Here is a 55,978-nt window from a genome sequence, read left to right as displayed (position 1 = left end):
GCGGCGATGAAGTCGGCGCCCAGCACCGAGGTGGAACGGAAGTCGGCCGCGAGCCGGTGCGGGTCATGGCTGACGACCAGGTCGCCCAGCGACCAGGGCCGGTCCTCGACGCTGCCGCCGCCGAACTCGAGCCGGCCGCCGCCGTTCTTCGAGGGCTGCTTCTGCTGGCGTTCGCCGACCACCACGCCGCCCGCATAGTCGCCTTCGAGCACGAAGCCTTTGCCGGCGAAGAGCACGACCGAGCCGGCATTGCGGCCTTCGGTGTAGCCCGCTTCGATCGCGTTGCGCCCGATCAGCGGGGAGACGAAGGCCTCCGACACGCCCCAGCGCTGGTGCACCTGGGTGTAGCGGCCGGCGATACCGGTGTAGTCGCGGTCGGAGAAGGCCTTGTCCATGGCATAGACGCGGCCGTCCGCGCCCATCAGCTTGGTCGCGGTGTTCAGGCCGTCGCTGTAGCGCACCGATCCACCCGAGACGTCGAACAGCGAGCCGGGGCGCGAGATGAACTCGCCGCCGGCGCGCACGGTGATCCGGCCCGCATCGGTCGAGAGCTCCTTCATGTCGGTAATGCCGACCCCGACCCAGCCGGTGACGTCACCGATCGGCGTGCCTGCCCAGGCGCCCGGCACCATCACGCCGGCGCTGTTCTTGACCCATTCGACGCCGGCCATCGGGCCGTCGGTGAACACGCCCGAGGCCCGGCGGTCGACCATGACCTTCTTGCCGCGCACCCAGGAATCGAGCAGCAGCGGCGAATCGCGCAGTTCGTTGATGCGCAGCTCGGCCTCGACGAAGTTGCGCGACATGTCCACGGCCGCGCCCTGGATGCCGGCCACGCTGACGTAGGCGCCGGCGTCCAGGTAGACGCGGCTGCCGTCGCCGAAGCTGCCGGGGCGGTAGCCCGGCAGCTGCGTGTAGAGCGGGTTGACCGCCGACTCGATCTCGATCGTGCCCGAGGGCGCGAGCACGCCGGCGCGCGGCCGCAGGTCGATCAGCTGGCCGTAGAGCGCGATGCGGCCCGGCTGGTAGCGGGTCGCCAGCGCGGTGGTCTCGATCAGGCTGGTGTCGCTGGCGTCGGGCATGACCCGGGTCACGCTGCCTTCGCCCAGCGTCAGCGTCCCGGCCAGCCAGTTGATCAGGATGTCGTGGTTGTCGCTGTTCTGGTAGGCGTGCGTGCCCTGGCCCCAGGCGCGCAGCAGGATGGAGCCATTGCGGTTGTTGAGCGCGGTGCTCGCCGTCAGTACGCCGTTCTGGTGGATGTCCTGCGCCTGCAGCGTGATGTTGCCGCGCTCGGACTGCACGATGCCGCTGTTGCTCACGTCGTAGCCGATGGCGGCGGTGCGGGCCGCCATGCCCGGCAGCACCGCGTCGCGCAGGCCCTGCACGAATTCGCGGTTCCACTGCACCGGATTGCTGGACAGCGCGTTCTCCATGTGCGTCCAGGCGAAGGCCCAGCCCGGCACGGCCGAGACCGCGACCTCCAGGCCGCGCACGCCGTTCTTGTCGCCCAGCTTGGAGGTGTTGATGTGCACGTTCTCGCCGGCCGCCAGGATCACCTGGCCGTCGGGTGCGGACACCGTGCCCGCGTTGTGGACCTTGGGCGCGAACAGCATGATCTTGCCGCCCGCCTCGACGGCCAGTTGCGCGCCGGCCTGCACCTGCACCGCGCCGGGCGCCGCGCCCGGATCGAAGCGCGCCACGCCGCCCAGCGTGTCGGGCGCGCCATCGACGCCCTTGACGAAGCCCAGGTTGATGTCCGGACGCTCGGCCGTGAAGAGGCCGAACTGCGGGATCGCGAACGCATCGGCCTGGCCCTGGTAGGCATCGTCGAAGTACTGCGACTTGTTGATGCCGAGCTTGAACTGCTTGTCGCTCAGCGCCAGCGAACTCGCCACCAGCGAACGCGTGTTGACCTGCGCGCTGCCGTTGAAGACGATGCCGTTGCGGTTGACGATGTAGACCGACCCGTCGGCCTGGATCTGGCCCGCGATCTGGCTCGGCTTGCCACTGGGGTCGTTGATGCGGTTGAGCGCGATCCAGCCGTTGGTGCCGTCGGCCTTCGCGCCGCCCTTCTGGTCGAACTTCACCGTGGTGTTCCGGCCCACGTTGAAGCTCTCCCAGTTGAGGATCGCCTTCTCGTCGGTCTGCTCGATGCCCACCACCGTGCGCCCGCCCGCGGCGCTCTGCACCGGCGCCTTGGCGTTGAGCCAGCCGGCCGTGAGGCTGTTCGTGTCGACCTTGAGGCCGCCGTCGACCAGGCCATCGGGCACCGTGGCCGTTCCGTTCAACGCTGCCAGCCGTGCCGCTTCCTGGGCCGCCTGCTGCGCCGCGATGCCGCGTGCCGCGAGGTTGAGGTTGTCGAGCGAGCGCTGCATCTGCGCGTTGTCGCGCTGCTGCGTGGGGTTCGTGAGGCTCGACACCGGCTGGCCGTTGGGCAGCCGGCCCGTGGCCTGTGCCGTGCCCTGGATCACGTTCTTCTGCGCCAGCCAGGCCGCGCCCAGCGCGCGCTGCGCGTGGGCATCGGCGAGCACGCCGCCCGTGGCCAGCACGACGGCGATCGCCCGCGCGATCGGCGCCAGCCTGCGTTGCGATCGATGCGGTGCGCGCAACGTGCGCGGGGTCGTGGGGGCCTGGGGTTCGCGTCTGCTCATCGGGTGTCCAGTCGAAGGTGGGGATCGGTCTCACGGCGCCATGCAGGCTCCGATACCGAAAGGACGAACGACGCCCCCGGTCGACTGCAAAAATAATTCCGACCGAAGAGACGAAGGCTGCCGCGCGCTTGCGGCGCCGCCCTCAGCTCAGGACGACCAGACCACCCACCAGCGTCCGCGCCTGCAGCCCGAAGCCGTGGCGCAGCTGGAGCAGCGCCTCGTCCAGCGAGGCGGTGAAGAAGCTGCCGGTCACGGGCCTGTCACGCAGCTGCGTGTTCATCAGCACGATGCGGCCCGGGCGGTAGCGGTTGATCTCGGCGATGACTTCGTGCAGCGGCGTCTCGTTGAAGACCAGCTCGCCCTTCTGCCAGGCGGTGGCGTCCGCCGCATCGATGTCGACCGCGTTCCCCATGGCATCGGCCGTGTACACGGCCTGCTGCCGCGCGCGCAGCCGGCGTTCGGCCGCGGGATGCGCGATGCGCACCTGGCCCTCGATGCAGGTCACGCAGACGCGGCCGTCGAGGTGGCGCACCTCGAAGCGGCCGCCCTCGGCCACGCTGCGGCCCGCGCCGGCCACCACGCCGAAGGGCTGCGCGCTGGCCCGCAGGTCGATCGCCGCCTCGCCGGCCAGCAGGTCGATGCCGGTGCCACGCAGGCGCACGCTGGTGCGGGTGTTGAGCATCAGCCCGACCCGCCCTTCGAGCGTCACCGTGCGCTGCTCCCCGGTGGCGGTGCGCAGGTCGGCGCCCCATTCGCCGGCGGCGGGCCACAGCTCGGCCGGCGGATGCACCAGCGCGACGCCGACCAGGCCGGCCAGCGCGCCCGCGCCGGCCATGCCCAGGAAGGCCCGCCGGCCCGGCGTGCCGCGGGTGCGCACCGGCCGGGCCGCGCGCAACTGGGCGTGCCGTTGCGCCAGGCCGGCGTCGGCACGCAGCGCTTCGCGCGACAGGGGCGCGAGCGCGGCCCACTGCTGCTTGGCCCCGTCGAAGGCGGCCTGGTGCGCGGGCGCGGCACGCAGCCAGCGCCGCAGGCCGTCGAGGTCGTGCACCCGCGCCCGGCCCGAATGCAACAGCCGCAGCCAGACCCAGGCCTGCGCCTGCAGGCGCTCGGTGGCGCCCGCATCGAGGGCGTCGGATGGCAAGGCGGTGCTCATGCGTTCGCCCGCCGGCCGCGCGCGGCGCGGCGCGCCGGGGTGTCGCGAGAGGGTGCAAGCAGGGCCATATCCAGGAAGGACGAATGGCGCACGCCGAAACTGCAAACTTTTTCGATCATGGATTTTCCATGGGCCTCGCCCGGCGCGGACCGGCCCCTTGCTGCAGGCCCTGGTGCAGGGTCTCGTGCGCGCTCTTCAACTCGTAGGCCACGGTGCGCATCGAGATCCCCAGCGCCTGCGCGACCTCCTTGTGCGGCAGGCCGTCCAGGTGCACCAGCAGGAAGACCTGGCGGCGGCGCTCGGGCAGCCGCTCGAGCAACGCGAGCATCGCCTGGAGATCGGAGCGCGCCTCGGCGGTCTGCGCCGGGCCGGGCGCCGGGTCGATGAAGGCCTCGATCTCCTCCACCGAGGCCGAGCGGCTCTGCCGGCGCTGGATGTCGACCGCGATGTTGACCGCGACGCGGATCAGGTAGCCCGTCGGGCTGCGGATCGGCGCGGCCTCGTCCGGCTGGCCCTGCAGCCGCAGCCAGGTGTCCTGCAGCGCGTCGCCCGCCAGGTCCTCGCTGCCCAGCAGCCGGGCCACGCGCAGCTTGAGCCGCGCGTAGTGCCGGCTCAGGTAATCGGACAGGGCGGGATGGGCGTTGTCGGTCATGGCCCGGCGAGCCCGTCGGTGCAGCGCGGGCCGCCGTGCGCGCGGTGCGGTTCGATGAGCAGGGTCACGGGCTGCGGGAAGTCCGGCGGCGGCGCCTGTGCCATGCGCACCCGCTGCAGCACCTCCAGCAGCGCCGCATCGCGCAGCGCATCGCCGGAAGGCCCCAGCAGCCGGGGCCGCTGCACCTGCCCCGCGCCGTCGACCTGGAAACGCAGCAGCGCGCGGTAGGCGCCGGGCGCAGTGCGCGCGTCCTCGCAGAAGCCGGACCACACGCCCGCTTGCAGCAGGCCCGCGTAGTCGCCCAGCGACAGGCCCGACGGCCGCAGCGCCAGCGCCGCCATCGGCGCGGCCACCAGCACCATGGCCTGCACGCCGCCCGAATCGACGGTCTCGACCCCCAGCCCGGTGCCTGCCAGCAGCAGCGCGAGCGCGGCCTCCGCCGAATAGCGGCCGTGCAATGCACTCGAGGTCCTGCCGGCCACCATCTCGCTGCGAAAGACCGAGGGGCGACGGACCGTGGTCGCATAGACCCGCAGGGCCGAGGCCAGCGGCTGGCTGGCCAGGTCGAAGTCGAACAGGCCCTCGGCGGTGTCGGCCGACGCGACGCCATGGGCGCCCGCCACGCAGCACACGGCCACCAGCGCGCGCGCCCAGGCCGGCGTCACGGCGTGCCGGCGCATGCGGCCGGCCACCCTCTTCCGCCAGCGGCGCGCGCGCCCGCCTGCCGGCAGGGGGGCTGCAGCAGCGGCGGGAAGAAGGAAGTGAATGAACGCGACAAAGCGGCGGGAGGTGAATCCAAACCTGCAATGCTCGCCGTGCCGAATGACCGTTTCTTGACAGGCCGCCGGCCACCGGCTTTCTGTATCGCAGTGTCTCTGCGCGCCCCGGGGCTACACGGGCATGCAAATCGGCCCGATCCGAACACACCCCGGATACATCGCGCGGGCCCACTGTCTCCATCGCAAACGCCCTGGAGAGAACCGATGTCCACGCCCCTCGACCCCCAACGCCGCCACTTCTTCGGCGCGGCCGCCGCCACCCTCGCCGCCGCGCAACTGGGCCTCGCGGCCAGTGCCCACGCACAGGCCACTGAAGCCGTCCCGGCCGCGGGCCGAAGCGGTGGCCACACGGCCTTCGCGTCGATCCGGCAGATCGATGCCGGCCTGCTGAACATCGGCTACGCCGAGCTCGGCCCGGCCGACGGGCCGGTGGCCCTCCTGCTGCATGGCTGGCCCTACGACATCCACAGCTTCGTCGACGCCGCGCCGCTGCTCGCGGCCGCGGGCTACCGCGTGATCGTGCCGCACCTGCGCGGCCACGGCAGCACGCGCTTTCTTTCTGACAGCACGCTGCGCAACGCGCAGCAGTCGGCCGTGGCGCTCGACATCCTGGCGCTGATGGACGCGCTGAAGATCGAACGTGCGAGCATCGCCGGCTTCGACTGGGGCGCACGCACGGCCTGCATCATGGCCGTGCTGTGGCCCGAGCGCTGCCGCTCGCTGGTCTCGGTGAGCGGCTACCTCATGACCAACCTCGAAGCCGGCAAGCGCCCCTTGCCGCCCAAGGCCGAGTTCGACTGGTGGTACCAGTACTACTTCACCACCGCGCGCGGCGCGGCCGGCTACACGCAGTACCGGCGCGAGTTCGCGAAGCTGATCTGGGAGAGCGCATCGCCGAAGTGGCGCTTCGATGCCGCGACCTTCGAGCGCAGCGCCGCATCGCTCGACAACCCCGACCACGTGGCCATCGTGCTGCACAACTATCGCTGGCGCCTGAGCCTGGCGCCGGGCGAACCGCGCTACGACGCCATCGAGCAGCGGCTGTCGACGGCGCCCGCGATCGGCGTGCCCACGATCACGCTGGAAGGCGATGCCAACGGCGCGCCCTTCCTCGATCCCTCGGCCTACCGCAGCAAGTTCACGGGCAAGTACGCGCACCGCACGCTCACCGGCGGCATCGGCCACAACCTGCCGCAGGAAGCACCGCAGGCCTTCGCGCAGGCGGTGATCGACGCCGACCGCCTCTGATCCAGACCACTACGCCAGGTCGACCTGCAGCGCAAGGGCCGAACGCTGGCGTAGGGTTAAAGCAGGCCGCCCGGTGCAGGCGGATGCTAGACTTTCATTCGCTTACTCACTCACGCGGCACCCGCAGGTGCTCGCGACACTCTCCGGCGCTGCCGGTACGTGGCTGCAGGGTTGCGCATCCGCATGCACGTGCGCGTGCGCACACCGGACGTCGAATCGCGTTGTTCTTCGCGCGCGTCCCCTGTCAGTCTTTTCTTTTGTACGTGACCCTTCGAGCATGCGCTCGACCATGACCTGCCCGAGTGCAGGAGGACCGGGGTCGCCACAACGCCATGCCGCACCGCGGCCATGCGTCGCGTCGCGGCGTGTGCGGCGAAAGAAGGAGACGCTTTCTTGTTCCAACTGTCCACCACCACCGTCATCCTGCTGATGCTGGCCTTCTACGGCCTCACCTTCCTGATGTCCTTGCGCATCGGCAAGAAGAAGGAAAGCGTCGACGGCTACATGGTGTCGAACAACGCGATCGGCTTCGGCATGTCGGCCGCCAGCATGACCGCCACCTGGATCTGGGCCGCCTCCTTCTATGCGGCCGCGAGCTCGGGCTACAAGTACGGGCTGTCGGGCGCGCTGCACTACGGCTTCTGGGGCGCCTTGATGATCCTGTTCATCTACCCCTTCGGCAAGCGCTTCCGCCAGCTCGCGCCCAAGGCCCACACGCTGGGCGAGATCATGCATGCGCGCCACGGCCGCTCGAGCCAGATGATCCTGGCCGGCTCCAACATCCTGGGCAGCGGCATCAGCCTGATGGTGAACTTCACCGCGGCCGGCGCACTGGTTGACGTGCTGTCGCCGCTGAGCTTCATCCACGGCGTGCTGATCGCGGGCGTGGGCGTGCTCTCGTACACGCTGTGGTCGGGCTTCCGCTCCTCGGTGCTGACCGACTTCGGCCAGCTGATGGCGATGAGCCTCGCGGCCGTGATCATCATCCCGATGATCTTCTTCGAGCTCGGCGGGCCGGGGCTGTTCGCCGAAGGCCTGCCGCGGCTCACGGCCGAGCAGGGCGACTTCTTCTCCAGGACCGCCGCGCTGGAACAGGGCGCGCCCTTCTTCGTGGCCGTGCTGGCCTATGCGATCGGCAACCAGACCATCGCGCAGCGCCTGTTCGCGGTGCGCGAGGACCTGATCAAGCCGACCTTCATCACCGCCACCATCGGCTATGCCTCGATCGTGATCGGCCTGGGCATGCTGGGCTTCCTGGCGCTTCTGGCCGGCGTGCAGCCGCTCGAGGGCGACCTCAACAACCTGATCCCGCAGATGGCCGCGACCTACCTGCCCCCCTTCGCCATCGGCCTGTTCTTCATCATGGTGATCGGCTCGCTGTCGTCGACCGCGGACTCCGACCTCTCGGCGCTGTCGGCCATCGTGATGACCGACGTCTACGGCAAGAACCTCGCGCGCGGCAAGCCCGACCCTACGCTGATGCTGTGGATCGGCCGCCTCACGATGATTGTCGCGACCGCGGTCGGCGTGATCTTCGCGAGCATGAAGCTCGACATCCTGACCATGCTGATCTTCGTCGGCGCGCTGTGGGGCGCCATCGTGTTCCCGGTGATCGCGAGCCTGTTCTGGGACCGCGTGACCAACAAGGCCTTCACCGGCGCGGTGATCGCGGCCTTCGCGATGTTCCTGGTCGCGCGCTTCGAGCTGCTGCCGATGCAGGGCGCGATCGGCACGCTGTTCGAGCTCTGCGCGGCCATCGGCGGCGGCGTGGTGATCGGCCTGATGAGCTTCGGCTTCTTCGGCCGCACCACCGGTTGCGTGCTGGGCCTGCTCACGGCCGTGGTCTTCGCACCCTTCGCCGTCGGCTTCCTGCGCGACTACCCGGTGCTGCTGAGCTCGCTCACCGCCTACGGCGTGAGCACGCTGGTCTGCGTCGGCCTGAGCCTGAGCGTCAGGAAGCGCTTCGACTTCGATTCGATCGGCGAGCGCGTGGTCGCCTTCCAGACCCACTGAGCGCCCGCATACCCATCCTCAAGGAGAGCATCCATGTCCACTCTTGCCCTGACCGCCTACGTGCTGGTATGGCCCGTGATCGCCACCCTCGTGCTGGTCGTGCTGTGCGTCGCGCTGTACCGCGACATGCGCGCCGCCAGACGCGAAGGTACCGAACTGGTCTGAGCCCCGCGCTCAGGCCGCGAGCGCGAGGATTTCGCGCACGTCGGCCGGCGTGGTGATCTGGCGCGCGTTCCCGCGCGTGAAGATCTCGTGCATGCTGATCTTCGCGATCTCGTCGAAGCGGCTTTCGTCCACCCCCACCGCGCGCAGGTTGGCCGGCAGGCCCAGCGACGCGACCAGGCGCGCGAAGGCCTCGCTGGCCGACAGCGCAGGCTGGCCCAGCGCCTGCGCGAGCAGCCGCTGGCGGTCGGCGGTGGCGCTCTCGCTCCAGCGCAGCACGGCCGGCATCAGCACCGGCGTGCAGTGGTAGTGCGGCACGCCGCAGGTGCCGCCCAGCACATGGCCGATCGCATGGCTCGGCCCCATCATCACGCCGCCCTGCGCGCCGCGGCTCGACAGGCCGTAGGAGCACAGCCAGGAGGCGATCTGGCATTCGGCGCGCAGCGCGAGGTCGTGCGGCGCGGCCTGCCACTTCGGCAGCACCGCCGCCATGCGCGCGATGCCCGACAGCACCACCGCATCGGCCAGCGGCGTGGGCGTGACCGACAGCAGCGCCTCGATCGCATGGTCGAGCGCGCGCGTGGCCGAGCCCAGCCACAGCGTCTCGGGCGTGTGCAGCGTGAGCGCCGGGTCGAGCACGATCGCGCGCGGCATCATGTGGATGTGGAAGAAGGTCTGCTTGTGCTTGCGGCGCTCGTCGGTCACCAGGCAGCCCGCGTTGAACTCGCCGCCGTTGAGCGTGCTGGGCACCGCGACCATGCGCACCGTGGGCCCATCGAACACCGGCCGCACCGGCTTGCCGTCGTCGCCCAGCTTGACCTCGAAGCGGTCGAGCGCCTCCAGGTGCTCGTCGGTCATGCCGTGGCGCAGGCACAGCGTGACCATCTTCGCGCCGTCGATCACCGAGCCGCCGCCCACCGCCACGATCAGGTCGGCACCGGCCTCCTGCGCCGCCAGCGCGGCGCGCGAAACGCCACTGCGCGTGGTGTGCTGCGGCATGCCGTCGTAGGTGCCCGCATGGCGCTCGCCGAGCGCGGCCTCGATCTCGCGGATCGCCTCGGTGCGCGTGTTGAGCGTGCGGCTGGCCATGATGAACACGCGCTGCGCGCCGGCCTGGGCGGCTTCGACGGCGACGGCCGCGGCGGCCGGCTGGCCGAAGCGCACGCGCTCGATGGCGGGAAAGCTGTGGATGCCGGTGGGCGTGAGGGTGGGCATGAAGGTCTCCTGTGTGGGAAGGCTCAGCAAGGGCCAAATGTTTTGCAATGCAGTCTAGAATTCTGCAATCGAGTCCTTTGAAGAGACAAGAGGGACCATGCGGGGTCGGAGTACCTCCATGGCAGATTAAAAAACCGCTGTGCAGCACCACACCATGAACAAGAGATCGGCCCCCTCCCCCGTCGACGCCGGCGAAGACCCCGACGACGAAGCCACCGGCAGCGCCCACGGCAAGGAAGACCGCCATTTCGTGACCGCGCTGGCGCGCGGGCTCGAGGTGCTGCGCTGCTTCAAGTCGGGCGAGGAGCGGCTGGGCAACCAGGACCTGTCGGAGCGCTGCAAGCTGCCCAAGTCCACCGTCACGCGGCTGACCTACACGCTGACCAAGCTGGGCTACCTGCACCACGTCGAGGAGTCGGGCCGCTACCGGCTGGGCATGGCCACGCTCACGCTGGGCGGCACCACGCTGGCGCGGCTCGACGTCAAGGAGGTCAGCCGCCCGCTGATGGAGGACCTGGCCAACGCCACCGGCAGCCAGATCTCGCTGGGCATCCGCGACGGCATGTCGATGCTCTACATCGAGGTCTGCCGCGGGCAGTCGATCGTGACGCTGCGGCTGGACATCGGCTCGCGCATCCCGCTCGCGACCACGGCCATGGGCCGGGCCTACCTGGCCGGCGTGACGCCCGGCGAGCGCCAGGGCCTGGAGGAACGCATCGAGGCCCTGGACCCGACCTCCTGGCCGCGCATCGCCCAGGGCATCCGCCAGGGCGTGTCGGACCTGGCCGAGCACGGCTGCTGCAGCTCCTTCGGCGAATGGCAGAAGGAGATCCACGGCATCGCGGTGCCGCTGCAGCTGGGCCAGGGCCTGCCGGTGATGGTGATCAACGCGGCCGGCCCGGCGCAGCTGCTGTCGCGCGAGAGCTTCATGCAGGAGATCCGCCCGCGCGTGATCGAGACGGTGCGCCGCATCGAGCAGCAGCTCGGCGCGCGGCGCTGAGGCCGGGCGCGGCCTGCTTATTTGTCGCGCACGAAGCCGATCTCGTCGAGCAGCGTCTTCTCGCGCTTGACCGAGGCGGCGGCGAACTGCTGGTACTGCGCCGAGCTCATGTACGAAGGCTCCATGTAGTACTGGGCCAGCGCGTTGCGGAAGCCCGGCAGCTCCATGGCTTGTTTGAACGCATCGTGCAGCTTCTGCACCACCGCCGGCGGCGTGTTCTTCGGCACCGCCAGGCCCCAGGCGGCCGAGGGCGGCGGGAAGTCGATGCCGACATCCTTGAGCGTGGGCACGTCGGGAAACTTGGCCATGCGCTTCTCGTTGAAGGTCACCAGCAAGCGCAGCCGCCCGGCCTCGACCGCCTGGCCCCAGCCCGAGGTGTCGGCCGCGGCCATCACATGCTCGCCCATCACCGCGTTCAGGGCCTCGGCCGTCCCTTTGTAGGGCACGTGGTTGAACTTCACGTTCTTGATGCGCGCGATCTGCTCCATCGTGATGTGCTGCGCGAGGTAGGCACCCGAGGTCGCATAGGTCAGCTGGCCGGGGTTGGCCTTGGCATAGGCCAGCAGGTCGTCCCAGGTCTTGAAGGGCGAGTTGGGCGGCACCACCACGCCGTAGACGAACTGCGTGAGGCCGATCACATACGTGATGTCGGTGGCCGGATTCCAGTTCATGGTCCCGGTGTAGGGCAGCCGGAACAGGTTGCCCGGGATCACGCCCACCGTGTAGCCGTCCGCCGGCGCCGACTGCAGCAGCTGCGCGGGCATGAGGCCGGCCGCGCCGGGCTTGTTCTCGATCACCACCGGCTGCTTGAGGATGCGGCCCACGTCCTCGGCCAGCACGCGCATCGGCGTGTCGGTCGAGCCGCCGGGCGGGAAGCCCAGCATGACCTTGATCGGGCGCGCGGGGAAGGCCTCCTGCGCGATGGCCGTCGAGGCCCCGCCCAGCAGGCCCACGGCGGCGGCGGCCAGGCCGCCCGCGAGGAACTGTCGTGTCTTCATGGTCTTGTCTCCGTCCTTGTTCTTGCGCGCGCGGTCATTGCCGCGCGCGGCTCAGCCCCAGCGTGTCGAGGATGGCCTTCTCGCGCTTCATCGACTCGACGGCGAAGTGCTGGAAGTCCTTGGAACTCCGGTAGTCGGGCTCCATGTCGTAGCGCGCCAGCACCTCGAGGAAGGCCGGCGAGGCCATCGCCTCCTTGAAGGCGTCGTGCAGCCGCGCGACGATGCGCGGGTCGGTGCCCTTGGGCGCGACCAGGCCCCAGGGGGAGGTCTGGACGATGTCGATGCCCAGCTCGCGGAGCGTGGGCACGTTGGGGTAGCGCGCCATGCGCTTGGCGCCCCAGACCGCGATCAGCCGCAGCTTGCCGCTGTCCACCTGCGGCACGAAGGCCGAGGTCTCGGCGGCCGAGTCGACCTGGCCCGCGAGCAGCCCCTGCAGCGATTCGGCCGAGCCCTTGTAGGGCACGTGGTTGAGCTGGATGCCCGCGATGCGCGACACCTGCTCCATCGTCAGGTGGTTGGTGGTCGCCACGCCCGGCGTGCTGTAGGTGACTTCGCCGGGCCGGGCCTTGGCCTGGGCGATGAAGTCGGCCATGGTCTTGATCGAGGACGAGGACTGCACCACCGTGCCGAAGGCATAGCCGGTGATGCCGATGACGTAGCTCAGGTCGGTGGCCGGGTCCCACTTGAGGTCGGTGGTGTAGGGGATGCGGTAGACGCCGGCCGGCGCGATGGCCAGCGTGTAGCCGTCGTTGGGCGAGGACTGCAGCACCTGCGTCGGGATCACGCCGGCCGCGCCGGGCTTGTTCTCGATCACCACCGGCTGCTTGAGGATCTTGCCCACGCGCTCGGCCAGCACGCGCATCGGCGCATCGGTCGAGCCGCCGGGCGCGAAGCCGATCATCACGCGGATCGGCCGCACCGGGTAGTTGGTGACACTGTCCTGCGCCTGCGCCAGGGGCGCAAGGGCGGCCAGCGCGCAGGCCGCACCGAGCGTGCGCATGAAAAGTCGGGTGTTCATTCTTGTCTCCTGTCTCTCTTGGGATGGGGTCGTCGGCGCGCTCAGGCCGCGGCGGCCTGCGCGCGCACGATCTCTTCCTCGACCTCGCGCAGCCGGTCCTTGCCGAAGAAGATCTCGTCGCCGACGAAGAAGGTCGGCGAACCGAAGGCGCCGCGTTCGTAGGCGCGCTGCGTGTTGGCCATCAGTTCGGCCTTGACCTCGGCGTCCTGCGTGCCCTCGTGGATCGCCAGGCCGTCGAGCCCGGCCGCGTCCAGCGTGCGCACGATGACCTCGCGGTCGGCCATGTCCAGCCCCTGCTCCCACATGGCGGTGTAGACCGTCTCCACATAGGACTCGAAGCAGCCCAGCTTCTGCGCCGCCACCGCGCCGCGCATGGTCTGCAGCGTGTTGACCGGCCAGAAGGGATTGGGCTGGTAGCGCAAGAGCCCGTGCCTGGCGACGAAGCGGCGCACCTCGAGCTTGTCGTAGGCGCGCTTGTTCGCGATGTCGGCAAAGGCCTCGGCCGGCGAGCGGTTGTTGCTGAGCTTGAACAGCCCGCCGAGCAGCAGCGGCACGTAGGTGAACACGGCACCGGTGCGGGCCTCGATCTCGGGGATCACGCGGTGGCACATGTAGGCATTCGGGCTGCCGAAATCGAACATGAAGTGAACGGGAACGGGGGTGCGCACGGTGGTCTCCTTGTCTTGTGGTCTGAAAGGCGCTTGTTTGCTCAGCCGCCCTTGCCGCGCTGCAGGAACGCGGCGAAGGCGGCCTTCGCCTCGGGCGAATCGAGCAGCTGCGCGAAGTGCGCGTTCTCCTGCGCGATGCGCGCCTCGTAGCCCGCGAGTTCCTCGCCGCGCATCAGCGCCTTGGTGGCGCGCAGCGACGGCGCCGAGGTCGCGGCCAGCTGCGCCGCCACCTTCAAGGCCTGCGGCAGCACCTCGGCCGGCGGCAGCACCGCATTGACGAGGCCCAGCGCCTGCGCCTCGGCCGCGGTGCAGGGCTCGCCCAGCATCAGCAGCGCCGCCGCGCGCTGGTGGCCGAGCTTGGCCGGCAGCAGCAGCGTCGAGGCGAACTCCGGGCACAGGCCCAGCTTGGCGAAGGGAAACACCAGCTTCGCGGCGCTGCCCGCATAGACCAGGTCGCAGTGCAGCAGCATGGTCGCGCCGATGCCCACGGCCGGCCCGTTGACCGCCGCGACCACGGGCTTTCCCATGCGCAGCAGCGCCTTCATGAAGCGTGCCGAGGGGCGCTCGCCCGCGCTGGGCGCGGCGGCTGCGAAGTCGCCGATGTCGTTGCCAGCGCAGAAGGCGTCCTCGTTGCCGTGGATCACCACCACGCGCACCGCGTCGTCGACGTCGGCCTGCTGCAGCGCCTCGGCCAGTGCGAGGTACATCGCGCCGGTCATGGCGTTCTTGCGTGCCGGGCGGTCGAAGCCCAGGCGCAGCACGCCGGCCTCGAGCGCGCGCGAGATGTCGTTCGTCGTTTGGCTCATCACCAGGCCTCCATCCAGGGACGCAGTTCGGTCTCGTGCGTCCACGCGTTGCGCGGCTGCATGTGGATCTGCCAGTAGGCGTCGGCGATCGCCTCGGGGCTCAGGATGCCGCCCTGCTCCTTGAGCGCGTAGCGCTCGGGGAAGGTGGTGCGGATGAACTCGGTGTCGATCGCGCCGTCGATCACCGGGTGCGCCACGTGGATGCCCTTGGGCCAGAGTTCGCGGCCCATGCTCTGGGCCAGCGCGCGCAGGCCCTGCTTGGCGGTCGAGAAGGCCGCATAGCCGTCGCGCCCGCGCAGGCTGGCCGTAGCGCCCGTGAAGATGATCGTGCCGCGGCCGCGGGGCAGCATCACCTTGGCGGTCTCGCGGCCCATGAGGAAGCCGCCGAAGCAGGCCATCTCCCAGACCTTGAAGTACACGCGCGCCGTGGTCTCGGTGATGCTGAAGCGCACGTTGGCGCCGATGTTGAACACCGCCACCTCGATCGGCGCGATGTCGCGCTCGATCTGCTCGACCAGCGCCACCATCTCCTCTTCCTTGCGCGCATCGCTGCCGAAGCCGTGCGCCTCGCCGCCCTCGGCCTTGATCTCGTCGACCAGCGGCGCGAGCTTCTCGGCCTGCCGGCGCGTCACGCAGGCGATGTAGCCCTCGCGCGCGAAACGCTTGGCGATGGCGCTGCCGGTGGCATCGCCCGCGCCGATCACCAGGATCGCTTTCTTGTCTGTCCTCTTGTCCGTCATGTCCAGCTCCTTCGTTGTGCTGATGTGGATCGGCCTTTGCGGTCTGCGCGGCCTACTCGATCGCCTTGCCCATGTCCTCCACGACCTTCTTGGCGTCGCCGAAGACCATCATGGTCTTGTCCATGTAGAAGAGTTCGTTGTCCAGGCCCGCATAGCCCGCGGCCATGCTGCGCTTGTTCACGATCACCGTCTTGGCCTTGTAGGCCTCCAGGATCGGCATGCCGTAGATCGCGCTGCCCTTGGTGTGCGCCGCAGGGTTCACCACGTCGTTCGCCCCCAGGATGATCGCCACGTCCGCCTGCCCGAACTCGCCGTTGATGTCCTCCATCTCGAACACCTGGTCGTAGGGCACCTCCGCCTCGGCCAGGAGCACGTTCATGTGCCCCGGCATGCGCCCGGCTACCGGGTGGATCGCGTACTTCACCGTGATGCCCTTGTCGGTGAGCTTCTGCGCGAGTTCCTTGACCGCATGCTGGGCCCGTGCCACCGCCAGGCCGTAGCCGGGCACGATCACCACCGTCTCGGCGTTGCTGAGCACGAAGGCCGCATCGTCCGCGCTGCCGCTCTTGACCGGGCGCTGCTCCTTGGCCCCGCCGCCGGCCGTGACCGCCTCGCCGCCGAAGCCGCCCAGGATCACGTTGAAGAAGCTGCGGTTCATGGCCTTGCACATGATGTAGCTCAGGATCGCGCCCGAGCTGCCCACCAGGCTGCCCGCGATGATCAGCATCGCGTTGTTCAGGCTGAAGCCGATGCCCGCGGCCGCCCAGCCCGAGTAGCTGTTGAGCATCGACACCACCACCGGCATGTCCGCGCCGCCGATCGGGATGATGATCAGCACGCCCATCACGAAGGCCAGCGCGAGCATTGCGAAGAAGGCGCTCCAGCTCTCGGTGAAGACGAACACCAGGCCCAGCGCGACGGTCGCGAGGCCCAGCACCAGGTTGAGCATGTGCTGGCCCTGGAACTGCACCGGCGCGCCCTGGAACAGGCGGAACTTGTACTTGCCCGAGAGCTTGCCGAAGGCGATGACCGAGCCGCTGAAGGTGATGGCGCCGATGGCCGCACCCAGGAACAGCTCCAGGCGGTTGCCCGTGGGGATGGGCGTGCCCTGTACCGCGATGCCGAAGGCCCAAGGCTCGGCCACGGCCCCGACCGCGATGAACACGGCCGCCAGGCCGATCATGCTGTGCATGAAGGCCACCAGCTCGGGCATCTTGGTCATCTCGACCTTGTTGGCCATGTAGGCGCCCAGGCCACCGCCCACGACCAGCGCCACCAGCACGTAGGCGATGCCGGTGCCGAAGTCGATGTTCAGGGCCTTGGCCTGGCCATGGATCAGCGCGATGGTCGTCAGCACGGCGATCGCCATGCCGGTCATGCCGAAGATGTTGCCGCGGATCGACGTGGTGGGGTGGCTCAGGCCCTTCAGGGCCTGGATGAAGCAGACGCTGGCCACCAGGTACAGCAGCGTGACGAGGCTCATGCTCATGCTGCGTCTCCCTGCTTGTTGGCAGCCGGTGCCTTCTTCTCTTTCTTCCTGAACATCTCCAGCATGCGCCGGGTCACCAGGAAGCCGCCGAAGACGTTGACCGCGGCCAGCGCCACGGCCAGCACGCCCATGGTCTTGCCCAGCGGCGTGGTGGTGAGCGCGGCCGCGAGCATCGCGCCCACGATCACGATCGCGGAGATCGCGTTGGTCACCGCCATCAGCGGCGTGTGCAGCGCGGGCGTGACCGTCCACACCACGTGGTAGCCCACGTAGATGGCCAGCACGAAAATGATCAGGTTGATGACGGTCGGGTTGACGGAATCCATGTCGGCTCCTTGTTCTTTTACTTGCGCGTCACTTGGCCGTCGCGCGTGACCAGGCAGGCCGCCACGATGTCGTCCTCGAGGTCGATCTTCAGGCCGCCCTCCTTGGGGCAAATCAGCTTGAGGAAGTCCAGCACGTTGCGCGCATACAGCGCCGACGCATCGGCCGCCACGCGCGCGGGCAGATTGGTCTCGCCCACAATGGTCACGCCGTGCTTGACCACGGTCTTGTCGGCCTCGGACAGCGGGCAGTTGCCGCCCACGCCATCGGCGCCCTTGCCGGCTGCGATGTCCACGATCACCGAGCCCGGCTTCATGGACTTGACCATCTCTTCGGTGATCAGCGTCGGGGCCGCGCGGCCCGGGATCAGCGCCGTGCTGATCACGATGTCCGCCAGCGCCACGCGCTTGGCCACCTCGACCTGCTGGCGCGCCAGCCAGCTCGCGGGCATGGGCTTGGCATAACCGCCCACGCCGACAGCGGCTTCCTTCTCTTCGGGCGTGTCGTAGGACACCTCGATGAACTTGCCGCCCAGCGATTCGATCTGTTCCTTCACGCTGGGGCGCACGTCGGAGGCTTCGATGACCGCCCCCAGGCGCTTGGCCGTGGCGATGGCCTGCAGGCCGGCCACGCCGACACCCAGGATCACCACACGCGCCGCCTTGACCGTGCCGGCCGCCGTCATGAGCATGGGGAAGAAGCGCTGGTACTGGTCGGCCGCGATCATCACGGCCTTGTAGCCGGCGATGTTGGCCTGGGAGGAGAGCACGTCCATGCTCTGGGCGCGCGTGGTGCGCGGGGCCGCTTCCAGGGCGAAGCCCACGGCACCGGCCGCGGCCAGGCGCTGCAGGCCCGCGGCATCGAAGGGATTGAGCATGCCGATGACCACCGCCCCGGGCTTGAGCCGCGCGGCTTCGGCATCAGACGGCGCACGCACCTTGAGCACGATCTCGGCGCCAAAAGCCTCGGCCGCGTCGACGATGCGCGCACCGACGGCTTCATAGGCCGCATCGGTCACGCTGGCCGCCACGCCCGCGCCCGATTGAACGATCACCACGTGGCCCTGCGCCACCAGCTTCTTCGCGGTCTCCGGCGTCACCGCCACGCGTGTTTCTCCGGCCAGCGTCTCCGCTGGTACTCCGACCTTCATGTCATGGACTCCGAAAGAAGCGCGATGCCTCAGGACCAGGGACACCGCGGAACCGGCTTTGCCGGGCCGCAGGTGTCGCCCCCGGAAGGGGGTTGGCGAAGCGACACGAAGTGCGCGAAGACTGGGGGAGAACCATGTCAAGCCGCCATGTGGTTGAGCGCAGAGCGGTACTCCCGCACCATGCGCGCGATCAGGTCCGCCGTCGGCAGCACCTCGCGGATGTTGCCCACGCCCTGCCCCGCGCCCCAGACGTCCTTCCAGGGCTTGATGCGGGTCGAGCCGAAGTTCATCGAGGTCTTGTCGGCGGTCGGCAGGTTCGCCGGGTCCAGCCCTGCGGCCGCGATGCTGCGGGCCAGGTAGTTGCCGTGCACGCCGGTGAACAGCGGCGTGTAGGTGACCTCGGCCGCGGCGCTGTCGACGATCATCTTCTTGTAGCCCTCCTGCGCATTGGCCTCGGGCGTGGCGATGAAGCGCGTGCCCACATAGGCCAGGTCGGCGCCCATCGCGCGCGCCGCCGCCACGTGCGCACCGGAGGTGATCGAGCCCGAGAGCGCGATCGGGCCGTCGAAGAACTGGCGCACCTCGCTGACCAGCGCGAAGGGGCTCATGGTGCCGGCGTGGCCGCCCGCGCCCGCGCACACCAGGATCAGGCCGTCGACGCCGGCCTCGAGCGCCTTCTTCGCATGCCGCACATTGGTCACGTCGTGGAACACCAGGCCGCCGTAGGCATGGATCGGTGCCACGTAGTCGGTGGGCGCCGAGAGGCTGGTGATCACGATCGGCACCCGGTGCTTCACGCACAGCGCCATGTCGTGGTCGAGCCGGTCGTTCGACGCATGGATGATCTGGTTGACCGCGAAGGGCGCGATGCGCCGCTGCGGCTCGGCCGCGCGGGCCGCGGCCAGCGTGCCGGTGATCTGCGTGAGCCATTCGTCGAGCAGTTCCTTGGGCCGCGCGTTGAGCGCGGGGAAGGAGCCGACCACGCCGGCCAGGCACTGGGCCAGCACGAGCTCGGGGTTCGAGATGATGAACAGCGGCGAGCCGATCAGCGGCAGGGACAGCCGGTCCTTGAGGAGGTCGGGAAGGGCCATGCGAGGCTCCTGGTGAAGTTGCGAAAAACGGAAGCGCGGCGCTCAGGCGGCGGTCTGCTGGCGCGCGATGGCCTCGAGCGCGGTCTTGAGGATCTTTCCGGAGGGCGTGGTCGGCAGCTGCGCCAGGCAGTGGATCTCGGTGGGCAGCTTGTAGGGCGAGAGCCGCTCGCGCAGGTAGAGGCGCAGGGCCGGCTCGTCGAAGGCCGTGCCCGACACCGTCTCGATGAAGGCGACCACCTCCTCGTTGTGCTCGACCGTGCGGCCGACCACCGCCGACTGCACCACGTCCGGATGGCTGTTGAGCACCTGCTCGACCTCGACCGGGTAGACGTTGAAGCCCGAGCGGATGATCAGTTCCTTGCTGCGTCCCACGATCAGCAGCGCGCCGTCGTCGGTGCGCCGCGCCATGTCGCCGGTGTTGAACCAGCCCTCGGCGTTGATCGCCGCACGCGTCTGCGCCGCGTTGCGGTAGTAGCCCTTCATGAGGTTGGGCCCGCGCACCCACAGTTCGCCGATCTGTGCATCGGGCACCTCGGCGCCCGTGGCGTCGACGATGCGCGTCTTGACGCCCGGCAGCGGCACGCCGACCGCGCAGTCGTCGCGCCGCACGTCGATGCGGGTCTGGGCCACGGTGGGCGCGGTCTCGGTCAGGCCGTAGCCGTTGTTGAGCTGCAGGCCGAAGACCTGCTCCACGTCGGCCTTGAGCGCGGGCGTGAGCGGCGAGCCCGCCACGCAGAGGAAGCGCAGCTTGGGCGCCGCCAGCGGCACGCCCTGGTCGCGCGACCATTCGAGCAATTTGACGAACATGGCGGGCACGCCGGTGAAGGCGGTCACGCCCTTGTCGGCGAAGGCCCGGGCCATGGCCGCGGGCGAGAAGCGGGGCTCGAGCAGCACGGCCGAGCCGCTGGCCATGCAGCCCAGGAACTGGGTCGACAGGCCCACCACGTGGGCCATGGGCAGCGCGCTGTAGATCAGGTCGCCGGGCCCGAAGCGGCGGATGTGGACCGAGGCCATGGCCGCGAACATCAGGTTGGCATGGGTCAGCATCACGCCCTTGGGCGCGCCCGAGGTGCCGGAGGTGTAGATCAGCGCCGCGACCTGGTCCTCGGCCGCCGCATGGCAGGGCTCGGCCTCGACCGCCTCGGCCAGCGGGCCGACCGGCAGCGGGCCCAGGCCCTGCCAGTCGACGCGTTGCGCGCCATGGCGCTGCGCATGTTTCTCTGCATCGGGCGAGACGTGGGTGGTGTAGAGCACGCGGCGCGCGCCCGAATGGACCACGAAGTCGTCGACCTCGCGCGCCGACAGCCGGGCGTTGATGACGCTGGCCCAGGCATCGAGCCGGCTCAGCGCGAGCACGAAGACGCCGACGGCCGCGCAGTTCTCGCCCACGATCAGCACCCGGTCGCCGGCCCGCACGCCCAGCGCCTGGAGCTGGGCCGCCGCGGCCACGGTCACCGCGTGCAGTCGCGCGTAGTCGAGCGACACATGGGCATCGGCCACGGCCAGGGCGTCGGGCCGGGCGGCGACCCAGGGGTCGATCAGCTGGTGCAGGCGCGTGGGCGCGGCGCCGGAATGGGCAAGGGCTGGCATGGTGTCTCCGTCTTGGCTGCGCACTTCAGGTACTGCGATTTTGCGGAATCTTATTCCGCCGAGCAGTTCTTCAGTCTGCAGAATGGGCCGATCGACTCAGTTCAGGACTGCAATGCAGAACATGGGCCAAGGGAAAACCCTTTTCCCCTTCTCCTGCGGGCGGAATAGGCCGCAGCCTTGTAGGTCCAATCGCCGGCCTCCCGGTCGGTGAACTTGATAATGATTCGCATCGGCACCGCCCGATGAGGCCGCGGCCGCCATCCGGCAGCCCCCTCGACGTCCACCCAGGAGAACCCCTTCATGACCGACCGCCTGCGCGCGACCGGCCGCAGCCCCTTGCGTGCCCTGAGCTCCCTCGTTTCCATCGCCTGCCTCGCCGCAGCCGCGCTGCCGGCCCAGGCCGCCGAGTCGCTCACGCTCTACACCACGCGCGAGCCCGGCCTGATCCAGCCGCTGCTGTCGGCCTTCACGGCGACCACCAAGATCCAGGTCAATACGGTGTTCGTGAAGGACGGCCTGCTCGAGCGCGTCAAGGCCGAGGGCGCGCGCTCGCCGGCCGACGTGCTGATGACGGTGGATGCGGGCAACCTGCTCGACCTGGTCGAAGGCGGCGTGACGCAGCCGGTGAAGTCGGCCGTGCTCGAATCCGCGATCCCGGCCAACCTGCGCGGCGCCGACGGCCAGTGGTTCGGCCTGTCGATGCGCGCCCGCGTGCTGTACGCCGACAAGGCGATGAAGATCAACAGCTTCCGCTACGAAGACCTGGCCGATCCCAAGTGGAAGGGCAAGGTCTGCATCCGCGCCGGCCAGCACCCCTACAACACCGCGCTGATCGCCTCGCTGATCGCGCACGACGGCGAAGCCAAGACCGAGCAGTGGCTGCGCGGCGTGAAGGCCAACCTGGCACGCAAGGCCACCGGCGGCGACCGCGATGTGGCGCGCGACATTCTGGGCGGCATCTGCGACATCGGCCTGGCCAACTCCTACTACGTGGGCCAGATGAAGGCCTCGAAGGAAGGCAGCGATGCGCGCAAGTGGGGCGATGCGATCCAGGTGATCCGCCCGACCTTCGCCAACGCCAAGAGCGGCGGCACGCACGTCAACATCAGCGGCGCCTCGGTGGCGAAGAACGCGCCGCAGCGCGCCAATGCGGTCAAGCTGCTCGAGTTCCTGGTGTCGGAATCGGCCCAGTCGCTGTACGCGCAGGCCAACTACGAGTACCCGGTGCGCAAGGGCGTGGCGCTCGACCCGATCATCGGCCAGGCCATCGGCGAGCTGAAGGTTGATCCGCTGCCGCTGACCGAGATCGCGAAGTACCGCAAGCAGGCGAGCGCGCTGGTCGACAAGGTCGGATTCGATCAATAGGCTCCCCCCCGAGGGCGTCGCGCACTTCGTGTCGCTTCCGCCTTCCCCCCTCCGGGGGCAACACCAGTGGCCCGGCGAAGCCGAAAGCACTGGCTCTCCCCCGAGGGGCTTTGCGCACTTCGTGTCGCGTCGCCCTTCCCCCTTCCGGGGGCAACACCGGTGGCCCGGCGAAGCCGGTTCCACGGTGTTCCTGGAATAAGTCAATAAATCAGTTCATGGGCGGTGTGTGTTGGGTTTGAGTTTCGGCCGTCGTCCTGAAGGTCTTCGCGCGGCCGGGCCGCTGTGGCGGGCTGCCACGTTGCTGGTGGCGCTGGGCGTGCTGGCGCCGGTGGTCACGCTCGCCTGGCTGGCGCTGGGCGCCGATCTTTCGCATTGGGCGCACCTGCTGCGCTATGTGCTGCCGCAGGCCGCGCTCAACACTGCCGTGCTGCTGGCGGGGGTGGGCACGGTGGTGCTGGTCATCGGCACGGGCTGCGCCTGGCTTGTGAGCAGCTGCGATTTCCCCGGGCGGCGCGTGCTGCACTGGGCGCTGCTGCTGCCGCTGGCGATGCCGACCTACATCGTGGCCTTCGCCTACCTCGACCTGCTGCACCCCATCGGCCCGGTGCAAGGCGCGATCCGCTGGCTGCTGGGCTACGACAGCCCGCGCCAGTTCCGCCTGCCCGACCTGCGCTCGATGGGCGGCGCGATCTTCGTGCTGGGCTTCGTGCTCTACCCCTATGTCTACATGACGGCGCGCGCGATGTTCATGACGCAGCCGGCCCACCTGATGGAGGCCGCGCGCACGCTGGGCGAAGGCCGCTTCGGCGCCTTCCGGCGCGTGGCGCTGCCGCTCGCGCGGCCGGCACTGGCGGTGGGCCTGAGCCTGGCGCTGCTGGAGACGCTCAACGACATCGGGGCCTCGGAATTCCTGGGCATCAACACCTTGACCGTGTCCGTCTACACGACCTGGATCACGCGCTCCGACCTCGCGGGCGCGGCGCAGATCGCCTGCGCGATGCTGTTAGTGGTGGTGCTGCTGGTGCTGCTCGAACGTCACGGCCGGCGCCACCAGCGCTTCGGTTCGGCGCAGCGCATGCGCGCGATGCAGCCGCGCGCGCTGCGCGGTGCCGCCGCCTGGGCCGCGACCGCGGCCGCGGCGCTGCCGGTGCTGATCGGCTTCGCCGCGCCGGCGGCCTACCTGGTGTGGGAAAGCTTCAAGCGCCTGCGGCTGGGCCAGGGCGTGTCGCAAGGGCTGGTGCACAGCCTGGGCAACACGCTGGCGCTGGCCATGGGCGTGACCGTGATCGCGGTGGCGGCCGGCCTGGTGGTCGCCTGGACCGCGCGCAGCCATGGCTCGATGCCCAACCGCGCGCGCTGGCAGGCGCGGGTCGCGACGCTGGGCTATGCGCTGCCGGGCACGGTGCTGGCCATCGGCCTGCTCACGCCCGCGCTGGCCTTCGATGCGCAGCTGGCCGAAGGGCTTCGCCTGCCCGGGCTGCCGCTGATGGGGCTGGGCGTGGTGCTGGTGGTCGCCTGCGTGATCCGCTTCCTGGCCATGCCCGTGGGCGGCATCGAATCCGGCCTGGCGCGCATCCCGCCCGCGCTCGAACAGGCTTCGCGCCTGCTCGGCGAGAACGCCGGCGGCACGCTGCGCCGCGTGCACCTGCCGCTGCTGCAACCGGCCATCGCGGCCAGCGCGCTGCTGGTCTTCGTCGACGCGATGAAGGAGCTGCCCGCCACGCTGCTGCTGCGGCCCGCCAACTTCGACACCCTCGCGACCTGGCTCTACGCCGAAGCGGCCCGCGGCACCTACGAGGAAGGCGCCATCGCGGCACTGGCCATCGTGGTGGCCGGCCTGCTGCCGGTGGTGCTGCTGGCGCGCACGCAGTTCCGCGGCGCACCCGACGCCGGCGCCCCGCTCTCCGAGAATCTCCACCCATGACCGCCGCCCTGAACATCCACGACCTGCGACTCGGCTACCAGGGCCCGCGCGGCCTGCACACGGTGGTCGAGGGCTTCTCGCTGGCGCTCGAGGCCGGCCGGATCGGCTGCCTGCTCGGCCCCTCGGGCTGCGGCAAGACCACGGTGCTGCGCGCCATCGCGGGCTTCGAGCCGGTGCGCGCGGGCCGCATCGAACTGGGCGAGGTGCTGCTGTCGACGGCCGAGCGCCACCTGCCGCCCGAGAAGCGGCGCGTCGGCATGATGTTCCAGGAGTACGCGCTGTTCCCGCACCTCACGGCCGCACAGAACGTGGGCTTCGGCATGCCGCGCGCGGCCGTGGCCGAACGCACGGCGCGGGTGCGGGAGATGCTGACGCTGGTCGGCCTGGCCGAGGCCGGCGCGCGCTTTCCGCACGAGCTGTCGGGCGGCCAGCAGCAGCGCATCGCGCTGGCCCGCGCGCTCGCGCCCGCGCCCGCGCTGCTGCTGCTCGACGAGCCCTTCTCCAACCTCGACGGCGCGACGCGCGAGCGGCTCACGGCCGAGGTGCGCGACATCCTGCGCCAGGCCGGCCAGACCGCGGTGCTGGTCACGCACAACGAGCAGGAAGCGCGGGTGATGGCGGATCGCATCGGCACCATGCACAACGGCCGGCTGACGCGCTGGATGTAGGTCAAAAGCTCAAACTTTCGGCCAATACGCGGGGTCGGCGACCCCTGACCTTATATTGCGGTGCAGCGCCGGGTCCGGTGCCTTCTTCCAGGTATCGCCGCATGAAGCTTTGCTTTCTCACGCCCGCCGACACACCGCTGGCCAGCGCCGACCCCCAACGTCTCGACGCGCTGCGCGCCGAACTGCTGACCCGCCCCGGCGTCGTCGAAGTCGGCGAAATCGAGGAGGCCGACGCGCTGATCCTGCACGAGCCCTGGGCCTTCCGCGAGTGGCGCTACATCGACATGCTGGCGGCCGATCCGGTCGTGGGGCGCTTCCCGCACAAGGTCTACACGCTCAACGAGGACGACGCCGCGGCCGGCCTGCTGCGCGGCCTCTACACCTGCCTGCAGCGCAGCCGCTTCGATCCGACGCTGCATGCGGCCATCCCCTTCGTCGCCCAGCCCAACGAGGAGGTGGCGGCCCAGGCCGGCACGCCGCGACCGCCGGCCACGCTGCTGGCCACCTGGCGCGGCAACCCCAAGTCGAACCGCAAGCTGCGCCAGGGCCTGCTCGAGGTCTGCGGCCGCTCGCCGGCGTTCAAGGTCGAGTCCACCGAGAGCTGGCTCAACCACGGACCAGACGAGAAGCGGCGCTATGTCGAGCTGCTGCGCTCGGGCAAGTTCTCGCTGTGCCCGGGCGGCTGGGCCCCGGCGTCGATGCGGGTGTTCGAGAGCATGGCGCTGGGCGTGGCGCCGGCGATCCTGGCCGACGGCTTCGTCGAGCCGCCGGGGCCGGACTGGCGCAGCCTGTCGGTCCAGGTCCCCGAGGCCGAGTTGCCGTCGCTGCAGCAACGGCTCGAGGCCCGGGCGGCCGACTACCTGGCCATGGGCGAGGCCGCGCACCGGGCCTGGCAAACCCATTTCAGCCCCGAGCGGATCTTCCCCTACTACGCCGATGCGCTGCTGGCCCTGATCCGCAACGCCGACCCGGGTGGCTCGGCCGAAGCGGAGTTCGCCCGCTGGCGCTCGCCGCGGATGGCCCGGCTCAACGGCTGGACCCTGCCCCAGCGCATCGCCAACAAGCTGACGCGGGTGCTGGAGAAGGTCCGGCGCTGATCAGCGCAGCTGCGCCTCGGCCCAGCGCACGATGTCGGCGCTCCCCATGGCGCCGGCCTGCCGCGCGATCTCGCGGCCGCCCTTGAACAGCGCCAGCGTGGGGATGCTGCGGATGTTGAAGCGCGCGCCCAGCGCGGGCACGGCCTCGGTGTCGACCTTGGCCAGGCGCACGCGCGGCTCCAGCCTCGCCGCCGCGGCTTCGAAGCCCGGCGCCATCTGGCGGCAAGGACCGCACCACGGCGCCCAGAAGTCGACCAGCACCGGGATCTCGTTGCGTGCGATGTGGCGGTCGAAGGCGGATTCGTTCAGGGCCACCGAGCGGCCCGCGAACAGATGCTGGTGGCAGCTGCCGCAGTCGGGTGCGCTACCGAGCTGGTCGGTGCGCACGCGGTTGGTGGTGTGGCAGTGCGGGCAGACGATGTGCAGGGTGTCGGTCATTTTCTTCCTCTGTACCTTTCCATCTAGGGCCGGCGCGGCGAATTGCAATCAGGCCGTCGCCGCGCGCGGCCCCAGGCTGCGCACCACCGCATCGAGCAGCCGCGGCACCAGCACGTTGGGCGAGCCTGCGGGCCAGACGCCGTAGGCCTCCGAGGGCGGCGTGGCCTCCTCGAGCGGCCGGAACACCGCGCCCTTGAGCGCCGAATGGCGCATCGCGTCGGGCACCAGCGCCACGCCCAGGCCCTGCGAGACCATCGACACCACGGCCAGCCAGTGCCGCACCTCCTGCCGCACCTCGGGCCAGAAGCCGGCCTCGGCGCAGATCGCGAGGATGCGCGCGTGGTAGTCGGGCGAGGCGCTGCGCGAGAACAGCACGAAGGGTTCGCCGCGCAGGTCGGCCAGTGCCACCGCGCGCTTGCGCGCCAGCCGGTGGACGGCCGGCAGGCAGGCGACGAAGGGTTCGGACACCAGCAGCCGCGCCTGCAGCTCGGCCGGCACGCGGCCGGTGTGGACGAAGCCCACGTCCATGCGGTCCTGCAGCAGCTCGGTCATCTGCTCGCCGGAATTGAGCTCCACCAGGCTCACGCGCACCGCCGGATGCGCGGCCTGGAAGCGCGTCAGCGCCTGCGGCAGGCCGCGGTAGAGCATGGCGCCGACGAAGCCGATGCGCAGCCGCCCGGCCGAGCCCTGTGCCACCTGGCGCGCCTCGGTCGCCGCCTCCTCGGCGTCGCGCAGCAACGTACGCGCCGAGGCCTGCAGCGTCTGGCCGGCGGCCGTGAGGCGCACCGCCTTGCTGTTGCGCTCGAACAGCTGCGCGCCGACCGACTCCTCGAGCTGGCGGATGGCCACGCTCAGCGGCGGCTGCGAGATCGCGAGCCGCCGCGCCGCGCGGCCGAAGTGCAGCTCCTCGGCCAGCACGACGAAATAGCGCAGGTGGCGCAGCTCCATGGGGGCGTCCTTTCGACGATAGGCAGATCGGATAGATCAAGACCAAATCGATATTAGACAAGAATCATCGGCCACCGAAGAATGCGGGCGAACCAGGAGACAAGCCCATGCCGAGCCAAGCTGCCGCATCCGTCGGCGAGATTGCCGCCCATCCCGTGCCCGACCGTCATGGCCGGAGCCTGTTCGACCACGACACCGAGCTGCACCGCCTGCTGGCGCTCTACCTGCCGGCCGACCTGCTGGCCCACATGCGCCCGCACTTCGAGCGGCTTGGCGCCTTGGCCGGCGGCCGGCTCGACGAACTCGCGCACATCGCCGACCAGAACCCGCCCACGCTCACCCTGCGCACCCGCACCGGCATCGACGATCCGCAGGTGCACAAGCACCCGGCCTACGTCGAGATGGAACGGCTCGCGCTGAGCGAGTTCGGCCTGGCCGCCATGTCGCACCGCGACGAGACGCTGGGCTGGCAAGGCCGCATGCCGCCGCTGGTCAAGTACGTGCTGACCTATCTCTTCGTGCAGGCCGAGTTCGGCCTGTGCTGCCCGGTCTCGATGACCGATTCGCTGGCCCGCACCCTGAAGAAGTTCGGCAGCCCCGAACTGGTCGAACGCTTCATGCCGCGCTTCCAGTCGCTCGATTTCGACACCTTGGCGCAGGGCGCGATGTTCATGACCGAGCAGGCCGCCGGCTCCGACATCGCCGCCACCGAGACGCGCGCACACCAGGACGGCGAAGGCCAATGGCGGCTGACGGGCGACAAGTGGTTCTGCTCCAACCCCGACGCCGATTTCGCGATGGTGCTGGCCCGCGTCGACGGCGGCGCGCCCGGCCTCAAGGGCGTGTCGCTGTTCCTGCTGCCGCGCCGGCTCGAGGACGGCAGCGCCAACCGCTACCGCATCCTGCGGCTCAAGGACAAGCTAGGCACGCGCTCGATGGCCAGCGGCGAGATCCGGCTGGAAGGCGCGCTGGCCTACCTGGTGGGCGAGCAGGGCCGCGGCTTCGTGCAGATGGCCGACATGGTGAACAACTCGCGGCTGTCGAACGGCGTGCGCGCGGCCGGCCTGATGCGCCGCGCGGTGGCCGAGGCCGAGTACATCGCGCACGAGCGCCGCGCCTTCGGCCAGCGGCTGGAAGACATGCCGCTGATGCAGCGCCAGCTGGATAAGCTGCGGCTGCCCGCCGAGCAGGCGCGCAGCATGGTGTTCCAGACCGCGCAGGCGCTGGCGCGCTCCGACGGCGGCGACGCCGGCGCCTACCCGCTGCTGCGCATCCTCACGCCGCTGATCAAGTTCCGCGCCTGCCGCGATGCGCGCAAGGTCACGGGCGATGCGATGGAAGTGCGCGGCGGCTGCGGCTACATCGAGGAATGGAGCGACCCGCGGCTGCTGCGCGATGCGCACCTGGGCTCGATCTGGGAAGGCACCAGCAACATCGTCGCGCTCGACGTGCTGCGCGCGGTCAAGCGCGAGGGTTCGCTGCCGGTGCTGCAGGCGCATTTCTCGGCACTGGTCGACGACGCCCCGCTGGCGCCCGCCTTCGCCGCGGCGCTGCGCGAGGCGCTGGAGCGCGCGGCCCGCCTCACGCTGCTCGCGGCCGAGGACGGCGGCGACCGGCTCGCGCGCCAGGCCGCCTCGGCCCTCTACCACGTGGTCAGCGCGATCGCGATGGCCTGGGAAGGCGCGCGCGGCGGCTCGGCCCAACGCGTGGGCTGGGCCCAGTCGGTGCTGCTGCACCGCGTGCTGCCGCGCGACCCGCTGGCCGCGCCGCAGGTGCCGGCCGACTGGCAAGCCGCCTGAGCCATTCCATCCAGAACAGACAACGGAGACAACACCCATGCGACTTCTCGCCACCCTCGTGCTCGCCGGCATCGCGACGCTTCCCCTGCTGCCCGCGGCCCACGCCGACAGCTTCCCCGACAAGCCGATCACGCTGGTGATCCCCTTCCCGCCCGGCGGCCCGACCGATGCGATGGCGCGCACGCTGGCGGCCGAGATGAAGGACCGGCTGGGCCAGCCGATGATCGTGGAGAACCGCGCCGGCGCGGGCGGCAACATCGGCGCCGACTACGTGGCGCGCGCCACGCCCGACGGCCAGACGCTGCTGTTCGGCACCTCGGGCCCGCTGGCGATCAACGTGAGCCTCTACCGCAAGCCGGGCTACGACCCGGTGAAGAGCTTCGCGCCCGTGATCCAGGTCGGCTACCTGCCGAACATCCTGGTGGTGAATCCCGCGCTGCCGGTGAAGAACGTCAAGGAGCTGATCGCCTACGCCAAGGCCAACCCGGGCAAGCTCAGCTATGCCTCGTCGGGCAACGGCGCGTCCTCGCACCTGGCCGGCGTGCTGTTCAACGCCACCGCCGGCATCGACCTGCAGCACATCCCGTACAAGGGCACGGGCCCGGCGCTCAACGACCTGCTGGGCGGCCAGGTGAGCATGAGCTTCACCGACGTGCTCACCGCCCTGCCCTACGTCAAGACCGACAAGCTGCGCGCGCTGGGCATCACCACGGCCGCGCGCTCGCAGGCCCTGCCCGAACTGCCGACCGTCGCCGAACAGGGCGTGGCCGGCTACGACGTCAGCGTGTTCTTCGGCATCGTCGCGCCGGCCGGCACGCCGCCCGATCGCATCGCCAAGCTCAACCACGCCTTCGTCGAGGTGCTCGACACGCCCAAGGTCAAGCAGCTCTTCGCCTCGCAGGGCCTGGAGGCCGCGCGCGACAACTCGCCCGCCCAGCTCGGCCGCTTCATCGTGTCGGAGCGCGACAAGTGGAAGGACATCGTGAAGAAGTCCGGCGCGCAGCTGGACTGACGCGCGCCCTCCCCAAAAAACAAGAGACGAACCATGCAATTCATCGCCCGCCATCGCCACGCCCTGACCCTCGCCGCACTGTGCCTCGCCGCCGCCGCGTCCTGGGGCCAGGCCTATCCGCAGCGCCCGATCACGCTGGTCGTGCCCTATGGCGCGGGCGGCCCGACCGACCAGCACCTGCGGGCCGTGGCCGAGGAAGCCGGCAAGGCGCTGGGCCAGCCCATCGTGCTGGACAACCGGCCCGGCGCCAGCGGCACCAACGCCGCCGCGATGCTCACGCGCGCCGCGCCCGACGGCTACACGCTGGGCGTGCTGCCGGCCTCGGTCTACCGCGAACCCTTCATCAACAAGGTACCCTTCGATCCGGCCAGCAGCTTCTCGTACGTGATCCTGCTGTCCGACTATGCCTTCGGCCTGGCGGTCAAGGCCGATGCACCCTGGAAGAGCTGGAAGGACCTGGCGGCCGATGCGGCCAGGCGACCCGGCAAGATCAACATCGGCGCGACCGGCGCGGTCGGCACGCCGCGCATCGTGATGGACGAAGTGGGCGAAGCCGCCAGGCTGCAGTTCAACATGATTCCGTTCAAAGGAGATGCCGAAGTGACCAACGCCATCCTCGGCGGCCACATCGACGCCGCGCCCCTGTCGGGCGTGGCCGTGCCGCACATCGACGCAGGCAAGATGCGTTACCTCGTGATGCTCACGCCCCAGCGCGTGAAGCGCTACCCGCAAGTGCCCACGCTCAAGGAGCTGGGCATCGACGCCGTGATCGACTCGCCCTACGGCATCGCCGGCCCGGCCGGCATGGAGCCGGCACGCGTCAAGGTCGTGCACGACGCCTTCAAGAAGGCGCTCGAATCCGTGGCCGGCCAGCGCGTGCTCGACCAGCTGAACCAGCCGATCAACTACCTGGGCTCAGAGGACTATCGCCGGTACGCACTGGCGACCTCGGCCCGCGAGAAGGAACGCGTGGCACGGCTGCGCGCCAAGGGATTGATCGAATGAACACCACCGTCACCCCCCCACCCGGCCGCGCGCTCGACGGCCTGCGCGTGCTCGACCTGAGCCGCGTGCTCGCCGGCCCCTGGTGCGCGCAGCTGCTGGGCGACATGGGCGCCGACGTCGTCAAGGTCGAGAGCCCCGGCCGCGGCGACGACGCGCGCGAACTCGGCGTGGCGCTGGAACCGCAGCAGCCCGGCCAGGGCCGCGATTCGAACTTCTTCCTGGCCTGCAACCGCAACAAGCGCTCGATCGCGATCGACTTCGCCAAGCCCGCGGGCGCCGAGCTGGTGCGCACGCTGGTGCGCGACTGCGACGTGCTGGTCGAGAACTTCAAGGCCGGCACCCTGCGCCGCTACGGCCTCGACTGGGACAGCCTGAAGGCCATCAACCCGCGGCTGGTCTACTGCTCCGTCACCGGCTTCGGCCAGGACGGCCCCTACGCCACCCGCCCCGCCTACGACTTCGTGATGCAGGCCATGACCGGCATGATGAGCACCTGCGGCATGCCCGACGGCACGCCCGGCGCGGCGCCGATGCGCACCGCGATCCCGGCCACCGACCTGGTCACCGGCTACCAGGCCAGCGTGGCGGTGCTGGGCGCGCTGATCCAGCGCGGCATCACCGGGCGCGGCCAGTTCATCGACGCGGCCATGCTCGACGCCAGCATCGGCTTCAACGTGCACCTGGCGCAGGGCTTTTTGCTCAATGGCGCGGTGCCCACGCGCCAAGGCAACAACAACCCGATCGCCGCGCCCTCGGGCGTGTTCAAGACCGCCAACGGCTGGCTGGTGGTGGCCGCGGGCAACGACCGGCAGTTCGTCCACCTTTGCAACGCGCTGGGCCGGCCCGAGCTGGCCACGCATCCGCTGTTCGCGACCAACGGCCAGCGGGTGATCTCGCGGGTCGCACTGCATGCCGAGATCGAACCGCTGCTCGCCGCCCACCCCACCGAGCACTGGCTGCCGCTGCTCGAGGCGGCGCAGGTGCCGACCACGCGCATCAACACCATGGACCAGGTCTTCGACGACCCGCAGGTGCGGCTGCGCAAGATGACGGTGGAGGTCGACCATGCCAGCGGCCAGCGCATCCCGATCCTGCGCAGCACGCTCAACATGAGCGACAGCCCGGTGGACTACCGCGCGCCGCCGCAGCTGGGCCAGCACACGCGCGAGGTACTGAACCAATGGGCGGCACTGGAACCGGCGCAGGTCGAAGCGCTGTACACGGCCGGCGTGGTGGAGGGCCGATGAGCACGCCCTTCCACGACGAGCCGGCAGACCACCTCTTCGGCCTGCCGATGCCGATGGTGCAGGTGTTCGGCCTGCGCGGCGAAGCCATCGGCGACGACCGGGCCCGTGTGCGCATGCCCTTCCACGCGCTGCACACCAACAGCCGCGGCGACGTGCACGGCGGCGCACTCGCCGTGCTGCTCGACTGCACGCTGGCCAGCGCGGCGCGCGCCCACGACCCGGTGCGCTTCGGCGTGCTGACGGTCGACATGACGCTGCATTTCGTCGCGACGGCCAGCGGCGAGGTCGTGGCCTCGGCGGTCTGCGAACGGCGCGGCCGCTCGCTGTGCTTCGTGCGCGGCGAAGTGCACGACGCGCAGGGCACGCTGATGGCGCTGGCCACCGGCACCTTCAAGCTGGCCGAGCGCACCACGAGCGCCTGAGCCCCCACCTCCCTCGTCCAAGGACCCCGATGACCTCCCCAGCCTCCACCGGCGCCCTCGCGGGCGTGCGCGTGCTCGACATCTCGCGCATCCTCGGCGGGCCCTACTGCGGCCAGATCCTCGGCGACCACGGCGCCGACGTGCTCAAGGTCGAGCCGCCGCAGGGCGACGACACGCGCACCTGGGGCCCGCCCTTCAAGGACGGCGTGGCCTCGTACTACCACGGGCTCAACCGCAACAAGCGCACCCTGCACCTCGACCTGGGCAGCGCCGAGGGCCGCGAGGCGCTGCTCGCGCTGGTGGCCGAGGCCGACGTGCTGATCGAGAACTTCAAGACCGGCACCATGGAGCGCTGGGGCATCGGCTACGAGACGCTGTCGCAGCGCTTCCCGCGGCTGGTGTGGTGCCGCGTCTCGGGCTTCGGCGCCGACGGCCCGCTGGGCGCCCTGCCCGGCTACGACGCCGCGGTGCAGGCCATGACCGGCATCATGAGCATCAACGGCGAGGCCGACGGCGGCCCGCTGCGCGTGGGCCTGCCGGTGGTCGACATGGTGACCGGCCTCAACGCGGTGATCGGCGTGCTGCTGGCGCTGCAGGAGCGCACGCGCAGCGGCCGCGGCCAGTTCGTCGAGGCCGCGCTCTACGACAGCGGCCTGTCGCTGCTGCACCCGCACGCGGCCAACTGGTTCGTCGACGGCAAGGCGCCGCGGCGCACCGGCAACGCGCACCCCAACATCTACCCCTACGACGCGCTCGCGACCGGCACCGAGCCGGTGTTCGTGGCGGTGGGCAACGACGGCCAGTTCGCGAACTTCTGTCGCTGCATCAGCCTGCCCGAACTCGTCGCCGACCCGCGCTACGCCACCGCCGGCGCGCGCTCGGTGAACCGTGCCTTGCTCAAGCCCGCGCTCGAAGCCGCGATGCAGGCCTTCGACGGCCATGCGCTGGTCGAGACGCTGATGGCGGCGGGCGTACCGGCCGCGCCGGTGCTGCCGGTGGATGCAGCGCTCGCGCATCCGCACACCGCGCACCGAGAAATGGTGGTCGAGATGCCGGGCGGCTACCGCGGCATTGGCGCACCGGTGAAGCTGGGCCGCACGCCCGCCACCTACCGCCATGCGCCGCTCACGCCCGGAGAGGCCTTCGACGCGCGCTGATTCGGAAGGCGTCGCACAATCGGGGATTCCCAAAAACTGCGAACCCACGAGATGCGACTTCTCCACACCATGCTGCGCGTCGGCAACCTGCAACGCTCGATCGACTTCTACACCCAGGTGCTGGGCATGCAACTGCTGCGCACCTCGGAGAACCCCGAGTACAAGTACAGCCTGGCCTTCGTCGGCTACGAAGGCAACCCGGCCCAGGCCGAGATCGAGCTGACCTACAACTGGGGCACCGAAAGCTACGAGCTGGGCACCGCCTACGGCCACATCGCGCTGGGCGTGCCCGACGCCTACGCGGCCTGCGACAAGATCAAGGCCGCCGGCGGCAACGTCACGCGCGAGGCCGGCCCGGTCAAGGGCGGCAGCACGGTGATCGCTTTCGTGACGGACCCGGACGGGTACAAGATCGAACTCATCCAGCGGGCCGAGAACGCCGAGGGCGGCGGGCTGCGCTGAGCCCGGAAGAGAGCGCAAGAGGTCGCGGCCCAGGGTGCATCCCGATGCGCCCGGCACGCGACTTGCGTGATGATCGAAACGCCGACATGGGTCGGCTTTTCTTTTTTTCACGATGCCCTTTTCGAGACTTCTTCCCGTCGCGCTGGCCGCGACCCTGGCCGCCTGCGGTGGCGGTTCGCACGGTTCCTTCGATCCCATCCAGCCCTCTCCGGCCCCGGTGGACCCGGTCGCACCGACCGTGCCCGAGCAGCCCACGAGCGGCGTGCGCTTCGACCCCGCGCTGTGCACCCAGCAGGCCGGCGCGCCGCACGGCCAGACCGCCGGCATCGCCGGCACCACCCTGATGGTGAGCTCGGCGCACTACGAGGCCTCGAAGGCCGGCTGCAAGGTGCTCGCCACGGGCGGCACCGCCATCGACGCCGCCATCGCGGTGCAGGCCGTGCTGGGTACGGCCGAACCCTTCGCCTCCGGCCTCGGCGGCGGCACCGTGATCACCTACTACGACGCGGCCAGCCGCAAGGTCCGCACCTTCGACGGCTTCTCGGCCGCGCCCGGCACCACCGGCGGCGCGACCACGGTCTACCAGGCGGTCGCGCAGGACGCGTCGAACCTCGCGCCCTTCAACACCTGCAAGTCGGGCCTCAACGCCGGCGCGTCGATCTCCTCGCAGCAGGGCAACACCAACATCTCGGCCCGCGCGGTAGGCATTCCGGGCACGGTGGCGGTGCTCGACCTGGTGCACCAGGCCTACGGCAAGGCGCCCTGGAACACGCTGTGGGACGACGCCATCGCGCTGGCCGAGCACGGCTTCCCGATGACGAAGTACATGTACTCCACGCTCTATGCCGACAGCGCGGAGTTCGACGACGACGGCAACCCGGTCGACGCGGGCACCGGCGTGGCCGCCTGGGTCAATTCGGCCGGCACCGCCAAGGGTGCGGCGCGCTGCAGATACCCCGACATCCAGAAGCGCTACTGCGACCCGGGCGACGGCAGCGGCCAGCGCCCGTTGCCCATCGGCACGCTGATCACCAACAACGAACTGGCCGCCACCATGAAGCGCGTGCGCGACGGCGGCGCCGCGGCCTTCTACGACCCGGCCCAGCCGACGGTGCAGGCCATCGTGCAGCGCACCACCACCGGCAGCCTGCCCTGCGCGTCGATCCTGCCCGTGGCCGGCACCGCGGCCAAGCCCAGCGTGGCCAGCACCATCGCCTCGATCCCGAGCCTGATGAGCGCCGCCGACTTCGCCAGCTACCACGCGGTAGAGCGCAAGCCGCTGGTCGGCACGCGCTTCGGCACCACGATCTACACCCAGCCCGCGCCCTCCTTCGGCGGCTTCGTCACGCTCTACTCGCTGGGCCTGCTGGAGCGCAAGAAGATCCAGGACGAGGCCTTCAACTCGCCGCGCTTCGTCTACACCGCGGCCGAGGCCAGCCGGCTGGCCAACATTGACCGCCGCACGGTGCTCGGCGACCCGGCCTACTCGAACGTCAACGCGCGCGTGGCCACGCTGCTGTCCGATGCCGCGCTCGACCTGCGCGCCGGCCTGATCGACGGCACGGCCCTGGGCACGGTGCCGGTGGGCAACGTCGGCGCCTTCGCGGCCACCGACCCGGCAGGCTACGACACGATGGCGTCGCTGCTGTCGAAGCGCGGGCGCACGCTGCTGGCCAAGGCCGGCACGCCGCGCCACGAGGAAGACTGGAACACCACCAGCAACGTCGCGATCGTCGACGCCTACGGCAATGCGCTGTCGATGACCACCACCATCAACACGCACTGGGGCGCGCACCTGGAAGCCGCGGGCATGATGATGAACAACGTGATGTCGAACTTCTCGGCCAGCACGCCGGGCTCGGACGTGAACGGCTACGAGGCCTACAAGCGGCCGCGCAGCTCGATCGCACCGGCCATCGCCTTCGATGCCGCGGGCAACCTGCGCCTGGTCTGGGGCTCCGCGGGTGGCGGCCCGATCCCCGACTACATCGTGAAGACCTTCATGGGCCATGTGGTCGGCGGGATGGACATCCAGGCCGCCGTCAACGCGCCCAACTTCACCGGCCAGAACGGCGTCGCCGAGATCGAGAGCGGCTCGGCGCTGGCGCCGCTGGCAGCGGACCTGCGCAGCAGCTTCGGCTACACCACGAGCACCTTGCAGGTCACCGGCCTGAAGAGCGGCATCAGCGGCATCGCCGTGACGCGCGATGCCCAGGGGCGCCCGGTCTACACCGGCGCGGCCGACAATCGGCGCTCGGGCGCGGCCAACGGCTACTGACCGGCGACGCGGGCCGGGGGACTACACCCCGGCCTTCTCGATCAGCCGCACCAGCTCGATCAGCGAGGCGGCCTGCATCTTGCGCATCGCCTGGCCGCGCCGCACTTTCACCGTGATCTCGCTGAGGTTGAGGCTGGCCGCGATCTGCTTGTTAAGCAGGCCCTGGATGACCAGCCGCGTGACCTCCTGCTCGCCCGCGCTCAGCGAGGCCCAGCGCAGCTTGAGTTCGGACACCACCGCCTCGCTCGCGCGCCGCGCCCGGTCCTTCTCGATGCCGTGCTGGATCGCGTCGAGCAGGTCCTGGTCGCGGAAGGGCTTGGTCAGGAACTCGATGGCGCCGTTCTTCATCGCTTCCACGCTCATCGCGATGTCGCCGTGGCCGGTGATGAAGACGGTGGGCAGCCGGATGCCCAGGTCGCCCATCTGGCGATGGAAGTCCAGCCCGCTCTGGCCCGGCATGCGGATGTCGAGCACCAGGCAGCCGGGCGCATCGTCCGGCGGATGCGCGAGAAACTCGCGGGCCGAGCCGAAGGAGCGGACCTGCAGCCCGACCGAGGCGAACAGGTCGTCGAGCGCGGCGCGCACCGAATGGTCGTCGTCGATCACGTAGACGATGGGCGGCGTCGAGCGGTCCACCGACGACGCTTCCATTTCCTTGTTCATGTGGTCTTCCCTTTGGCGATGGGCACACTGAAGCGGAAGGTCGCGCCGCCGCTCGCGTTCGGCTCGGCCCAGATCTTCCCGCCGTTGGCTTCGACGATGGTCCGGCTGATGCTCAGGCCGAGCCCGATGCCGCCTTCCTTGGTGGTCCAGAAGGCGTCGAACAGATGGTCGAGCGCCTCGGGGCTCAGGCCGCAGCCCGCGTCCTCGATGCAGAAGAGCACGCCGCCGCCATCCGTGAGCGAGGTCGAGATCCGGATGTTCTTGCGATGGGCCGGGCCCGACGCCACCGCCTCGATGGCGTTCAACAGCATGTTGCCGATCACCTGCTGAATCTGCACCCGGTCCGCCAGCACCGCAGGCAGCATGTCGTCGATGTGGGCTTCCAGCGCGATGCCGTGCCGCTCGATCTCCCCGCGCGACAGCGAAACGATCTCGCGCACGGCCTGCGGCAGGTCGAAGGCGCTCTTGCGCGGCTTCTCGCCCTTGGTCAGGCTGCGCACGCGGTCGATGATGTCGCTCGCGCGGTGGGCATCGCTCAGGATCCGGTCGAGGGCCTGCAGCGCCTTCTCCACGTTGGGCGGGTCCTGCGCCAGCCAGCGCTGGCCGGCGTTGCCGCTGGTGACGATGGCGGCCAGCGGCTGGTTGACCTCGTGGGCGATCGAGGCCGTCAGCCCGCCCAGGCTCGTGACGCGCGCGATGCGCAGCAGCCGGGCCTGCGCATCGTGCGCCGCGGCCTGCGCGGCCTCGGTCTTGAGCGCGAGCCAGGTCGTGATCGAGATGGCGACGATGCTGATGCCGGAGTTGATCAGGCCGACCTTGTAGAGGCCGGCGGGCGTCAGGTAGAAGCTCACCACCGTGAGCGCGATGCAGACGCAGGCCAGCGCGATCGCCGCGCGCGCCGTGAGCAGGCTCACCGCCGCCAGGATCACCACCGAATAGAAGACCGCCACCGCCACCGCGTACTCGGTGAGCGTGTCGGCCACGAAGATCGCGGCCATGACGAGCACCATGCCAGCCAGGCTCAGCATGCGACGGTATTGCAGCGGCATTCGCATTTTTTGACGCTCGGAACAGCAGGACGCGGAGGACCGGGCGCGGCCGTGAAAACAGCCGCCGCCCGTGAGGATGCCGAAGCGCGGCAAAGGGGCCGCCCCCTCCGAAGCCTCGCATCGGAAGGCCGGCGGGGGGCACGTTCGGCCGGGGAAGGATACTGCGAAAAAACGCGCGTTCAGGCCGCCGCGTAGGCGCGCTGCGCCAGGGCCTGCGCGAGCACCTGGGCCGGGTCCACCAGCCGCACGCCCGGGTGTGCATCCAGCGCGGTGAGCGCCAGCGGGATCTCGGTGCAGGCCAGCACCAGATGCCGGCAGCCATGGCGCTCGACCATCCGGGCCGCGACCTCGGCGAACAGCGTGCTCGCCAGCGCCATGTCGCCGGCCTTCACGCCCTCGACGATGCCGCGCATCAGCTGCGCGCGTTCCGCCTCCGAAGGCAGGTGGCACACGATGCCTCGCGCCTGCAGCGCCTGCTGGTACAGCCCCAGCCTGTAGGTGCCCAGCGTGGCCAGCAGGCCGACCGATGCCACGCCGTCGTCGGCCAGCGACCGCACCGTCTCGTGCACGATGTGCAGCAGTTCGACCTCTGGGCAGGCCGCCTGCAGCTGCGGATGCCAGGCATGGGCCGTGTTGCAGGCGATCGCCACGCTCACCACCTCGTGCCGCGCCAGCCCTTCGATGCCGCGCAGCATGCCCGCCAGCGGCGACGGGCCGTCGTCGAGCAGAGCTTCGGTGCGGTCCGGCACCGGCAGCTGCACCAGCCAGTGCTCGGGAAAGGCCTGGTCGAACACCGCGCTGCCGCCGGCCTGCAGTTCGCGCTTGCAGGCCGCGACGAACAGGCGGATGAAGTCGGCGCCGGCGGCCGGGCCCATGCCGCCCAGGATGCCGACCTTGCGGCTGTTCATCTGCATCGATGCCACCTTTGGCGGGCTCAGTAGTCCGCGGGGTTGGGCGAGTCCGTGGGCTTGGCGATCACCTTCAGCAGCGCCTCGCTCATCGGGAAGTTCAGGTTCACGCCGCGCGGCGGAATGGGCGACTGGAACCACTTGGCATAGAGCGCCTTGATCTCGCCGCTGGCGTAGAGCTTCTCGATCGTCTTGTCGGCGATGGCCTTGAACTCGGCCTCGCCGCGCGGCAGCATGATCGCGTAGGGGTCCTTGCTCAGCGTGTCGGTGCTCAGCGTGTAGTCGGCGGGGTTGAGCGTGAACGCGATCTGGCCGATCAGGTTGATGTCGTCCTCGAAGAAGGCTTCGGCCCGGCCCGAGGTGAAGGTCAGCATGCTGTCGGAGAAGTCCTTGGCCTGGATCAGGTTCAGGTCCAGGTTCTCGGCCCGGTCGATGCGGCGGATGCGCGGCACGGTGTTCGAGCCCGTGGTCGCCACGACGGTCTTGCCCTTGAGGTCCTTGAGCGTGTGCAGGTTGCTCGATTTCAATGCCACGAATTTGGCGCCGACCACGAAATAGGTGGTGCTGAAACTCACCAGCGCCTGGCGCTCGGGATTGTTGACGGTCGAGCCGCATTCGAGATCGATGGTGCCGTTCTGCATCAACGGAATTCGATTCTGCGAGGTCACGGCCTGACGCCGGATTTCCAGATTCGGCCGGCCGACCACCTTCTTTATTTCATCGACGATCCTGCCGCAGATTTCCTGGCCATAGCCAATGGGTTCACCCTTGCTGCCAAGGTAGGAAAAAGGCACCGACGATTCACGGTAGGCCACGGTGATGAAATTCCGGTCCTGGATGGTCTTGAGGCGCCCCGTGAGTTCCGCCGAATTCGCCGCCACGGAGGAAAGAGCCAGTGCCGCAATGGCTAGCGGAAGCATGTTCAATTTCATTTTCAATCTCGCGATTTCTGCAATTCAAAGGGGGTAGTCGGGGTCGGTCCGGAGCAGCCGTCTCTTGACGCTTTCCAGGTGCTGGATGGCGCTTTCGCTGCCGCCCGAGCGCATCTGCGCGTAGGTGGCCTGGGCCAGTTCGGGCGCAATGCGGTTGAGTTGGCGGCCGGTCGATTCGGCCAGCACCTGGACCTCGCAGGCGCGCTCCAGGTAGTACAGGTCGTTCCACGCGTTCGCGATCGTCGCGCCGACCACCATCACGCCGTGGTTGCGCATGAACACCACGTCGGCGTCGCCGATCGCCCGCGCGATGCGGTCGCCCTCGAGCGCGTCGAGCGCCAGCCCGTTGAAATCGTCCACTGCCGTGCGCCCGTAGAACTTCAGCGAAGTCTGACCGGCCCACTGCAGCGGCGGCCCCTCGACCATCGCCAGGCTGGTCGCATAGGGCATGTGCGTGTGGAAGGCGACCCGGGCGCGCGGCAGGTTCTTGTGCACCCGGGCGTGGATGTAATAGGCCGTGATTTCCGGCGCGCGGTCGCCCTGGACCACGTTGCCGTCGAAGTCGCAAATGATAAGATCCGACGCCTTTATTTCATCGAACGCCAGGCCAAAAGGATTGACCAGGAAATACTCGTCGGATCCGGGCACCACGGCCGAGAAGTGATTGCAGATTCCTTCTTCCATGCCCAGCCGGGCCGCCATCCGGAAACAGGCGGCCAATTCGACCCGAGCCAGTCGGACCTCGGCATTGTCGAAAATCTTCGGATCGATGGAGTGCAGGGAATTCGGATTTCCCGCCAGTGAATGCGCCATGTATTCTTCAATGAGATTTCAAGGTGGAAATGGCAGATCGGAATGCGTGTTTTTTCAAACACAATCCGAATGCCTTCATGGACCTGAAGTCTGCAGGCCCCCACCGGGGGCGTCAAATTAGAATTCGACCGAGCGCGATAAGCTTTTCTTATGGGGCCCCATGAAGCTCAAACACATCGAAGTATTCAATGCCATCATGCTGTCGGGCAGCGTGAGCGCGGCGGCCCGGATACTCAACGTGACCCAGCCCGCGGTCACGCAGACGCTCAAGCACGCCGAGCAGCAGCTGGGCTATGCGCTGTTCTTCCGCGAGAAGAACGGGCTGCGGCCCACGCCCGAGGCGCGCCACCTGTACCCGCGGTCGAAGAAGATCTTCGAGCAGGTCGATGAACTGCGGCGCCTGGCGCAGTCGCTCAAGACCGACGGCGCCTCGCAGTTCAGGGTCGGCATCGTGCCCTCGCTGTCCACCAAGTGCCTGTCGCTGGCGCTGAGCCTGTTCAAGGCCCGGCACCCCGCGGTCGCGGTGTCGATCAAGGTCCTGCATTCGGACGACATCCTGCGCGCGGTCGCGCTGCAGGAATGCGACCTCGGCATCGCCTATGGCGAGTTCGACTTTCCCTCGGTCGACGCCGAGGTGGTGGGCGTCGGGCACCTGGTGTGGGTGGAGCAGAAGCAAGCGGGCACGACCGGCGCGGACACCTCGGACATCGCGATCGCCGACATCGCCGCCACCGACTTCATCGGCATCGACAAGGACGACCCCGTCGGCAAGGTGCTGCTGGGCCACCTGAGCGAGAGCGCGGTCTTCACCCAGACCCGGCTCTCGGCCCAGACCTACCAGTCGGCCCTGCTGCTGACACTCGACGGCTTCGGCCCCTGCATCGTCGACTCCTTCACCGCGCGCTTCGCGGACCCCGAGGCACTGGTGTTCAGGGACGTGTCACCGCGCATCCCCGTGGCCGTGTCGGCCATCTCGACGGCCGAGGGGCGGCAGCTCCAGGGCTTCGAGGATTTCCTGAATGCCTTCAGGACCTCGCTGGGGCAGACGGAAGACTGACCCGGACTTGACCGGACGCAGAGGGCGCAAAGAAACGCAGAGATCGCAGAAAAGACGAGGCGATCATCTCAATGTCTTCTTTCGCGTCCTTTGCGAAACCTCTGCGTCCTCTGCGTCCGGCTGTCCGCTTGCGCTTTCACTTGGCCGCCGCCCCCGTATCGGTCGCGCCCGCCACCATGGGCGCTGCCGCCAGGACGCGCTCGGCCAGCACCGCGAACTGACCGACGTCCACGGCATTGCGCCGGTACCAGAGCCGGCTGTTGTCGACCCGGTGCACGAGCACGATGTCGCGTGCCCGGTCGACCAGCATGAACTGGCCGCCGTTGCCGTCCGCCAGCGCCAGCTGCTCCCGGGCGCCCGCGAGGCGCCAGGGGCGGAACGCCTGGCCGGGCACCCACCACATGTAGCCGTAGCCGCCCCCGCCCGAGATCGAGCTGTAGGAGCGGATGCTCTCGCGCAGCCAGGCCGACGACACGAGCTGACGCCCGTTCCACAGCCCGTCGCGGCTCAGCAGCAAGCCGACGCGCGCCAGGTCCCGCGCCGACAGGAACATCAGGTAGGCCGGGTGGTCGGAGCTGCGCTCGTGTTCGAACTTCGTGTCCTGCGGGTAGCGGAAATCCTCGAACTGCAGCGGCTCCGCCAGATCGGTCTTCAGGGCCTGGAAGACATCGCGGCCGGTGCGGCGCTGGAAGATCGTGCCCAGCGTGTTGAAGTCCCAGTTGTTGTAGTACCAGGAGCTGCCCGGCGCATGGCTGCCGCGCTCGGGCCGGCGCTTCTTCGCTTCCGGCGTTTCGTAGGCCGCCTCGTGGTAGACCCCCGAGCGCGCCTGCAGCAATTGCCGCACGGTCGCGGCCTGCTCCACCTCCGACAACCCACCCTTGTCCGTGATCTCCAGGGAAGCCAGGCTCTGGTCGAGATCGATCGCGCCCCGGTCCACCTGCATCCCGTAGAGCACGCTCAGCACGCTCTTGCGCACCGACGCGAGGTTCATCGGCTTGGCGATGTCGCCATAGGCGTGCACCAGCACGCCGCGGTGGATCACCAGGTAGGCGTCGGAACGCAGCGAATCGGCGTAGTCGTCTGCGAGCTTGAGCTTCTCGGCCGACCAGCCGCTCGGCGCTGGGGCGTCCGGCTTGGACCACGATGCGCCCGGGAACACCGGCTGTGCCCACGCCAGTGCGGGCGCCAGCAGGCAGAGTGACGCGAGGCGCCAGGCCTGCGTGGCGAGGCGCGGGATCAGTCGCATGGCTGGAAGCGCACGCACTCGGCCACCAGGTGGATCGCCGTCACCACGTTCTCGCCCTCGATGTGCTTCGAACTGAACTTGACCGTTGCGCCTTCAGCAATGCCGGTCAGCAGCGAACGGTCGGTGACCCTGAATGTCTGCGTGGTGAAGGGCAGCTTCGACCTCGGCATCAGCTTCAGCCGGACATAGGACTTGCCGCCCGGCTCATCGAGGAAGGACGCGACGCGTGCGCGGGTCAGCACGGTGGCGGCAGGCGCATCGGCCGCCGGGGCGGCGGCGGCCCCCGTCGCCATCAGAGAGAAGACGGCGATGGCGGCCCACACGCCGCGCGATCTGCTCCACATAGGCACCTCCTGGTCGTGACCCTGGATGCCCGCTGTCTCCCCGTCCACAGCGGGCACGGATGTTGTCGGTTCTTTCTCCGCCGCATCCTGCCACATGCGACGCAGGGACCGTCAGTTCTCCGCCCCCGCATTCCAGAACGCCTGCTGCACCCCCGGCAGCCTTTCCAGCTGCGCCATCACGCGGTCGAGTTCCTCGGCCTGCACGGCCGTGGCGTAGAGCGTGGCCTCGATCTCTGCGTCCAGCTGGCCGAAGGGGTGCTGGTCGACGTCGCGCACTGGATAGCTGGCGGCCTCCAGCAGCTCGAGCAGTTTCTCCCGCACCTCCGCCTGCACGCCGCGCGAGCAGATCACGTAGGCGACGTAGGTCGCCTCGCTGAACTCCTCCTGCACCGGGTTGCGGTTGATGCGGTTGACCACCGGCCGCAGCAGGGTGTTGCTGGCCAGCACGAACAGCGCCGCCATCAGGGCCTCGCCGACCAGGTCGGCGCCGGCGCAGGCGCCGACCGCGGCCGAGCCCCACAGGGTGGCGGCGGTGTTCAGGCCGGTGATGTTGGCGCCCTCCTTCATGATCGCGCCGGCCCCGAGGAAGCCGATGCCCGAGACCACGTAGGCCACCACGCGCACCGCGCCCTCATGGCCGCCCAGCCGGCTCGCCATGTCGACGAACACCGCGGCACCCACGGCCACCAGCGTGTTGGTGCGCAGGCCCGCGGTGCGCTGGCGCACCTGGCGCTCGAAGCCGATCAGGCCGCCCAGCACGAAGGCCGTGGAGAGGCTGACGAAGGTGTCGAGCAGCGAGGCCAGTTGCAGGTTGCGAAGCGCTTCCATGTGTCGAGTCCCTTGCCGATGGATGTCATTGCCAGCCGAAGCGGCGAATATAGAAGCGCTTCATGACCGTCGCGAGTACGCAATAGCCCAGCAGGATCGCGGCCAGCCACGGGAAGTAGGCCAGCGGCAGCGGCTGCAGCCCGAAGTAGCCCGCGATCGGGCTCATGGGCAGGGCGATGCCCGCGGCCATGATCGCCAGCGTCATGCCCATCAGCGCCGGCGCCGCGCGGCTCTCGATGAAGGGCAGCTTGGGCGTGCGGATCATGTGCACCACCAGGGTCTGCGTGAGCAGGCCCACCACGAACCAGCCGGTCTGGAAGAGGGTCTGCTGCGCGGGCGTTTTCGCATCGAAGAAGTGCCACATCACGCCGAAGGTCACGATGTCGAAGACCGAGCTGATCGGCCCGAAGAAGACCATGAAGCGGCCGATGTCCGCGGGGTTCCAGCGCAAGGGCTTCTTCACCAGCTCCGGGTCGACGTTGTCGAAGGGGATGCCGGTCTGCGAGATGTCGTAGAGCAGGTTCTGCACCAGCAGCTGCAGCGGCAGCATCGGCAGGAAGGGCAGCCAGGCGCTGGCCACCAGCACCGAGAACACGTTGCCGAAGTTCGAGCTGGCGGTCATGCGGATGTACTTGAGCATGTTGCAGAAGGTGTTGCGGCCTTCGACCACGCCCTCCTCCAGCACCATCAGGCTCTTCTCCAGCAGGATGATGTCGGCCGCCTCCTTGGCGATGTCCACCGCGCTGTCGACGCTGATGCCGATGTCGGCCGCCCGCAGCGCCGGCGCATCGTTGATGCCGTCGCCCATGAAGCCGACCACGTGGCCGTTGGCGCGCAGCGCGCGCACGATGCGCTCCTTGTGCAGCGGCGTGAGCCGGGCGAACACCTGGTGCGCCTCCACTGCCTGCGCCAGCGCCGCCTCGCTCATGCGCTCGACCTGCGGCCCCAGCAGCACGGTGCCGACCGCCAGCCCCACCTGCTCGCACACGCGGGCCGTGACCAGCTCGTTGTCGCCCGTCAGCACCTTGGCCTGCACGCCGTGCTCGGCCAGCATGCGCAGGGCCGGCGCGGCCGAGTCCTTGGGTGGATCGAGGAAGGCGATGTAGCCGACCAGCGTCAGCTCGGCCTCGTCGGCCACCGAATAGGCGGTCTGCGTGGCCGGCAGCTCCTTCATCGCCACCGCGACCACGCGCAGGCCGTCGGCGTTGAGCTGCTGCGTGATCCGGCGCACGTGCGTCAGCAGGCGCGCGTCCATCGGCAGGTCTTCATGGCCCGCGCGGGTGGCGCTGCGCACCCGGGTGCAGACCGCCAGCATCTCCTCGACCGCGCCCTTGCAGATCAGCTCGTGATGGTCCTCGCGCTCCGACACCACCACCGACATGCGGCGGCGCTCGAAGTCGAAGGGCACCTCGTCGACCTTGCGGTAGTCCTCGGCCAGCTTGAGCTCCGACTGCAGCTCGACGTGCTCGAGCACCGCGCGGTCGAGCAGGTTCTTCAACCCGGTCTGGTAGTGGCTGTTGAGGTAGGCGAACTTGAGCACCTCCTGCGACGCGTGGCCGAAGGGGTCGGTGTGGCGCTCGAGCGCGATCTTGTCCTGCGTCAAGGTGCCGGTCTTGTCGGTGCACAGCACGTCCATCGCGCCGAAGTTCTGGATCGCGTCGAGCCGCTTGACGATCACCTTCTTGCGCGACAGCAGCACCGCGCCCTTGGCCAGCGTCGAGGTCACGACCATCGCCAGCATCTCGGGCACCAGCCCGACCGCCACCGCCAGCGCGAACAGGAAGGCCTCCATCCAGTCGCCCTTGGTGAAGCCGTTGATCACCAGCACCAGCGGCACCATCACCAGCGCAAAGCGGATCAGCAGCCAGACCACGCTGTTGACGCCGGCCTCGAAGGCGGTCGGCGCGCGGTCGCTGCGGGTCACGCGGGTGGCCAGCGTGCCGAAGTAGGTGCCGTTGCCGGTCGCGACCACGATCGCCGTGGCCGAGCCCGAGACCACGTTGGTGCCCATGAACACCAGGTTGCGCGCCTCGAGCACCGAGGCGAAACCGTTGCCGTCCTCGGCGAACTTCTCCACCGGCAGCGATTCGCCGGTCATCGCGGCCTGGGCCACGAACAGGTCCTTGGCCGTCATCAGCCGGCAGTCGGCCGGAATCATGTCGCCGGCCGACAGCACGATATGCTCGCCGGGCACCAGGTCGCGGATCGGCACCTCGACCTGGCCGGCCGCGCGGCGGCCCTGCGGGCCGAAGCCGGACGGCGTCTCGCCGAGCCCGCGCCGGATCACGGTCGCGGTGTTGCTGACCATCGCCTTGAGCCGCGCCGACGCGCGGTTGGAGCGCCCTTCCTGCACGAAGCGGATCAGCGTGCTCAGCACCACCATCGTGCCGATCACCACCGTCGCCTTCATGTCGCCGGTGGCGTCGGACACCACCGCCAGCGCGGTCAGCAGCAGGTTGAATGGGTTCTTGTAGCAGAGCCACAGGTGCCGCCACGGCGACAACGCCTTCTCGTGCGCGACCTCGTTGGTGCCGAAACGCTCGAGGCGCTCGGCCGCTTCGGCTGCGCTCAGCCCGTCCTCGTGCGAGCCGGCGCGCACCAGCACGCCGGGCAGGTCGTCGCTCGCGGCCTTGAGCATCTCGCGCGAGACCTGCTCCGGCACGCCCTGGGCGGCACCGCGCCCGCCGACCGTGTGCGGCAACGCCGTGCGGTTGAACAGCGCCGAGATGTGGCGCCGTTCGAGCACGCCGCCGAACCAGTTGCGGAAGACTTTTCCGATGATTTTCATGTCATGACTCCCAGGGCCTCCGCCGCGAAGGCAGGCCCGTGATGGCGCCGAGGGATGCCGGCGGCGCCGTGGTGCGATCGCGGGCCGACATGGGGGATGCCTGCCCGCGAGGGAAACAGCGCGAGGACCATCGGCCTCGCGCCGCGCGTTGCGTCAGTGCGGCGTGTCCGCCGCGGCCACGTTCCACCAGCCGCCGCCCAGCGACTGGAACAAAGCCACCGCATCGGTGAAGCGGCTGGCCTGGGCCTGGATCAGCGTGCTCACGGCCTGCTGGTGGGTCTGCTGCGCGAGGATCAGCTCGGCCGCGCCGCCGGCGCCGAGCTCGCGCTGCCGCCGTGCGTAGCCCAGGCTCTTGCGCGAAGCGGACTCCGCGGCCGCGGCAGCGCGCAGGGTCTGCGCATCGCTGACGATGGCCTGCAGCGTGTCGGCGGTGTTCTGGAAAGCGGTCAGCACGGTGCTGCGGTACTGCGCCGCCGCCTGTTCGTAGCTGGCCTCGGCCGCGCGCTGCTGGTGCCGCAGCGTGCCGCCGTGGAAGATCGGCTGGGCCAGCCCGCCGCCGACGAACCAGAAGCCGGTGCCGCTGCCCAGCAGCTGCGACAAGGCCAGCGCCGAACTGCCCACGTTGGCCGTGAGCGTGAGGCTGGGCAGCCGCGCCGCCGTGGCCACGCCGACCTGGGCACTGGCCGCATGCAGCTGCGCCTGCGCGGCGCGGATGTCGGGACGCTGCTCGACCAGGCGCGAGGGCAGGCTCAACGGCAGCTCCTGCGGCAGCACCAGCGAGGCCAGCTCGAAGCGCGGCGCCACGTCCTCGCTCGGCAGCCGTCCGCCCAGCACGGCCAGCAGATGCCGCTGCTGCGCCAGCTGCTTTTCCAGCCCCGGCAGCACCGCCTCGGCCTGCGCCAGCGCCGACTCCTGCGCGGCCACTTCGATGCCGCCGAGCTGGCCGGCCGCATGCTGGCGGCGCGTGATGTCGAGCAGCTGCGTCGACAGCGCGATCAGATCGCGCGTGGCCTGGCACTGCGCGCGCAGCGAGGCCTCCTGGATGGCGGCATTGACGATGTTGGTCGTCAGCGTGATGTAGACGGCTTCGCGCTGGAAGCGCTGCACGTCGGCCTGCGCCGTCAGGGCCTCCACCTGGCGCCGGTTGGCGCCGAATACGTCGGGCACATAGGAGATGTTCAGCTGGGCGCTGTGCAGCGTGTAGAGCGAGGCGCCCGACTCGGCCGGGCTGGCCAGCGGGTTGGCCACGCGCTGGCGCGTCGGCGTGAACTGCAGGTCGAGCTTGGGCAGCGCCTCGCCGCGCTGCGCGGCCACGCCTTCCTGCGCCGCGCGCAGGGCCGCCTGCGCGGCCTGCAGGTCGGGGTTGGCGCGCAGGGCCGAGGCCACCAGTTCGTCGAGCGCGTCCGAGCCGAACACGCGCCACCATTGCGCGGGCACGTCCTGGCCTTCGACGAAGCGCTGGGCCTCGCCTGCGATGCCCGGTGCGGACGTCGTCTGCGCGGGCAACGGCTCGGCGGTGTAGCCACGGGTCGCGGGCGCCTCGGGCTTCTGGAAATCCGGTCCGACGGCGCAGCCGCCGACAGCCAGCAGCAACGCGAGGGCCGCGGTGCCGGTGATTCGCTTCTTGATCATCGTCGTCATCAAGCTTCTCCCTGGGCCAGTTCGGGCATCCCGTCGATGCCGTCTTCGGCGCGGCTGTCGGCCGGTTGCCGGCGGGCCGCGCGTGCTTCGATCAGGTAGTAAAGCGCCGGCAGCAACAGCAGCGTCAAGGCCGTGGCCGTGATCAGGCCACCCACCACCACCGTGGCCAGCGGTCGCTGCACGTCGCTGCCCAGGCCCGTGGCCAGCATGGCAGGCGTGAGGCCGAAGGCGGCCACGGTGGCGGTCATCAGCACCGGCCGCATGCGGCTGGCCGCGCCTTCGAGCACCGCCTCGCGCAGCGGCTTGCCTTCCTCGCTGCGCAGCCGGTTGATCTGCGCGATCATCAGCACGCCGTTGAGCACCGCCACGCCGAACAGCGCGATGAAGCCGACCGCACTGGAGACGCTGAGCGTCATGCCGCGCAGGTGCAGCGCGGCCAGGCCACCGAGCATCGCCAGCGGCACCGCGGCCAGCACCAGCAGCGGCTGACGCAGGTTGCGGAACTCGCCGAACAGCAGCATGAACATCAGGCCCAGCGTCATCGGCAGGATCACCAGCAGCCGCGCCTCGGCGCGCTGCAGGTTCTCGAACTGCCCGCCCCAGGCCAGCTGGATGCGCTGGGCGTCGAAGTGCACCTGGTGCTCCACCAGCGGCTGCGCCTCGGCCAGGAAGCTCGACAGGTCGCGGCCGCGCACGTTGAGCTTGACCACGATGTGGCGCCGCGCCATCTCGCGCACGATCACGCTCTCGCCCGAGACCGTGGAGATGTGCGCCACTTCCGACAGCGGCACCTTGGCGCCGTTGGGCGTGGTCAGCATCAGGTTGCCGATCACGTCGGGGCTCGAGCGCGCGGCGGTCGGGAAGCGCACCGTCATGTCGTAGCTCTTCTCGCCCACGTAGAGCCGGCCCACGGGCGAACCGCCGATGCCGGTGGCGATCAGGTCGGCCACGTCGGCGGCATTGAGGCCGTAGCGCGCGGCCGCGGCGCGGTCGAGCTCGATCTTGAGGTTGGGCAGCGGCGGCTCCACGTCGAGCGCCACGTCGGCCGCGCCGGGCACGCCCTCCAGCGTGTGGGCCACCTGCTGCGCGACGCCGCGCACCTCGGCCAGGTCGTTGCCGAACACCTTGACCGTGAGGTCGCTGTGCGCGCCCGAGAGCTTGTCCTGCACGCCGTCGATCATGGGCTGCATGAAGCCGACGGTCACGCCCGGCATCTGCGCGTAGCGCTCGCCGAGCTTGGCGATCAGCTCCTGCTTGTTCATGCCCGACTTCCACTCCTTGTAGGGATGCAGGCCGACGCTGGACTCGATGTGCGAGGGCGTGAAGTAGTCGGTGCCGTCGTCGTTGCGCCCAGTCTGGGTCACCATGTAGCTGACCTCGGGGAATTCCAGCGTCGCGCGGCGCAGCTCGCTGGCCATCTCCGAGGCCTTGTCCAGCGTGATGCCCGGCGGCAGCGTCACCTGCAGCCACAGCGAGCCTTCGTCGAGATACGGCAGGAAGTCGCGCCCGATGGTGCCGCCCAGCACGCCGAGCCCGGCCACGGCCGCCAGGCACACGACCAGCACCCAGCGGGTCTTGCCGACCGCGCGCTCGAGGAAGCGGCGGTAGGCCCGGCCCAACGCCTCGAGCGGGCGGTTGTGGAAGATGCGCCGCGGCTTGCGGAAGGCCAGCCAGGCCAGGCCCGGGATCAGCGTGAGCGAGACCACCAGCGCACCGCACAGCGCCGCGCCGACCGCATAGGCCATGGGCGAGAACAGCTTGTATTCGATGCGCTGGAAGGCGAACAGCGGCAGGTAGGCCGCGATGATCACGCCCATGCCGAAGAACAGCGGGCGCGCCACCTTGAGCGTGGCAGTGATCGCATCGCGCGCCGTGAGCATGCGGCCCTCCTCCTCCTCGCGCCGGCGCAGGATGCCCTCGACCAGCACCACCGCGCCGTCGACCAGGATGCCGAAGTCGATCGCGCCCAGCGACAGCAGGTTGGCCGGCACCTTGAAGTGGTGCATGAAGATGAAGGCCATCAGCAGCGACAGCGGGATGGTCAGCGCCACGATCACCGCCGCGCGCGGGCTGCCCAGGAACAGCAGCAGCACCACGCTCACCAGCACCATGCCCTCGGTCAGCGTCCCGCCCACGGTGTGCAGCGTGGCCTCGATCAGCGAGGTGCGGTCCAGGTAGGCCACCACCTTGACGTCCTTGGGCAGCAGGCTCTCGTTGAGCTCGCGCACCGCCTCGTGCACGCCGGCCAGCGCCACCGAAGGGTTGAAGTCCTTGAGCAGCAGCGTGATGCCTTCGATGGTGTCGGGGTTGTCGTCCTTGCCCAGGATGCCGCGGCGCTCGACGTTGCCGTAGACCAGCTTGCCCAGGTCCTTGACCAGCACCGGCACGCCGTTCTTCGACTTGACCACCACGTTGCCCATGTCGTCGACCGAACGCAGCAGGCCCACGCCGCGCACCACATAGCTCTGCTCGCCGCGGTCGACCACGCTGCCGCCGCCGTTGGCGTTGTTGGCGGTCAATGCGTCCTTCACCTGCTGCAGCGTGAGGCCGTACTCGGTCAGCCGCTCGGGTTCGAGCTCGAGCGTGAACTGCGTCGTGAGGCCGCCGAAGTTGGCGACGTCGACCACCCCGGGCACCTTCTTCAGGCGCGGGATCACGGTCCAGAACTGCAGCTCCGACAGCTCGCGCAGGCTGCGCGTCTTCGACTCCAGCGTGTAGCGGTAGATCTCGCCCGTGGGCGAGGTGTAGGCGTCCAGCCCCGGCGTGGCGCCGTAGGGCAGCGTGACGCTGTTCATGCGTTCCTGCAGCCGCTGACGGGCGAAGTAGCCGTCGGTGCCGTCCTCGAACACGACGGTGATCAGCGACAGCGCGAACAGGCTGCGCGAGCGCAGCACGTGCATGCCCGGCGTGCCCAGCAGCGCGCGCTCCAGCGGGATGGTGATCTGCTGCTCGACCTCCTCGGCGCCCAGGCCCGGCACCTGCGTCACGATCTGCGAGGTGACGTCGGCGATGTCGGGAAAGGCCTCGACCGGCAGCTGCTTCCAGCTCCAGACGCCGTAGAGCGCCACGAAGACGAACAGCAGCCAGACGATGCCGCGGCGCTGGAAGCAGGTGGTGACGATGCGCTCAATCATTCAGCAGCACTCCGTCCTTGACCACGATGCGCTCGCCGGCCGAAAGGCCCGCCAGCACCTCGACGCCGTTGCCCGGCACGCTGGCGCCGACGTTGACCACGCGCGACTCGAAATGGAAGGGCGTCTTCTCGACGAACACCCGCGTGTAGAGGCCGCTCTGCAGCACGGCCGCGGCCGGCACCACCAGGGTCGGGCGGCTCACGCCGGCGAAGCTCACGCGCGCGAACATGCCAGGCTTGATGCGGCCGTCGCGGTTGTCGATGGCCACCCGGACCTTGACCGTGCGGGTCTCGGTGTCGAGCAGGTCGCCCACGTACTTCACCTGGCCCTCGACCGGCTGGTCGGCATAGGCGTTGAGCGTGATGCGCGCCTTCTGGCCCGGGAACACCTGCGCCATCTCCTTCTCCGGCACGCTGGCCGAGAGCCAGACCGTCGACAGGTCGGCCACCGTCATGATCGGCGCCGTGATGTCGTTCCAGTAGCCGCCCTGCGCACCGGCCATGTCGACCACGCGGCCGGCGATGGGCGAACGCAGCACGTACTCGCGGTGCGAGCTGGCGTCGGCGACCACGCCCAGCTGGGCCAGCCGGCCGGCGCTGGCGCGCGCATCGTTCTCGGCCGCGGCCAGCGCGAGCTGCGCGGCCTCGTAGTCCTTGCGGGCCGAGATGTCGCCGTCGAACAGCGCCTTCTGCCGCTCGAATTCGCGCCGCGCCTGCAGCAGCGCCGACTGGGCCTTGGCATGCTCGTTGTAGACCGTCCCGAGGTCCGACGAATCGAGGGTGAACAGCGCGTCGCCGGCCTTCACCGCGTCGCCCAGCGTGCGGTGCAGCTTGACGATGCGGCCAGCCAGGGGCGGCGTCACCTTCACCAGCTTCTCGGGCAGGGCCTCGATCACGCCCGGCGCGTCGATGCCCTGGGCCAGCGCCTGCTGCCGGACGGCGTCGACCTGCAGGCTGTGGCGCAGCGGCGAGGCCTCGGGCACGATCAGCAGGTGGCCTTCATGCTGCAGGCCGTGCGCCGGCGCCGCATGGCTTTCGGCCGCGGCGGCGCCGGGCAGCAGTTTCTTGACATCGCAGGCCGTGAGCAGCGTGCTGCCGGCGCAGACGATGGCGACGGCGATCGCGAGACGGGCTTTTTTCATCGGATTTTTCCTGGGGGATCGGGGGGCGGGTGAAGGAGGTCGGGCCGCGGGTCAGGCCTGCGGCCGGCCGACCAGAAGGGAGAACGGCGACAGGCGCGGCATGGCCGCCGGCGCATGCGCCGTGTCGTGCACGATGCCGCCGGCGGCCGCGAGCCGAGCCCGCGCATCGCGCGGCAGGTGCCGCAGCACGCCGGCGCGTTCGGTGACGGAAAGCATGGACAGCGCATCGGCGATGACGCGCGTCGAGAGGTCGGCCAGCGCCAGCGCACAGGCGCGCTGGCCATGGACGGCGAGCAGCTCGCACAGCACGGCGCTGCGGTGCGAGGCGATGGCGGCACGCAGCGCGCGCTGCAGTGCGTCGTGGAAACGAGGGGTGCGAAACAGCATGAGGATCTCCTTCGGCCATGCGGCCGCGGAGGCGTCCTCACGCGTTCAGGTGAGTGCGGGCCTCCGGACCGGCGCCGGATATGCAAAGTTCATGGGATGGGGTACGAAGGCAGTCGGCGCGCAGCGGCGCCCCTCAGGGTCGGGATCCATGGTGGCCTCCTGAGGTGGGGGTGCCCGGCACGGCACGCCGGCGCGCGAAGGCGACGGCTGCGGGTTCGGTGTTGGCAGTGTTCATATCTCACCTTGTCGACGCGCCGAACAGGCCGCCGCAGGCGAGCATGAAAAAGAAGTTTCAGGCTCGACCGGACGGTCTCAACGGCGCACGCTTCGACGACTGTCGCTGGGCATGGTTGAAAGATCCTTTGGGGTCGTCGAGATTCGTCTGTTCGTCTCGATGACGAAGCGAATTTTGCCTGCCGTTACAAGGGAAAACCAGAAGCTCGGAGGATGTGATTGCGCGCCCGATGTATCGCCGGGCTATACCAAGGTATATCCCGGCGACGGGCCCTGCCGCTCAGCAGCCCAGCAGGTCGGCCAGCACGCCGATGTCGCGCGCGTGCAGCGTGTTGTCCGGCTGCGGCGAGACGTCCTTGGGCTGGCCCGGGCCGAACTCGAACGGGCGCTCGATGTAGCCGGTGCGCAGGCCGCAGGCGCGCGCGGCCGCCAGGTCGTCGTGGTGCGCGGCCGCGAGCATGACCTGGCCGGGCGTGGTGTCGAACACCGCGGCCACGCCCAGGTAGGTGCGCGGGTCGGGCTTGTAGGCCTTGAACACCTCGGCCGACAGCACGCAGTCCCAGGGCAGGCCGGCGTTCTTGGCCATCTCGGTGAGCAGGCCGATGTTGCCGTTCGACAGGCTGCAGATGATGTATTTCGACTTGAGCCGGGTCAGGCCCGCCACCGCGTCGGGCCAGGCCGGCAGGCGGTGCCAGGCGCAGTTGAGTTCGCGCTTCTGCGCCGCGTCGAGGTGCGTGATGCTGAAGTCGCGCAGCACGGTCTCGAGGATGCTGCGGTGCAGCTCGTCGAGCAGCGTGAAGCCACCCTCGCCTTCGGCGATGCGCGCCATCACGCCGCGCATCGCGGGCTGGTAGCCGGCGCGCCAGGCCAGCGCGAAGGCGCTGCCGTCGATGCCCGGGATCATGCGCTCGGCCTCGGCCGCGATGCCGCCGTGCCAGTCGACCACGGTGCCGAAGACATCGAAGGCGATGACCTTGAGCTCGGCCGCTTCGGGCTGCTGCAGCATGGCGGTTCCTCAGCGTTGCAGTTGCGAGGCTTCGCGCGCCAGTTGCTCGATGCGCGCCCAGTCGCCGGCCTGGATGGCGTCGTTCGGCACGATCCACGAACCGCCCACGCAGGCCACGTTCGACAGCGCCAGGAACTCGGCCGCATTGCCCGCGTGGATGCCGCCGGTGGGGCAGAAGGTCACATCGCCGAACGGGCCCTGCCAGGCCTTGAGCATCGGCAGGCCGCCGGCCTGCATCGCGGGGAAGAACTTGAGCTGCTGGTAGCCGTCTTCCTGCGCCGTCATGATCTCGCTGCCGGTGGCCACGCCGGGCAGCAGCGGCAGGCCGAGGTCGTGGCAGGCCTTGCCGACCGCGCGGGTGTAGCCCGGGCTCACGCCGAACTTCGCGCCCGCCAGCGCAGAGGCCTGCGCGTCGGCCGCGCTGCGGATGGTGCCGGCGCCGGCCACGGCTTCGGGCACTTCCTTCGCGATGGCCTCGATGCACTGCAGCGCCTGCGGCGTGCGCAGCGTCACTTCGAGCATGCGGATGCCGCCGGCCACCAGCGCACGCGCCAGCGGCACGGCATGGGCCACGTCGTACAGCACGATCACCGGGATCACCGGGGCGTCGCGCATCACGTCGAGGGCGGTGAGTTTTTCGTTCATGTCAGGGTTCCACTGTTGCTGTGTTCTAGAGATTCGGGGTGCCGCTCAAAGCCACGAGCAGGCGCCCTCTTCGGCTGTCAATGCGTTGCGGCGCATGCCGGCAAACAATTCTCGGCCCAGGCCGCGGCCATCGGCCAGGCGCTGCGCTTCGGGCATCGGCACATTCTCGCGCGCCGCCCATTCGTCCTCCGGCACCAACACGGCCAGCGTGCCTTCCACGCCGTCGAGACGGATCACGTCGCCGTCGCGCACCTTGGCCAGCGGGCCGCCGGCCGCGGCTTCGGGCGAGACGTGGATGGCCGCGGGCACCTTGCCCGAGGCGCCGCTCATGCGGCCGTCGGTGACCAGGGCCACGCGGAAGCCCTTGCCCTGCAGCACCGACAGCGGCGGCGTGAGCTTGTGCAGTTCGGGCATGCCGTTGGCCTGCGGGCCCTGCCAGCGCACCACGCAGACCACGTCGCGGTCGAGCTCGCCGGCGGTGAAGGCCTTCTGCAGCGCGGCCTGCGAATCGAACACCCGCGCCGGCGCCTCGATCACATGGCGGTCGTCGGGCACCGAGGACACCTTGATGACGCTGCGCCCGAGGTTGCCCT

At 69.8% G+C, this 55,978-nt stretch carries 51 protein-coding genes (2 of these 51 cut by a window edge); 17 read left to right on the top strand and 34 right to left on the bottom strand.

Features of this window, described 5'->3' with window-relative positions; all coding sequences use genetic code 11:
• The 5 genes from A9977_RS02080 to A9977_RS02065 form a co-directional block, all read right to left on the bottom strand.
• Positions 1-2,651: the beginning of a filamentous haemagglutinin family protein gene (locus A9977_RS02080; RefSeq protein WP_183023198.1), read on the bottom strand. Its footprint begins 8,731 nt before the window's first position; only the first 2,651 of its 11,382 coding nucleotides appear in the window; its start codon is at positions 2,649-2,651; its stop codon lies off the left edge, out of view.
• A gap of 142 nt (positions 2,652-2,793) precedes the next feature.
• The gene (locus A9977_RS02075; RefSeq protein ID WP_220811437.1) at positions 2,794-3,804 is read right to left on the bottom strand and encodes a FecR domain-containing protein; all 1,011 of its coding nucleotides are present in this window, start codon (positions 3,802-3,804) and stop codon (positions 2,794-2,796) included.
• On the bottom strand, positions 3,801-3,923 hold the full coding sequence (locus A9977_RS34125; RefSeq protein WP_259651761.1) for a hypothetical protein: 123 nt from the start codon (positions 3,921-3,923) through the stop codon (positions 3,801-3,803). Before A9977_RS34125 ends, A9977_RS02075 begins: the two co-directional genes overlap by 4 nt.
• Positions 3,920-4,456 (bottom strand): RNA polymerase sigma factor, encoded by a 537-nt coding sequence (locus A9977_RS02070; protein WP_183023196.1) that lies wholly within the window; start codon positions 4,454-4,456, stop codon positions 3,920-3,922. Before A9977_RS02070 ends, A9977_RS34125 begins: the two co-directional genes overlap by 4 nt.
• Complete coding sequence (locus A9977_RS02065; protein WP_183023195.1) at positions 4,453-5,136, bottom strand: energy transducer TonB; 684 nt, start codon at positions 5,134-5,136, stop codon at positions 4,453-4,455. The genes A9977_RS02070 and A9977_RS02065 overlap by 4 nt, the downstream gene beginning before the upstream one ends.
• 303 nt (positions 5,137-5,439) lie before the next feature.
• Here A9977_RS02065 and A9977_RS02060 point away from each other — a divergent pair, with 303 nt between their 5' ends.
• The 3 genes from A9977_RS02060 to A9977_RS34035 all read left to right on the top strand — a co-directional run bounded on the left by A9977_RS02060 (position 5,440) and on the right by A9977_RS34035 (position 8,661).
• Positions 5,440-6,483 (top strand): alpha/beta fold hydrolase, encoded by a 1,044-nt coding sequence (locus tag A9977_RS02060; protein WP_183023194.1) that lies wholly within the window; start codon positions 5,440-5,442, stop codon positions 6,481-6,483.
• A gap of 348 nt (positions 6,484-6,831) precedes the next feature.
• Entirely contained in the window at positions 6,832-8,496 is a 1,665-nt protein-coding gene (locus A9977_RS02055) for a sodium:solute symporter family protein (RefSeq protein WP_220811435.1), read from the top strand.
• A gap of 33 nt (positions 8,497-8,529) precedes the next feature.
• Positions 8,530-8,661: a putative transporter small subunit gene (locus tag A9977_RS34035; RefSeq protein ID WP_220811433.1), complete on the top strand. Its 132-nt coding sequence runs from the start codon at positions 8,530-8,532 to the stop codon at positions 8,659-8,661.
• 9 nt (positions 8,662-8,670) lie between these two features.
• Here A9977_RS34035 and A9977_RS02050 read toward each other — a convergent pair whose 3' ends face one another.
• The gene (locus A9977_RS02050; protein ID WP_183023192.1) at positions 8,671-9,873 is read right to left on the bottom strand and encodes an iron-containing alcohol dehydrogenase; all 1,203 of its coding nucleotides are present in this window, start codon (positions 9,871-9,873) and stop codon (positions 8,671-8,673) included.
• Positions 9,874-10,027: 154 nt separating this feature from the next.
• On the opposite strand from A9977_RS02050, the gene A9977_RS02045 reads away from it, so the two are divergent.
• Positions 10,028-10,873, top strand: a complete 846-nt coding sequence (locus A9977_RS02045) for an IclR family transcriptional regulator (RefSeq protein ID WP_183023191.1) — start codon at positions 10,028-10,030, stop codon at positions 10,871-10,873.
• A gap of 17 nt (positions 10,874-10,890) precedes the next feature.
• Here the strand turns inward: A9977_RS02045 and A9977_RS02040 are convergent, their stop codons facing one another.
• The 10 genes from A9977_RS02040 to A9977_RS01995 all read right to left on the bottom strand — a co-directional run bounded on the left by A9977_RS02040 (position 10,891) and on the right by A9977_RS01995 (position 20,747).
• On the bottom strand, positions 10,891-11,871 hold the full coding sequence (locus A9977_RS02040) for a tripartite tricarboxylate transporter substrate binding protein (RefSeq protein ID WP_183023190.1): 981 nt from the start codon (positions 11,869-11,871) through the stop codon (positions 10,891-10,893).
• A gap of 34 nt (positions 11,872-11,905) precedes the next feature.
• Positions 11,906-12,889, bottom strand: coding sequence for a tripartite tricarboxylate transporter substrate binding protein (locus tag A9977_RS02035; protein ID WP_183023189.1), 984 nt, complete (start codon positions 12,887-12,889; stop codon positions 11,906-11,908).
• Positions 12,890-12,930: 41 nt separating this feature from the next.
• Entirely contained in the window at positions 12,931-13,530 is a 600-nt protein-coding gene (locus tag A9977_RS02030; protein WP_183023359.1) for a 2-hydroxychromene-2-carboxylate isomerase, read from the bottom strand.
• Between the two features lie 68 nt (positions 13,531-13,598).
• The gene (locus A9977_RS02025; RefSeq protein WP_183023188.1) at positions 13,599-14,363 is read right to left on the bottom strand and encodes an enoyl-CoA hydratase; all 765 of its coding nucleotides are present in this window, start codon (positions 14,361-14,363) and stop codon (positions 13,599-13,601) included.
• Positions 14,363-15,103: an SDR family oxidoreductase gene (locus A9977_RS02020; protein ID WP_183023187.1), complete on the bottom strand. Its 741-nt coding sequence runs from the start codon at positions 15,101-15,103 to the stop codon at positions 14,363-14,365. The genes A9977_RS02025 and A9977_RS02020 overlap by 1 nt, the downstream gene beginning before the upstream one ends.
• 52 nt (positions 15,104-15,155) lie before the next feature.
• Complete coding sequence (locus A9977_RS02015) at positions 15,156-16,592, bottom strand: NAD(P)(+) transhydrogenase (Re/Si-specific) subunit beta (protein WP_183023186.1); 1,437 nt, start codon at positions 16,590-16,592, stop codon at positions 15,156-15,158.
• Positions 16,589-16,918 carry an NAD(P) transhydrogenase subunit alpha gene (locus A9977_RS02010; protein WP_183023185.1) on the bottom strand — a complete coding sequence of 110 codons (330 nt, stop codon included), beginning with the start codon at positions 16,916-16,918 and terminating at the stop codon, positions 16,589-16,591. The genes A9977_RS02015 and A9977_RS02010 overlap by 4 nt, the downstream gene beginning before the upstream one ends.
• Positions 16,919-16,935: 17 nt before the next feature.
• On the bottom strand, positions 16,936-18,066 hold the full coding sequence (locus A9977_RS02005; RefSeq protein WP_183023184.1) for a Re/Si-specific NAD(P)(+) transhydrogenase subunit alpha: 1,131 nt from the start codon (positions 18,064-18,066) through the stop codon (positions 16,936-16,938).
• A 137-nt stretch (positions 18,067-18,203) separates the two neighbouring features.
• Positions 18,204-19,157 (bottom strand): nitronate monooxygenase family protein, encoded by a 954-nt coding sequence (locus tag A9977_RS02000; RefSeq protein WP_183023183.1) that lies wholly within the window; start codon positions 19,155-19,157, stop codon positions 18,204-18,206.
• Between the two features lie 42 nt (positions 19,158-19,199).
• A complete protein-coding gene (locus A9977_RS01995; protein ID WP_220811431.1) occupies positions 19,200-20,747 on the bottom strand; it encodes a class I adenylate-forming enzyme family protein in 1,548 nt (515 codons plus the stop codon).
• 300 nt (positions 20,748-21,047) lie between these two features.
• On the opposite strand from A9977_RS01995, the gene A9977_RS01990 reads away from it, so the two are divergent.
• The 4 genes from A9977_RS01990 (at position 21,048) to A9977_RS01975 (ending at position 25,801) form a co-directional block, all read left to right on the top strand.
• The gene (locus A9977_RS01990; protein ID WP_183023182.1) at positions 21,048-22,112 is read left to right on the top strand and encodes a Fe(3+) ABC transporter substrate-binding protein; all 1,065 of its coding nucleotides are present in this window, start codon (positions 21,048-21,050) and stop codon (positions 22,110-22,112) included.
• A gap of 235 nt (positions 22,113-22,347) precedes the next feature.
• The gene (locus tag A9977_RS01985) at positions 22,348-24,036 is read left to right on the top strand and encodes an iron ABC transporter permease (RefSeq protein WP_183023181.1); all 1,689 of its coding nucleotides are present in this window, start codon (positions 22,348-22,350) and stop codon (positions 24,034-24,036) included.
• Positions 24,033-24,704: an ABC transporter ATP-binding protein gene (locus A9977_RS01980; RefSeq protein ID WP_183023180.1), complete on the top strand. Its 672-nt coding sequence runs from the start codon at positions 24,033-24,035 to the stop codon at positions 24,702-24,704. Before A9977_RS01985 ends, A9977_RS01980 begins: the two co-directional genes overlap by 4 nt.
• Positions 24,705-24,805: 101 nt before the next feature.
• Positions 24,806-25,801: an exostosin family protein gene (locus A9977_RS01975; RefSeq protein WP_183023179.1), complete on the top strand. Its 996-nt coding sequence runs from the start codon at positions 24,806-24,808 to the stop codon at positions 25,799-25,801.
• On the opposite strand, the gene trxC is transcribed toward A9977_RS01975, so the two are convergent.
• Complete coding sequence (gene trxC / locus A9977_RS01970; RefSeq protein ID WP_183023178.1) at positions 25,802-26,239, bottom strand: thioredoxin TrxC; 438 nt, start codon at positions 26,237-26,239, stop codon at positions 25,802-25,804.
• Positions 26,240-26,287: 48 nt separating this feature from the next.
• A complete protein-coding gene (locus A9977_RS01965; protein ID WP_183023177.1) occupies positions 26,288-27,187 on the bottom strand; it encodes a LysR family transcriptional regulator in 900 nt (299 codons plus the stop codon).
• Between the two features lie 107 nt (positions 27,188-27,294).
• Between A9977_RS01965 and A9977_RS01960 the strand changes: the two genes are divergently transcribed.
• The 8 genes from A9977_RS01960 to A9977_RS01925 all read left to right on the top strand — a co-directional run bounded on the left by A9977_RS01960 (position 27,295) and on the right by A9977_RS01925 (position 36,569).
• The gene (locus A9977_RS01960) at positions 27,295-28,986 is read left to right on the top strand and encodes an acyl-CoA dehydrogenase family protein (RefSeq protein ID WP_183023176.1); all 1,692 of its coding nucleotides are present in this window, start codon (positions 27,295-27,297) and stop codon (positions 28,984-28,986) included.
• Positions 28,987-29,023: 37 nt separating this feature from the next.
• Positions 29,024-29,998, top strand: coding sequence for a tripartite tricarboxylate transporter substrate binding protein (locus tag A9977_RS01955; protein WP_183023175.1), 975 nt, complete (start codon positions 29,024-29,026; stop codon positions 29,996-29,998).
• Between the two features lie 33 nt (positions 29,999-30,031).
• On the top strand, positions 30,032-31,003 hold the full coding sequence (locus A9977_RS01950) for a tripartite tricarboxylate transporter substrate binding protein (protein ID WP_183023174.1): 972 nt from the start codon (positions 30,032-30,034) through the stop codon (positions 31,001-31,003).
• The gene (locus A9977_RS01945) at positions 31,000-32,250 is read left to right on the top strand and encodes a CaiB/BaiF CoA-transferase family protein (protein WP_183023173.1); all 1,251 of its coding nucleotides are present in this window, start codon (positions 31,000-31,002) and stop codon (positions 32,248-32,250) included. The genes A9977_RS01950 and A9977_RS01945 overlap by 4 nt, the downstream gene beginning before the upstream one ends.
• On the top strand, positions 32,247-32,672 hold the full coding sequence (locus tag A9977_RS01940; RefSeq protein ID WP_183023172.1) for a PaaI family thioesterase: 426 nt from the start codon (positions 32,247-32,249) through the stop codon (positions 32,670-32,672). The genes A9977_RS01945 and A9977_RS01940 overlap by 4 nt, the downstream gene beginning before the upstream one ends.
• Before the next feature lie 29 nt (positions 32,673-32,701).
• Positions 32,702-33,829 (top strand): CaiB/BaiF CoA-transferase family protein, encoded by a 1,128-nt coding sequence (locus tag A9977_RS01935; RefSeq protein ID WP_183023171.1) that lies wholly within the window; start codon positions 32,702-32,704, stop codon positions 33,827-33,829.
• A gap of 51 nt (positions 33,830-33,880) precedes the next feature.
• Positions 33,881-34,291: a lactoylglutathione lyase gene (gene gloA, locus A9977_RS01930; RefSeq protein ID WP_183023170.1), complete on the top strand. Its 411-nt coding sequence runs from the start codon at positions 33,881-33,883 to the stop codon at positions 34,289-34,291.
• A gap of 112 nt (positions 34,292-34,403) precedes the next feature.
• Positions 34,404-36,569 (top strand): gamma-glutamyltransferase family protein, encoded by a 2,166-nt coding sequence (locus A9977_RS01925; RefSeq protein WP_183023169.1) that lies wholly within the window; start codon positions 34,404-34,406, stop codon positions 36,567-36,569.
• A 21-nt stretch (positions 36,570-36,590) separates the two neighbouring features.
• Here the strand turns inward: A9977_RS01925 and A9977_RS01920 are convergent, their stop codons facing one another.
• From A9977_RS01920 to A9977_RS01900, 5 genes are all read right to left on the bottom strand, one after another.
• Positions 36,591-37,232, bottom strand: a complete 642-nt coding sequence (locus tag A9977_RS01920) for a response regulator transcription factor (RefSeq protein WP_259651760.1) — start codon at positions 37,230-37,232, stop codon at positions 36,591-36,593.
• The gene (locus A9977_RS01915; RefSeq protein WP_259651759.1) at positions 37,229-38,281 is read right to left on the bottom strand and encodes a sensor histidine kinase; all 1,053 of its coding nucleotides are present in this window, start codon (positions 38,279-38,281) and stop codon (positions 37,229-37,231) included. Before A9977_RS01915 ends, A9977_RS01920 begins: the two co-directional genes overlap by 4 nt.
• A gap of 179 nt (positions 38,282-38,460) precedes the next feature.
• Positions 38,461-39,195 carry an aspartate/glutamate racemase family protein gene (locus A9977_RS01910; RefSeq protein WP_183023167.1) on the bottom strand — a complete coding sequence of 245 codons (735 nt, stop codon included), beginning with the start codon at positions 39,193-39,195 and terminating at the stop codon, positions 38,461-38,463.
• 20 nt (positions 39,196-39,215) lie between these two features.
• Complete coding sequence (locus A9977_RS01905) at positions 39,216-40,109, bottom strand: amino acid ABC transporter substrate-binding protein (RefSeq protein WP_183023166.1); 894 nt, start codon at positions 40,107-40,109, stop codon at positions 39,216-39,218.
• A 36-nt stretch (positions 40,110-40,145) separates the two neighbouring features.
• Positions 40,146-40,934: an aldolase gene (locus A9977_RS01900; protein WP_183023165.1), complete on the bottom strand. Its 789-nt coding sequence runs from the start codon at positions 40,932-40,934 to the stop codon at positions 40,146-40,148.
• Positions 40,935-41,094: 160 nt separating this feature from the next.
• Between A9977_RS01900 and A9977_RS01895 the strand changes: the two genes are divergently transcribed.
• Positions 41,095-41,991: a LysR family transcriptional regulator gene (locus A9977_RS01895; RefSeq protein WP_183023164.1), complete on the top strand. Its 897-nt coding sequence runs from the start codon at positions 41,095-41,097 to the stop codon at positions 41,989-41,991.
• Between the two features lie 136 nt (positions 41,992-42,127).
• Here the strand turns inward: A9977_RS01895 and A9977_RS01890 are convergent, their stop codons facing one another.
• The 11 genes from A9977_RS01890 to edd form a co-directional block, all read right to left on the bottom strand.
• Positions 42,128-43,237, bottom strand: a complete 1,110-nt coding sequence (locus A9977_RS01890) for a serine hydrolase (RefSeq protein ID WP_183023163.1) — start codon at positions 43,235-43,237, stop codon at positions 42,128-42,130.
• On the bottom strand, positions 43,228-43,638 hold the full coding sequence (locus A9977_RS01885) for a hypothetical protein (RefSeq protein WP_310936074.1): 411 nt from the start codon (positions 43,636-43,638) through the stop codon (positions 43,228-43,230). The genes A9977_RS01890 and A9977_RS01885 overlap by 10 nt, the downstream gene beginning before the upstream one ends.
• Before the next feature lie 54 nt (positions 43,639-43,692).
• The gene (locus A9977_RS01880; protein ID WP_183023162.1) at positions 43,693-44,409 is read right to left on the bottom strand and encodes an MgtC/SapB family protein; all 717 of its coding nucleotides are present in this window, start codon (positions 44,407-44,409) and stop codon (positions 43,693-43,695) included.
• Between the two features lie 25 nt (positions 44,410-44,434).
• Complete coding sequence (gene mgtA / locus A9977_RS01875; protein WP_183023161.1) at positions 44,435-47,197, bottom strand: magnesium-translocating P-type ATPase; 2,763 nt, start codon at positions 47,195-47,197, stop codon at positions 44,435-44,437.
• Positions 47,198-47,350: 153 nt separating this feature from the next.
• Positions 47,351-48,838, bottom strand: coding sequence for an efflux transporter outer membrane subunit (locus A9977_RS01870; RefSeq protein WP_405054662.1), 1,488 nt, complete (start codon positions 48,836-48,838; stop codon positions 47,351-47,353).
• Positions 48,838-51,972, bottom strand: a complete 3,135-nt coding sequence (locus tag A9977_RS01865) for an efflux RND transporter permease subunit (protein WP_183023160.1) — start codon at positions 51,970-51,972, stop codon at positions 48,838-48,840. Before A9977_RS01865 ends, A9977_RS01870 begins: the two co-directional genes overlap by 1 nt.
• Positions 51,965-53,113 carry an efflux RND transporter periplasmic adaptor subunit gene (locus A9977_RS01860; protein WP_183023159.1) on the bottom strand — a complete coding sequence of 383 codons (1,149 nt, stop codon included), beginning with the start codon at positions 53,111-53,113 and terminating at the stop codon, positions 51,965-51,967. Before A9977_RS01860 ends, A9977_RS01865 begins: the two co-directional genes overlap by 8 nt.
• Before the next feature lie 51 nt (positions 53,114-53,164).
• Positions 53,165-53,500, bottom strand: coding sequence for a hypothetical protein (locus tag A9977_RS01855; protein WP_183023158.1), 336 nt, complete (start codon positions 53,498-53,500; stop codon positions 53,165-53,167).
• Positions 53,501-54,014: 514 nt separating this feature from the next.
• The gene (locus A9977_RS01850; RefSeq protein ID WP_183023157.1) at positions 54,015-54,740 is read right to left on the bottom strand and encodes a haloacid dehalogenase type II; all 726 of its coding nucleotides are present in this window, start codon (positions 54,738-54,740) and stop codon (positions 54,015-54,017) included.
• A gap of 9 nt (positions 54,741-54,749) precedes the next feature.
• Positions 54,750-55,385 carry a bifunctional 4-hydroxy-2-oxoglutarate aldolase/2-dehydro-3-deoxy-phosphogluconate aldolase gene (eda, locus tag A9977_RS01845; RefSeq protein WP_183023156.1) on the bottom strand — a complete coding sequence of 212 codons (636 nt, stop codon included), beginning with the start codon at positions 55,383-55,385 and terminating at the stop codon, positions 54,750-54,752.
• A 45-nt stretch (positions 55,386-55,430) separates the two neighbouring features.
• On the bottom strand, positions 55,431-55,978 hold the 3' end of the coding sequence (gene edd, locus A9977_RS01840; protein WP_183023155.1) for a phosphogluconate dehydratase. It continues 1,291 nt past the right edge of the window; only the last 548 of its 1,839 coding nucleotides appear in the window; its start codon lies beyond the right edge, outside the window; it ends in the stop codon at positions 55,431-55,433.

The sequence above is a fragment of the Variovorax sp. UMC13 genome, from assembly GCF_014170375.1.
In the GTDB taxonomy this organism is placed as follows: Bacteria; Pseudomonadota; Gammaproteobacteria; order Burkholderiales; family Burkholderiaceae_C; genus Variovorax.
Note: the sequence above shows the minus strand (reverse complement) of the source record. Positions and strands in the feature narration are given on the sequence as shown.

Bases quoted from the DNA above. Each gene is read 5' to 3' on its own strand.
- A9977_RS02075 (WP_220811437.1), bottom strand. From the start codon at position 3,804: ATGAGCACCGCCTTGCCATCCGACGCCCTCGATGCGGGCGCCACCGAG.
- A9977_RS34125 (WP_259651761.1), bottom strand. From the start codon at position 3,923: ATGATCGAAAAAGTTTGCAGTTTCGGCGTGCGCCATTCGTCCTTCCTG.
- A9977_RS02070 (WP_183023196.1), bottom strand. From the start codon at position 4,456: ATGACCGACAACGCCCATCCCGCCCTGTCCGATTACCTGAGCCGGCAC.
- A9977_RS02065 (WP_183023195.1), bottom strand. From the start codon at position 5,136: ATGCGCCGGCACGCCGTGACGCCGGCCTGGGCGCGCGCGCTGGTGGCC.
- A9977_RS02060 (WP_183023194.1), top strand. From the start codon at position 5,440: ATGTCCACGCCCCTCGACCCCCAACGCCGCCACTTCTTCGGCGCGGCC.
- A9977_RS02055 (WP_220811435.1), top strand. From the start codon at position 6,832: ATGCGTCGCGTCGCGGCGTGTGCGGCGAAAGAAGGAGACGCTTTCTTG.
- A9977_RS34035 (WP_220811433.1), top strand. From the start codon at position 8,530: ATGTCCACTCTTGCCCTGACCGCCTACGTGCTGGTATGGCCCGTGATC.
- A9977_RS02050 (WP_183023192.1), bottom strand. From the start codon at position 9,873: ATGCCCACCCTCACGCCCACCGGCATCCACAGCTTTCCCGCCATCGAG.
- A9977_RS02045 (WP_183023191.1), top strand. From the start codon at position 10,028: ATGAACAAGAGATCGGCCCCCTCCCCCGTCGACGCCGGCGAAGACCCC.
- A9977_RS02040 (WP_183023190.1), bottom strand. From the start codon at position 11,871: ATGAAGACACGACAGTTCCTCGCGGGCGGCCTGGCCGCCGCCGCCGTG.
- A9977_RS02035 (WP_183023189.1), bottom strand. From the start codon at position 12,889: ATGAACACCCGACTTTTCATGCGCACGCTCGGTGCGGCCTGCGCGCTG.
- A9977_RS02030 (WP_183023359.1), bottom strand. From the start codon at position 13,530: ATGTTCGATTTCGGCAGCCCGAATGCCTACATGTGCCACCGCGTGATC.
- A9977_RS02025 (WP_183023188.1), bottom strand. From the start codon at position 14,363: ATGAGCCAAACGACGAACGACATCTCGCGCGCGCTCGAGGCCGGCGTG.
- A9977_RS02020 (WP_183023187.1), bottom strand. From the start codon at position 15,103: ATGACGGACAAGAGGACAGACAAGAAAGCGATCCTGGTGATCGGCGCG.
- A9977_RS02015 (WP_183023186.1), bottom strand. From the start codon at position 16,592: ATGAGCATGAGCCTCGTCACGCTGCTGTACCTGGTGGCCAGCGTCTGC.
- A9977_RS02010 (WP_183023185.1), bottom strand. From the start codon at position 16,918: ATGGATTCCGTCAACCCGACCGTCATCAACCTGATCATTTTCGTGCTG.
- A9977_RS02005 (WP_183023184.1), bottom strand. From the start codon at position 18,066: ATGAAGGTCGGAGTACCAGCGGAGACGCTGGCCGGAGAAACACGCGTG.
- A9977_RS02000 (WP_183023183.1), bottom strand. From the start codon at position 19,157: ATGGCCCTTCCCGACCTCCTCAAGGACCGGCTGTCCCTGCCGCTGATC.
- A9977_RS01995 (WP_220811431.1), bottom strand. From the start codon at position 20,747: ATGCCAGCCCTTGCCCATTCCGGCGCCGCGCCCACGCGCCTGCACCAG.
- A9977_RS01990 (WP_183023182.1), top strand. From the start codon at position 21,048: ATGACCGACCGCCTGCGCGCGACCGGCCGCAGCCCCTTGCGTGCCCTG.
- A9977_RS01980 (WP_183023180.1), top strand. From the start codon at position 24,033: ATGACCGCCGCCCTGAACATCCACGACCTGCGACTCGGCTACCAGGGC.
- A9977_RS01975 (WP_183023179.1), top strand. From the start codon at position 24,806: ATGAAGCTTTGCTTTCTCACGCCCGCCGACACACCGCTGGCCAGCGCC.
- trxC (WP_183023178.1), bottom strand. From the start codon at position 26,239: ATGACCGACACCCTGCACATCGTCTGCCCGCACTGCCACACCACCAAC.
- A9977_RS01965 (WP_183023177.1), bottom strand. From the start codon at position 27,187: ATGGAGCTGCGCCACCTGCGCTATTTCGTCGTGCTGGCCGAGGAGCTG.
- A9977_RS01960 (WP_183023176.1), top strand. From the start codon at position 27,295: ATGCCGAGCCAAGCTGCCGCATCCGTCGGCGAGATTGCCGCCCATCCC.
- A9977_RS01955 (WP_183023175.1), top strand. From the start codon at position 29,024: ATGCGACTTCTCGCCACCCTCGTGCTCGCCGGCATCGCGACGCTTCCC.
- A9977_RS01950 (WP_183023174.1), top strand. From the start codon at position 30,032: ATGCAATTCATCGCCCGCCATCGCCACGCCCTGACCCTCGCCGCACTG.
- A9977_RS01945 (WP_183023173.1), top strand. From the start codon at position 31,000: ATGAACACCACCGTCACCCCCCCACCCGGCCGCGCGCTCGACGGCCTG.
- A9977_RS01940 (WP_183023172.1), top strand. From the start codon at position 32,247: ATGAGCACGCCCTTCCACGACGAGCCGGCAGACCACCTCTTCGGCCTG.
- A9977_RS01935 (WP_183023171.1), top strand. From the start codon at position 32,702: ATGACCTCCCCAGCCTCCACCGGCGCCCTCGCGGGCGTGCGCGTGCTC.
- gloA (WP_183023170.1), top strand. From the start codon at position 33,881: ATGCGACTTCTCCACACCATGCTGCGCGTCGGCAACCTGCAACGCTCG.
- A9977_RS01925 (WP_183023169.1), top strand. From the start codon at position 34,404: ATGCCCTTTTCGAGACTTCTTCCCGTCGCGCTGGCCGCGACCCTGGCC.
- A9977_RS01920 (WP_259651760.1), bottom strand. From the start codon at position 37,232: ATGAACAAGGAAATGGAAGCGTCGTCGGTGGACCGCTCGACGCCGCCC.
- A9977_RS01915 (WP_259651759.1), bottom strand. From the start codon at position 38,281: ATGCCGCTGCAATACCGTCGCATGCTGAGCCTGGCTGGCATGGTGCTC.
- A9977_RS01910 (WP_183023167.1), bottom strand. From the start codon at position 39,195: ATGCAGATGAACAGCCGCAAGGTCGGCATCCTGGGCGGCATGGGCCCG.
- A9977_RS01905 (WP_183023166.1), bottom strand. From the start codon at position 40,109: ATGCTTCCGCTAGCCATTGCGGCACTGGCTCTTTCCTCCGTGGCGGCG.
- A9977_RS01900 (WP_183023165.1), bottom strand. From the start codon at position 40,934: ATGGCGCATTCACTGGCGGGAAATCCGAATTCCCTGCACTCCATCGAT.
- A9977_RS01895 (WP_183023164.1), top strand. From the start codon at position 41,095: ATGAAGCTCAAACACATCGAAGTATTCAATGCCATCATGCTGTCGGGC.
- A9977_RS01890 (WP_183023163.1), bottom strand. From the start codon at position 43,237: ATGCGACTGATCCCGCGCCTCGCCACGCAGGCCTGGCGCCTCGCGTCA.
- A9977_RS01880 (WP_183023162.1), bottom strand. From the start codon at position 44,409: ATGGAAGCGCTTCGCAACCTGCAACTGGCCTCGCTGCTCGACACCTTC.
- mgtA (WP_183023161.1), bottom strand. From the start codon at position 47,197: ATGAAAATCATCGGAAAAGTCTTCCGCAACTGGTTCGGCGGCGTGCTC.
- A9977_RS01870 (WP_405054662.1), bottom strand. From the start codon at position 48,838: ATGACGACGATGATCAAGAAGCGAATCACCGGCACCGCGGCCCTCGCG.
- A9977_RS01865 (WP_183023160.1), bottom strand. From the start codon at position 51,972: ATGATTGAGCGCATCGTCACCACCTGCTTCCAGCGCCGCGGCATCGTC.
- A9977_RS01860 (WP_183023159.1), bottom strand. From the start codon at position 53,113: ATGAAAAAAGCCCGTCTCGCGATCGCCGTCGCCATCGTCTGCGCCGGC.
- A9977_RS01855 (WP_183023158.1), bottom strand. From the start codon at position 53,500: ATGCTGTTTCGCACCCCTCGTTTCCACGACGCACTGCAGCGCGCGCTG.
- A9977_RS01850 (WP_183023157.1), bottom strand. From the start codon at position 54,740: ATGCTGCAGCAGCCCGAAGCGGCCGAGCTCAAGGTCATCGCCTTCGAT.
- eda (WP_183023156.1), bottom strand. From the start codon at position 55,385: ATGAACGAAAAACTCACCGCCCTCGACGTGATGCGCGACGCCCCGGTG.